Here is a 57671-nt window from a genome sequence, read left to right as displayed (position 1 = left end):
AATCGTTTGCAAAAACGCTAAGCTATGGACCTTCGGCCGGACTGCCTGTCAGCGCCTTAACTTTTTACAAGTGGAGTTTCGCTATGTCGTTTTTCACTGCGGCCAATGCTGCCGACTTCCAACAACAATTACGCAGCGCTTTGGCGCAGCACCTAAGCGAAGCTAAACGCGCGCAAGTGGCGCTGTTTGCTGAGCAGTTTTTCGCCATTGTCGCGGTGGAGGAGCTGGTAGGGCGGCGTTTGTCGGATTGGGTGGGCTGCACGCTGTCGGCGTTTAGGCTGCTTTCGCGCTTTGATAAAAATCAGCCACAAATTGAGGTTTTTAACCCCGATTACGAAAAAAACGGCTGGCAATCGACGCATACCGGCATTTATGTGCTGCATCCGAATCTGCCGTTTTTGGTCGATTCGGTGCGGATGGAAGTCAACCGCCGTGGCCACAGCGTCCACACGCTGCAAAGCAGCGTGCTCAGCGTGCGTCGTGACGAAGAGGGCAATCTGCTCGAACTGCTGGCAAAAGGCACGCAAGGTGAAGGCATCAGCAGCGAGTCGCTGATTTTTATGGAAATCGACCGCATTGCAGAGCCTTCCGCTTTGCGCGATTTAAGCGCGGCGATTGCCGAGGTATTGGGTGATGTACGCCTTGCCGTGGCGGATTTTGTGCCGATGAAGAGCAAGGTGCAGGAGTTGCTCGCTTGGCTGGATAACGCATCAGTTAATCAAGATCAGCAGTATCTAGAAGAAGTCAAAGCCTTTTTACAGTGGCTTGCCGATGACCATTTCACCTTTTTGGGTTACGAAGAGTTTCGTATCGACGGGCAGCAGATGCACTATGAGCCAAGCGCTCTGCTTGGATTATCGCGTCGTCTGCGCGCTGGGCTTGATGCAACGGAGCTGCACCTTGAGCCTTATATGCTGGAGTATTTAAGGCAGCCTGAACTGCTTTCTTTTGCTAAAGCGGCGGTGCAAAGCCGCGTACATCGCCCGGCTTACCCGGATTTTGTCTCGCTGCGGGTGACCGATAAAAGCGGCAAAGTGGTTAAAGAATGCCGCTTTTTGGGTATCTACACCTCCGCCGCCTATACCGAAAACGCACGCAGTATCCCCTGCATTCGTCATAAGGTCGATGAAGTACAGCGCCGCGCAGGTTTTCTGCCGCAAGGGCATTTGGGTAAGGAACTGGCGCAGGTGCTGGAAGTCTTGCCGCGTGATGATTTGTTCCAAACGCCGGTCGATGAATTGTTTGCTACTGCAATGGCGATTGTGCAGATTCAAGAGCGCAACAAAGTGCGCCTGTTTTTGCGCAAAGACCCGTATGGGCGCTTTGTCTATGCACTGGTCTATGTGCCGCGCGAGATTTATTCCACCGAAGTGCGCATTCGCATTGAGCAGGTGCTAAAAAACCGCTTGGGTGCGACTGACAGCGAGTTTTGGACTTATTTTTCCGAATCGGTACTGGCTCGCGTGCAATTTATCCTCAAGGTAGACCCGAAAAAACCGCTGGAATTTGACGCGCTACAAATCGAGCGCGAAGTGATCAATGCCTGCCGCAGTTGGCAGGACGATTACCGCGCGCTAGTGCTCGAATCCTCAGGTGAGGCCGAAGGCAACAAAGTATTGGCGGATTTTCCGCGTGGCTTTCCGGCAGGCTACCGTGAACGTTTTGCGGCGACTTCCGCCTTGGTCGATATGCGTCATTTATTGCTCTTGGGCGAAACCCGGCCGCTGTCGATGAGTTTTTACCAGCCGCTTAGTGGCGATGGTAAAACGCTTCACTGCAAGCTCTATCAGCAAGGCGAGCCGCTGGCGTTATCCGATGTGCTGCCGATTTTGGAAAACTTGGGGCTGCGCGTACTGGGCGAATTTCCCTGCCGTCTGCGCCATAAAGACGGGCGCGATTTTTGGATTCACGATTTTGCCTTTACCCCGGTCAGCGGTGCGGCGGTGGATTTGCAGCAGTTAAACGACACCTTGCAAGAGGCCTTTGTGCAGATTGTCGCAGGCAGTGCGGAAAACGATTCGTTTAATCGCTTGGTGCTGTCCGCCGCCATGCCTTGGCGTGAAGTAGCGTTATTGCGAGCGCTCGCCCGCTACTTAAAGCAAATCCGCCTGGGCTTTGATTTGGGCTATATCGCCACTACTTTGGGCAATCACACGGATATTGCGCGTGAACTGGTGCGCTTGTTCCGCACCCGTTTTTATCTTGCGCGCAAACTGTCCGCCGAAGAATTGGCCGATAAGCAGGATAAGTTGGAGCAGGCGATTTTGAGCGCGCTGGATAAGGTCGCCGTATTGTCCGAAGATCGTATTTTGCGCCGTTATCTGGATGTGATTAAGGCGATTTTACGCACCAACTTTTACCAAAGCGGCAAGAATTACTTCAGCTTTAAATTAAATCCTGCCGCTATTCCTGAAATCCCCAGACCCACGCCCAAGTTTGAGATTTTTGTCTATAGCCCAAGGGTCGAAGGCGTGCACCTGCGCTTTGGCAATGTCGCCCGTGGCGGGCTGCGCTGGTCTGACCGCGAGGAAGATTACCGTACCGAAGTGCTGGGGCTGGTCAAGGCGCAGCAGGTGAAAAACTCGGTGATCGTGCCGGTCGGCGCGAAAGGCGGCTTTGTCCCGCGCCGCCTGCCCGTCGCCGAAGGCCGTGATGCGGTGCAAGCGGAGGGCATTGCTTGTTATCGGCTGTTTATCAGCGGGCTTTTGGATGTCACCGATAATCTCAAAGATGGGCAAATCCTGCCGCCGCCGGATGTGGTGCGTCACGACGCGGACGACCCTTATTTGGTGGTCGCTGCCGATAAAGGCACGGCGAGTTTTTCCGACATTGCCAACGGCATTGCCGCGGATTACGGCTTCTGGCTGGGCGATGCCTTTGCCTCTGGCGGTTCGGTCGGTTATGACCATAAAGGCATGGGCATAACCGCGAGTGGCGCTTGGGTTTCGGTGCAGCGGCATTTCCGCGAGCGCGGTATTGACGTGCAGCAAGATGCGTTCACGGTGATCGGTATTGGTGATATGGCCGGTGACGTGTTCGGCAACGGCATGCTGCAATCGCAATCGTTGCAACTGGTCGCGGCTTTTAACCATCAGCACATCTTTATTGACCCCAATCCAAAAGACGGTGCGGCTTGTTTTGCCGAACGCGAGCGTCTGTTTAAAAAGCCGCGTTCCAGTTGGGCGGACTATGACAAAAGCCTGATCTCGGCAGGCGGCGGCATTTTTGAGCGCAGCGCCAAAAGCATTGCGATCAGCCCGCAAATGCAGCAGCGCTTTTTTATTACTGCCGATAAGCTCAATCCCACCGAACTGATCAGCGCACTGCTGAAAGCGCCGGTCGATTTAATCTGGAACGGCGGTATCGGCACTTATGTCAAAGCCAGTACGGAAAGCCATGCCGATGTCGGCGATAAAGCCAACGACGGCCTGCGTGTCGATGGGCGCGACCTGCGCGCCAAGGTGATAGGCGAGGGCGGCAATCTGGGCATGACCCAGCTTGGCCGGGTGGAATACAACCTCGCAGGCGGTGCCAGCAATACCGACTTTATCGACAACGCAGGTGGTGTGGACTGCTCCGACCACGAGGTCAATATCAAAATCCTGCTGCGCGATTTAATCGAAAGCGGCGAGATGACCGATAAGCAGCGCCGCGAACTGCTCGCGCAAATGACCGAACAAGTCGGCAGTTTGGTGCTTGGCAATAATTACAAGCAGACCCAAGCCTTGTCGCTGGCATTTCGCCGTGCCCGCGAGCGCGTCGGCGAATACCGCCGCTTGCTGGCAAGCCTTGAGCGCCGCGGCAAACTGGATCGCGCGCTGGAATTTCTGCCGACCGATGAAGCTTTAAACGAGCGCACCGCCGCCGGTAAAGGACTGACGCGGCCGGAACTTTCCGTGCTGATTTCCTACAGCAAGATTGACCTTAAAGAGCAGCTTTTAGCTTCAGCGGTGCCGGACGATGCCTACCTGCTGCGCGAGATGGAAAGCGCCTTCCCGCCGCTATTGGTCGAAAAATACGGGCAGGTCATGCGAGGCCACCGCTTGCGCCGTGAAATCGTCAGTACGCAAATCGCCAACGATTTGGTCAACCACATGGGCATTACCTTTGTCCAGCGCTTGACCGAATCCACTCGGCAAAGCGCCGCCAAGGTCGCGCGTGCTTATGTCATCGTGCGCGACATCTTCCACCTGCCGCACTGGTTTCGGCAAATTGAAGCGCTCGACGGCAAAGTCAGTGCCGATCTGCAACTGCAACTGATGGAAGAGCTGATGCGCCTGGGTCGCCGCGCCACGCGCTGGTTGTTGCGCAGCCGCCGTGCCAGCGAGATGGACGCCGCCGCAGCGGTTACCCACTTCGGCTCAAAAGTGGTGGCCTTGGGGCTAAAACTTAATGAACTGCTGGGCACTGAAATGCTGGAGCAGTGGCAGCAGCGCTACGAAGGCTTTACTGAAGCGGGCGTGCCGGAACTGCTGGCGCGAATGGTCGCCGGGGTTAGCCATCTGTATACCTTGCTTTCGATTATCGAAGCGGCGGAGATCAGTGGCGAAGCGGCCGAAACTGTCGCCAAATCCTACTTTGCCGTTGGCACTGAACTGGAACTGAACTGGTACAGCCAACAAATCAACCGTCTGCCGGTAGAAAACAACTGGCAGGCACAGGCACGGGAAGGCTTTCGTGACGAGCTGGACGAGCAGCAGCGCAATATCACCATCGCCTTGCTGCAAATGCCGCAGACGCAAAGCGAGGGCGATGAAAGGCTGGCCGCTTGGCTCGCCCGTCATCAAGAGCAGGTACAGCGCTGGCGCGGTGTACTGGCCGAATTGCGCGAAAGCAACGCCGCTGACTACGCCATCTACGCGCTACTGGGGCACGAACTCTTAAGCTTCGCGCAGGGCGCAGCGAGTTAACTTTCCCCCTCTCCCCGCCCCTCCCATAAATGGGGGAGGGGAGAGGGAGGTTTTTTGCCAATACAACGTACGGATAAATAATCGGCGTGCGGCTGGAAAGTGTTATTGGCTCTTGGTTATCCATTAACGGGTCGCGGAATACTGTGCGCCTGCCTTTTCAATAAATTTTCAATAAATAGAGAGACACAAATGAGCGATAGCTTAAGCAATATCCCTTACGATGAACTGCAAATAGGCCAGAGCGCAAACTACCAAAAAACGGTTGGGGAGCGCGATATTCAGTTGTTCGCGGCGATGTCGGGTGACTGTAACCCGTTGCATCTGGATGAAGACTTTGCCAAGACCACGATGTTTAAGCAGCGTATCGCGCATGGCATGTTTAGCGGCGCATTGATTAGCGCGGCGGTTGCCTGTGAGTTGCCAGGGCCTGGAACCATCTATGTCGGGCAAACGATGAGTTTTCTAAAGCCGGTCAAACTGGGCGATTGCTTGACAGTACGGCTTGAAGTGTTGGAAAAACTGCCCAAGTTTCGCGTCAAAATCGCCACAAAAGTGCTTAATCAGCATGAAGAACTGGTAGTAGACGGCGTGGCGGAGATCATCGCCCCACGTAAGCAGCAGCAGGTGCTGAAGGTTAATCTGCCGCCCGTGACCATCGGTTAGGCAAAAAAAGACCCACCGAAAGGTGGGTCAATAACCGTGATTAGCCTGATGAGGAGATAATCTGAAAGCTGCACTGCTGCGGTTTTCAGTTTATCCACTGGCCGCGAAGCCAGTGGTTGTAATCTTAGAGAAGACAATTTTGATAGTCAATAGCTTTTGAGAAGTTTTTTCATTTTATTTTTCAAAAGCCATTCAAACCAACTTCCCCACGGCTTGTGGCGGTTTTCAGCCGCTAACAACCAGTCGAATTATCCGCGTATTTAAGCCAGAACTTATTACCAGCGCTCTTACCGCCGCAAGGCTTTGCGCTTAAGTTTTAGCAAGTTGGTTTATTTCTTGCTTTCTCACGGCGCGCAAAAGCCATTGCTAAAAAAACCGCAACAAACCGTGAGAGACACATGCAAGTAAAACGCTTTTTTGCCGCTGATATGCGCCGTGCCATGCAACGGGTACGGGCTGAATTAAAAGACGACGCGGCGATTATCAGTAGTCGCGCGTTGGCCGGAGGGGTGGAATTGACGGCATCCAGCGCGGCTCCAGTCGCTGAACTGCCGCCGGTTAATCCAGAACTTGCGGCTGAGTTGCGCAAGACCCAAGCGGCGATTGCCGAGGCGCGGGTGCGTTTGACGCACAGTGAAACGGGCGAACCTGGGCAGCTTTTTAAAGAAGCCCAATCAGCCAAGCCTGCGCCAGCAAGTCCGCCATCCGCGCCGCTGGCACAAACCACCGTGCCGGTGCTGGCGCAGTTTCGTGAAGAGTTGGCAAGCCTTCGCGAATTGGTCGAAGTACAGCTTGGTAGTCTGGCCTGGTCCAGGCAGCAAGCGGAAAAACCCGAGCAAACCGGCTTGTGGTTTCGCCTGGCACGATTGGGATTACCTGCCGAACTGATCCAGCGTTTGCTGCAAACGGTAGAGCACATCAAAGAACCGCGTTTGGCTTTTCGTCATCTGCTGGCGCAACTGACCCAACAAATTCCCATGCAAAAGCAAGACCCGCTTAAAGAGGGTGGATGCATTGCGCTGATAGGCCCTGCCGGTGCCGGAAAAACCACCACACTGGCCAAGCTCGCGGCGCGTTATGTGCTGGAAAACGGCCGCGCACAACTGGCGCTGGTGTCGATGGACAGCTTTCGTATCGGTGCGCACGAGCAGCTTAAAACCTTGGGGCGTATTCTGGATGTGCCGGTTTTTCAAGCCGATACGGCTGAAGAATTACCCAAATTGCTGGAGCGCCTTTCGCATAAGTCTTTGATATTGATAGATGGAAACGCCGGAGTCAGCGCATTACCCGCGGCCGCCTGCAAGTCCTATCTGCTGCTGCCAGCGACCATGAGTGAGGTGGTGCTTGCCAGCACGGTAAGGCATTACCAAAAGCAGCAGCCACTTTCCGGTTTGGTGATTACCCATCTGGATGAAGCGGCGAGCCTTGGCGAGTTGATTGGCCTTTCCATAGCACAGGGGCTGCCGGTGACTTGGCTTACCAACGGTCCTTGCATCCCCGATGATTTGCAAAACGCCAGCAAGTATCAACTGGTCGCCAAGGCGCTCGCCCTGCAAGGCAGCATTGCTCCCAGCGAGCTGCAAATGGCGACGTTATTTGCAGAGCTTGGCGCTCATCAAAAGCACAAAATTTAACCCGCAGGAGACTTTATGACGGCACCCTCCGCTCGCAAGCATGCTTATTCCGCTGGCGCGTCCTGCTGCGCGCAGCAAGCATTGATTGAGCAATATGCCCCGCTGGTCTCCAAAATTGCCTGGCATCTGCTGGCCAGACTGCCCGCCAATGTGCAAATCGAAGATTTAATGCAAGCGGGCATGATGGGTCTGCTCGAAGCGCAGAAGAATTTTGACGACAGCAAAGGCGCGAGTTTTGAAACCTTTGCCGGTATCCGCATTCGCGGCGCGATGCTCGATGACGTGCGCAAGGGCGATTGGGTGCCGCGTTCGGTACACCGGGGCAGCCGCCGTATCAGCGAGGCTATCCGTAAAGTTGAAGCAAAAACCGGCAGCGAGGCTAAAGATTGCGAGATTGCTGCCGAACTAGACATCAGTATCAGCGAATACTACGCCATGCTCTCGGCGAGCAGGGGCAGCCGTCTGCTCAGTTTGGAAGAGTTGCTGCAAGACAGTGAGGCACCGGGCTTTGCAGCAGAAAGTGAACTGCCTGCTTCACCGCTCTCACAGCTTGAAAACGAGCGCTTTGAACAGGCACTGGCGGCGGCCATTGATGAACTGCCCGAACGAGAGAAACTCGTACTTTCGCTGTATTACGACGAAGGACTGAACCTGAAAGAAATTGGTCAGGTGCTAAGCGTCAGCGAGTCGCGTGTCTGTCAATTGCACAGCCAATGCGCCGCCCGCTTGCGTGCACGTCTGAGTGATTGGCAAGAAGCAAACCAAGGCTCTGTTAAAAAAAGGAGCCGACGACGACCTCAATAGGAGAACTTAAGTTGGACAAGAGCATGAAAATCCTCATCGTGGACGATTTTTCGACCATGCGGCGGATTATCAAAAACCTGTTGCGTGATTTGGGCTTTACCAACTTAAGCGAAGCGGACGACGGCAACAGTGCATTGCCGCTGCTAAAAAACGGCAACTTTGATTTTTTGATTACCGACTGGAACATGCCCGGCATGAGCGGTCTTGAACTGTTGCGACAGGTGCGTGCCGAAGAGCGTCTTGCCCGTTTGCCGGTACTGATGGTCACCGCCGAAGCCAAGCGCGAGCAAATCATCGAAGCGGCCAAGGCCGGAGTTAATGGCTATGTGGTCAAGCCTTTTACCGGCACGGCGCTTAAAGAAAAAATCGAGAAAATCTTCGAGCGCAACCTGGCATGAACTGCGCTGAACCAGGGCAGCCACTTTCCACTACGCGTGAGCAGGGGCTGTACCAGCAGGTCGGCAAACTGACCCGCGAACTGCATAACGCCATCGTTAATTTTCAATGGGATGAACCCGCCACTGGTCATAAAAACGCCTCCAAAGTCGAAGGTGCGAGCAAGCGTCTTGACTACGCGGTGGAGCTGACCGAACAAGCGGCCAACCGCACCATGGATCTGGTCGAGCAAAGCGCGCCTCTGGCCGCGGATGTGGTGAAGCGCAGCGCAGCGCTCAGCGCTGACTGGAAAAGACTGCTCGCTCGTGAGATGACAGAAGAGGAGTTCCCCGATTTTGCCGCGCGCATGGGCGCTTTTTTGGCAGGTTGCCAAGCAGGCGGACAAAAACTGGCTGAAAACTTAAATGAAATCCTGCTGGCACAGGGTTTTCAGGATTTAACCGGCCAACTGATCAAGCGCGTCACCGCCCTTGTCGTCGGCATCGAGCGCGACCTGCTGCAACTGATGTTGACCGCTGCCGGTGTGCAGCACCTTGTGGAAAGTGAAGGCGAGGCGGCTTTTCGTTTGCAACAGCAGGTCAACAGGCACAGCCGCGCTCTGGCCGAAGGCTGCGGTCCTGCCGAACAGGCGCAAACGCAAGATGAAGTGGACGAATTGTTGTTAAGTCTTGGTTTTTAGCCTTGCCCTCTTTTTTCCCATCTTTTCGATGACTCTTACTTGCGGGAAGGGCGTTAAGGGAGCAGGAGAAAACGGCTTTAGGAGTGATGGAATTTGAGCTTTATCGCTGATGAGGAAATCCTGCAAGACTTTCTGCTGGAAGCGGGAGAAATCCTCGAACAACTGTCCGCACAACTGATTGAGCTGGAAAGCTGCGCACAAGATACTGATCTGCTCAATGCGATTTTTCGCGGCTTTCACACCGTCAAAGGGGGCGCGGGCTTTTTGCAATTGCAAGCCTTGGTGGCCTGCTGTCACGCCGCCGAAAATGTGTTCGACAGTCTGCGCAAAGGATTGATTGGCGTCAGCGCCGAACTGATGGATTCGGTATTGGCCGCGCTCGATGCGCTGGCAACGATGTTTGATGAGGTCAAACAGCGCAAAGAGCCCACGCCCGCCGATAAAACCTTGCTCGATACCTTGGCGAAACTGGCAGGCGCGGGTGAGGACCCTGTCCTTGCCAGCGCCTTGCCAGCGCCCATGCCTGCGGCTCCGGACGCAGCGGGCAGTGATGAGATCAGCGAGGATGAATTTGAAGCCTTGCTCGATCAATTGCACGGCAAAAAAACAGTGCCCGTCGCTTTGCAGGCAGAGCAAAGCGCAGCCACAGAAAAAACCGCCGATTTAATCAGCGATAACGAATTTGAAGCGCTGCTTGACCAACTGCACGGCGCGGGCAAGTTCAATCCGCAACTGGTCGCCACGCCTGCCAAGGAAGAACCACCCAAAGCCGCCAGCAAAGCACAGACCAGCACCGTGCGAGTGGATACCGCGCAGTTGGACGACATTATGAATTTGGTCGGTGAACTGGTTTTGGTGCGTAACCGCCTGCTGCGTTTGGCTGCGCAAAGTAGCGATGAAGTGATGGTAAAAACCCTCGCCAATCTCGATTTAGTCACCGCTGACCTGCAAAACGCGGTGATGAAAACACGCATGCAGCCGATTAAAAAAGTCTTTGGCCGCTTCCCGAGGCTAGTGCGCGATATGGCGCGCAGCTTGGGCAAAGAGATTGCGCTGGAGTTGGTCGGCGAAGACACCGCGCTGGATAAAAACCTGGTGGAAGCGCTCGCCGACCCGCTGGTGCATCTGGTGCGCAACGCCGTCGACCACGGCATTGAAATGCCGGATGTGCGTGAGGATAAGGGCAAGCCTCGCAGCGGGCGCATTGTGTTGCAGGCCGAACAAGAGGGCGACCATATTCTGCTTTGTATCAGCGACGACGGCGCTGGTATGAACCCCGAGCTGCTGCGCCGCAAAGCGGTAGAAAAAGGGCTGCTCGATAAAGACACCGCCGCGCGACTATCTAAAGAAGACTGCTATAACCTGATTTTTGCGGCGGGTTTTTCCACCTGTAGCGAGGTCTCGGATATTTCCGGTCGCGGCGTGGGGATGGACGTGGTGAAAACGCAAATCACGCGACTGAACGGCAGCATCCACATTGAATCGCAACCAGGCCAAGGGACACGCATTGCCATCAAACTGCCGCTAACGCTCGCCATTATGCCGACGCTGATGGTGCTGCTGGGCGGTCAAGCCTTTGCCTTCCCGCTGGTCAATGTCAGCGAAATCTTCCAGCTAGACCTGTCCGCCAGTCATCAGGTGGACGGACAAGAAATGGTGTTGATTCGTGGCCAAGCGCTGCCGCTGTTCTACCCGCAGCGCTGGCTGGTGCAAGGCGCTTGCTGCGAAAAACCTGAACAAGCGCACGTGGTGGTGCTGTCCATCGGCAATCAACGCGCCGGTTTCGTAGTGGACCAGCTTATCGGCCAAGAAGAAGTGGTCATCAAGCCGCTCGGCAAAATGCTGCACGGCACGCCCGGCATGGCTGGCGCGACCATCACCGGCGACGGGCGCATCGGCCTGATTTTGGACGTGCCTGGGCTGCTGACCCACTACGCCAGACAGAAAAGGGGCTGATGATGGCGATACGGGTATTGGTGGTCGATGATTCGGCGTTTTTTCGCAAACGCTTGACCGAACTGCTCTCGCTAGACCCGAAAATAGAGGTGATCGGCAGCGCGAGCGACGGGCAGCAGGCGATTGAGCAGACCCTCGCACTTAAACCGGATGTCATCACGCTGGACTACGAAATGCCGGTTCTGGACGGTATTAGCGCACTGCGCCGCATTATGCAAAAGCGCCCGACGCCGGTCTTGATGTTCTCCTCGCTTACCCATGAAGGCGCACGAGTCACCTTGGACGCGCTGGCCGCAGGCGCGGTGGATTTTCTGCCAAAAAACTTTGCAGAACTTGCCACTCGCCCGCAGCAGGTGCAGCAACTGCTGTGCTCGCGCATTTATGCCATTGCCCAAAGCAGACAACTGCCGCTGCTGGGAAGCATGCCAGCGCACCAGCAAACGAGCCTTGCCGCCACTAAAGCGCCGCTGCCACGCGCTTACAAACTGGTGATTATCGGCAGCTCCACCGGCGGGCCGGTCGCCTTGCAGCGCATATTGCGCGAGCTGCCGGCGGATTTTCCCGCGCCGCTTTTACTGATCCAACACATGCCGGCGAGCTTTACCAGCGCCTTTGCCGAGCGCCTTAACGCCGCCTGCAAAATTGCCGTTAAAGAAGCCGAAGACGGCGACTTTTTACGCCCCGGCAGGGCATTGCTTGCCCCCGGCGGCAGACAACTTTTATTAACGGCGCAGCAGCGCGTGCGACTGGTTAACGGCGATGAGCGGCAAAGCTACCGCCCCAGTGTGGATATCAGCTTTGCCGCCGCCGCCAACGGTTACGGCAACAAGGTATTGGCACTGGTCTTGACTGGCATGGGCAGCGACGGCTGCGAAGGTGCAAGGCTGCTAAAAAAGGCAGGCAGCCAAGTGTGGGTGCAGGACGAGGCCAGTTGCGTGATCAACGGCATGCCGCAAGCCGTGGTCAAGGCGGGCCTCGCCGATGCGGTGTACAGCCTCGCCGACCTCCCGGCTTATCTGCAACGTGCTTGTTCCGCTGTTTAGTCCATTTTTAGTCCATGTTTAATCCATTGAGGCGAATCTATGAACCTGTTTTCCCTGCTCGGCATTGCGCTCGCACTGATAGCCATTTTGGGTGGCAATTATCTTGAAGGCGGCCATATCGGCGCACTGCTTAACGGCCCGGCGGCGCTGATTGTGTTGGGCGGCACGCTAGGTGCAAGCTTGGTGCAAACGCCTTTTAGCGTCTTTAAGCGCGCCTTGGGCATGGCGCGCTGGCTATTGATGCCGCCGCGTATTGACCTTGAGCAAGGCATTCAAAAAGTCGTGGACTGGAGCCAAACCGCCCGCAGTCAAGGCTTGCTGGGACTGGAAACACTCGCCGAAGCTGAAGCCGATGATTACGCGCGTAAAGGTTTGCAACTGCTTTCAGACGGCGCGTTAAGCGAGAAAATCCGCGCCACGCTGGAGCTTGACCTGATCGCCCAAGAAAGCCGTGACCTGCAAGCGGCCAAACTCTTTGAAGCGATGGGCGGCTACGCACCCACCATCGGCATTATCGGCGCTGTGCTTGGGCTGATTCATGTGATGAGTAACTTAGAGGATGCCAGCAGCTTAGGCCAAGGCATCGCGGTCGCCTTTGTCGCCACTATCTACGGCGTAGGCTTTGCCAACCTCCTGCTGCTGCCGCTCGCCGGACGCTTAAAAGCCGCCGTCAGCCAACAAGCGCAATACCGCGAAATGCTGCTCGAAGGGCTCCTGTCCATCGCTGAAGGCGAAAACCCGCGTTCGATTGAACTGAAATTACAAGGCTTTATGCATTAAACCCAAACCTCAAGGAAATCCCATGTCCCGCCGCCGCGCCCATGAAGAACACGAAAACCACGAACGCTGGCTGGTCTCTTACGCCGACTTTATTACCCTGTTGTTTGCCTTCTTTGTGGTGATGTACGCGAGCAGTTCGGTCGATGACATCCGCCATCAGGAAATCGCTAAAGCGCTGATTAAGCTGTTCGACCATCCCGAGGCCAGCACCCCGATTGAACTTAAACCAGACGGCTCGCTGATTGAGCTGCCCGCTGTGCCTATCCCGCCCACACAAGACCCGGAAGCGGAAGCGGTTCAAGCGCTAGAGGCCATTGCCGAACAAATCCAAAGCGCCTTGGGCGATGAAATCGCGCAGGGCGAAGCGCATATTCGTGGCAATGAACTGTGGCTGGAAATTGAACTGAACTCCGCCTTGCTGTTTCCAAGCGGCGCCGCTGAACCGCTGCCTGATGCCGTCCGCGTGCTGGATAAAGTCGCTGGCGTACTCAGCGCCTATCCCAATCCGGTACGGGTGGAAGGCTTTGCCGACGACCGCCCGATTGCCACCATCAAATTCCCCAGCAACTGGGAACTGTCCGCCGCCCGCGCCGCCCGCGTGGTGCGCATACTGATGCAAGACGGTATCGACCCCAGGCGCCTTGCCGCCGTCGGCTACGGCGAATATCAGCCGCTCGCCGACAACCAAAGCAGCCAAGGCCGCTCGCGCAACCGCCGCGTAGTGCTGCTGATCTCGCGTCATCTTGACTTGCGCCATGCGCCGATTGACCTTCACAGCCCTCTCAGGCTTGCCGGAGAGGGGCAGGGGAGCGGGCAAGCTGGCATATGATTTGCTAAAACCACCCATTCATCCTTGTTGTCATTTTTATGACGCAAGCCAAGCAACAGGCAAACCGATGAACCACGCAAGCAAACCCAGCCAAGACGATCCGCTGCTGCAATGGGTTACTTTTCGCCTTGCCGGTGAAAGCTACGCCATTAACGTGATGCAGGTGCAAGAAGTATTGCGCCCGGCGGAAATCGCCCCGGTGCCCGGTGCGCCGCCGCAAGTGCTTGGCATTATCAATCTGCGCGGCCATGTGCTGACGGTGATCGACACGCGCCAGCCGTTCGGCCTGCCACCTGCAGAACTCACCGAAAGCAGCCGCATTTTGGTGATTGAAGCCGAAGGCCAGGTCATTGGCCTGCTTGCCGATAGCGTGGCCGAGGTGGTCTACTTGCATCAGTCCGCCATCGAAAACCTGCCAAGCCTTGCCAGCGAAGAAAACCGCCGCTTTATTCAAGGCTTATGCAAACGCGGCGAAGAACTTTTAATTTTGCTCGACCTGCCGCAACTGCTGGCGCAGCAGGATTGGCTAAACCACGGAAACCCCTGATGAACTTAACCGAACTCTCCCTGCTGCTCGCAGGAGCGGCCTGTTTCGGCCTGGCACTGCTCGGCTGGCAGCTTTACCGCGTCAAGCGCAAACAAGCCTTACTCCGTAAGAAGAGCGAACAACGCTTGGACGAACTTAAGCATTTGCTAAACCGCAGTGCCGTCCGTGCTGAACATCTGGCAAAACTGATTGGTGATCTGCGCGAGCAAGTCTGCACACAGGGCGAGCGGGTTCAGCAAATCGAGCAGCAAGACCCGCGCAAACTGCCCATCACGCAAGCGGCAAGGCTGGCCAGACTTGGCACCAGCAAGCAAGACCTCGCCAAAGTCTGCGGCCTGTCGCGCAGCGAAGCCGAGCTGCTCGCCAAGCTCAGCAGCAACCGCTCAAGCGAAAGCAAAATGCAAAGCGCCGCACGGGCGTAGGGTCTGTTGTTAAAGGCAAAAAAAGGCGACCCGAAGGTCGCCCAATTGCCTTGCGTGCCCATGTTCTGAAAGAAACACCCCTATTCCTTTCAGATAACCCCCTTATTGACCGCAATAACAATGCGCCTAGCATAGGCGCGGGCGGCCAGTGGAAAACTGACCCGAGTCAATAAAGTGGCGTTGGGTTGCATGGCCTAAACTACGAAAATAGCCGGGTGATAAAAGGAGAACGCATATGGCGCAGTATGTAAGCGGGCAGCGTTGGCTGAGCGACAGTGAAAGCGAATTGGGGCTGGGCACAGTGCTAAGCCAAGATGAACGCATGGTCACGCTGCATTATCCGGCCAGCGGGGAAACGCGCCGTTACGCTTTACAGCGTGCACCGCTGACGCGCGTGCGTTTTTCGCCAGGGGATGAGATCAGCCATTTCGACGGCTGGCGGATGATGGTGCAGGAAGTCGAAGAGGCGCAGGGGCTGCTGATTTATCACGGGCCGAATGCGACTCGCCTGCCAGAAACGGAGCTTTCCAACTTTATCCAGTTTCGTAGCGCGTCCGACCGCCTGCTCGCCGGTCAGATTGACCCATTGGCCTGGTTTACCCTGCGCTATCAGACCTTGCAACAACGCAGCCGTCTGTTGCAGTCGCCGCTTTGGGGGCTGTGCGGCGCACGCGCCGAGCCGATCGCCCACCAACTGCATATCGCCCGTGAAGTGGCCGACCGGGCGCGGCCACGCGTGCTGCTCGCTGATGAAGTTGGCCTTGGCAAGACCATTGAGGCGGGTTTGATTATTCATCGGCGCCTGCTCAGCGGTCGTGCCCAGCGGGTGCTGATTGTGCTGCCGGAAAATCTGCAACATCAGTGGCTGGTCGAACTGCTCCGTCGTTTTAATCTGCATGCGTCGTTGTTTGATGCGCAGCGTTTTATCCAAAGCGATGGCGACAATCCTTTTGAAGACAGCCAATTAGTGCTCGCCTCGCTGAGCTGGCTGGTGCAGGACGAACAGGCCGCAGCGGCGTTGCAGGCGGCGCATTGGGATATGTTGGTGGTCGATGAAGCGCACCATCTGCTCTGGCATCCGGAACAGGCGAGCGGTGAATATTTACTGGTGGAGCGCCTCGCCGGACAAATCGATAGCGTGCTGCTGTTGACCGCAACACCGGAGCAATTAGGCCAAGACAGCCATTTTGCCCGTCTGCGCCTGTTGGATCCGGCGCGCTTTCATGACTTTGCCGCGTTTCGTGAAGAAGCGGCGCACTACCGGCCGGTTGCGGGCGCTGTCCAGGAATTATTGGAGCAACCGTCACTTTCGCCCCGCGCCAAGCAGCAGATTGCCCATTTTTTAGGCGAAGAAGGCGAAACACTACTGGCGGCGCAGTCCACCGACAGCGGGGCGAGAGACCGCCTGATACGCGCACTGATGGATCGCCACGGCACCGGCCGCTTATTGTTTCGCAATACCCGCGCCGCTGTGCGTGGCTTTGCTGAGCGCGACTTGCATCCCTTTGCGCTGGAAAATCCAGTCGAATATCAATCGCTGATGCCGGGCGAGCACGCCGATTTATACCCGGAACTGAGCTGGCAACTGCAAGCGACCGGGGATGAACGCCGCTGGTGGCAGTTTGACCCGCGTGTGGATTGGTTGCTCGATACCTTAAAGATGCTGAAACAGTTCAAGGTATTGGTGATTTGCGCACACGCCGAAACCGCACTGGATTTGGGCGATGCACTACGCAAGTTTGGCATTGGTGCGGCGGTCTTCCATGAAGGCATGAGCCTGCTGGAGCGCGACCGTTCGGCGGCCTGGTTTGCCGATGCCGAATTTGGCGCACGGGTGCTGATTTGTTCGGAGATTGGCAGCGAAGGGCGCAACTTCCAGTTCAGTCATCACCTGGTACTGTTCGACCTGCCCAGCCATCCCGACTTGCTGGAGCAGCGCATTGGCCGCCTCGACCGTATCGGCCAGCAGCAACGCATTCAAATTCATCTGCCTTATCTACAAAATAGTCCGCAAGAGCGCCTGTTTCAGTGGTACCACCAAGCGCTCAATGCCTTTCTCGCCACCTGCCCGACCGGCAACGCCTTGCAGCAACAGTTCGGCTGTGAATTGCTGAGTTTGCTGGAAGGCGGAGACCCCACCGCCTGGCAGCAGTTATTGGAAAAAGCCCGCCAAGAACGCTTGCGGCTCACCGAAGAATTGCAACAAGGCCGCGACCGCCTGCTGGAAATCGCCTCAAGCGGAGCAGGGCAGGGCGAGCAGCTCGCGCATGCCATAGGCGAACAAGACGAACAATTTGCCCTGCCGGTGTATATGGAAATGCTGCTCGATGCCTTTGGCATTGACAGCGAAGAACACTCCCAAAACGCACTGATTTTGCGCCCGTCTGAAAAAATGCTCGACACCAGCTTCCCGCTGGGCGCGAGCGAAGCCGTCACCGTCACCTATGACCGTGAACAGGCGTTATCACGTGAAGACATGCAGTTTCTTACTTGGGAGCACCCCATGGTGCAAGGCGGTATGGACTTGGTGCTGGCAGGCACAATGGGCAACAGCGCGGTCGCGCTGATTAAAAACAAAGCGCTAAAACCCGGCACCTTATTGCTGGAAATCTTATTTACCAGCGAATGTGTCGCGCCGAAAACCTTGCAACTGTCACGTTTTTTACCGCAAGCGGCGATGCGCTGCCTGCTTAATGAACAAGGGCAGGATTTAGCGGAAAAAGTCGCCTTTAATACCTTAAATGCGCAATTGGAAAGCGTTGCCCGTAATAACGCCGCACGCTTTATCAAAGCGCAACGTGAGGTTATCGCCGCACTGATTAAAACCGCCGAGCAGCAAGCCGCCCCGCGCCATCAACAGCGAGTAGCAAAGGCGCAAAAGCATTTTGAACAAGCGCTGCAAGAAGAAACAAACCGCCTGATAGCACTGCAAAAAATCAATAAAGCGGTTAGCCAAAATGAAATTAAAGCCTTGCAACAACAACGCGAACAAGGACTGCAACTGCTCGGCAAAGCACGTCTTCGCCTTGAAGCGATCCGTGTATTGGTCGCGGCTTAAGTTTATTGGATTGATAAGTAATAATTTTACATTTTGATACAAATTGGAATTTGTTTTTTTATTGCTTGATTTGTATCGTTTACAGTCTTGATAGCTGATCAATTGTGGAAGAGATATTATGGCGCTTACCATTGAAGAAAAAGCGCTGGGTAAAAAAGATTAAGGAGAAGGAGAAGGAGAATAAAATTTATAAGGTATGTGTAGATACAGGCGCAGTTAACTGGAAATCCCACATACAGTTAAAATTGATGGGAGTATAAAGCTCTTGGCGGAGTCGTTTTGTTGCGGCTCTGCCCGAACGGATATTGTGTAGAATGCACGAAAATAAAGAGTATTGGCATGGTTTCTGCGCTGCGTATTTTTAAGCCCTTTTTTCTTGTTATCTTGGTCTTGTGTCTTTTTGCAATCACTGCCTGTAAAGATAATAAAAGCAAAATCATCCCATACCCCAAAAACTTTCCGCAAGAGTGCATTGATTATCTGGATAAATGGATGCGCTACATAGAAAAGGCGAAAGCAAGTAATAGGTTTGATAAAGAAGCCATAGCCGCTTTCCAATCACATCGAGAAGCGGTGCAATATATTCTTGATAAAGAGTATCGAGATAACGAAGAACGAAGGGATTATTGTAAAATGGAAGAGATCCACTGGACCTTTTTCGATCCTATTGATAATATGCATAATATGACGCAGGCCGAGCTTGAAAAAGCGATTGATGTGGAATACGATAAAAAAAGGCATAGAGAGCGTGGAAGTAGATACCAATACTGAGCCATCATCAGAAAGTGTTATCTGCTTTACTCTGTAATAGGTTTTGATCCTGTTAATCAAAACCCTTTTGCCGAAATAAAATCCACATCGGTTTTCGCCTCGCCGCACATAAGCGCTTCTATCACTTGTTCCAGTGTGCGGCCTTCAAACAAGATGGCGTAAAGCCCGGCGACCAGCGGCATATAGATATTAAGGCTCTCGGCCTTGGCTTTGAGTGCGACCAGTGTATTGACCCCTTCTGCGGTTTCGCCCAGGCGCTCGATGGCCTGTTGCAGGGAAAGACCAGTCCCTAAGAAAAAACCCACGCGGTAGTTTCGGCTTTTTTCCGATGAACAGGTCGCAATCAAATCGCCCACACCTGCCAAGCCCAAAAAGGTCATGGGATTGGCACCCAAGCGCACGGCAAAGCGCGTCATTTCTGCCAGTGCGCGGGTAATCAGCAGGCTGCGCGTGTTCTCGCCCATGCCAAGGGCGGCGGCCATACCGGCAATAATCGCGTAGACGTTTTTTAGCGCGCCGGATAGTTCCACGCCGAAGCGATCGCTGCTTGCATAAACGCGAAAGGTGCGCCCGTGCAGCACCGCTTGCACGCGGCGGCAGAGCGTCTCGTCCTGGCTTGCAATCACGCTGGCGGTGAGCGCTTGTTCCGCGATTTCGCGCGCAAGATTAGGGCCTGACAGCACGCCGATACGCGCATCCGGCGCAATGTCGGCGAGAATTTCGCTCACCAGTTTAAAGCTGCCCTGTTCGATACCCTTGGCCAGGCTAACCAGGCATTTGCCGGATAACAGCCCGGCAACCGGTTGCAGGGCGCTGCGCAGCACGCCCGATGGCAGCGCGACAAAAATCAGCTCGCAAGCGGTCAGCGTGGCGCTTAAATCGGTGGTCGGGGTAACGGCGGGGTAGATTTTGATGCCTTTAAGGTAACGCGGGTTTTCGCGCTCGTTAGCGATAGCCTTGGCCTGCGCACTATCGCGCATCCACAGCAAGACCGAATGACCGTTTTGTGCCAGCAGATTGGCGCTCGCCGTGCCGAAACTGCCGCCGCCCAAGACGGCAATGGGTTGTTTTTCGCTCATAAAAAATCCGTTACCGATGGCAAAGCGATATTATAGGCAGCCGCCGCTTGGCTTTAAGACGCAAAAAAGCGGGAATTTTGTAGATGGCGGCCGGCTTCTATGCTATAAGCGCCGCCGTTAAAGTACGGCGCAAAGCAAGCTGCAAAGCAACTAATGTGACCGTTTTTCTAAGCACTTTCAAGGAATTAGCATGACCAAGCCAACCGCCTACAGCCGTGAAGACCTGCTGCGTTGCAGCCGCGGGGAACTGTTCGGTCCGGGCAACGCGCAGTTACCCGCGCCCAATATGCTGATGGTTGACCGCATTCGCCATATCAGTGAAAGCGGCGGCAAATACGGCAAAGGCGAGATGGTGGCCGAACTCGACATCAATCCCGAACTGTGGTTTTTTGGCTGCCATTTTGAGGGCGACCCGGTGATGCCGGGCTGTCTGGGCCTGGATGCCATGTGGCAGTTGGTAGGATTTTTCTTAGGCTGGCAGGGCAATCCCGGGCGCGGACGGGCGCTGGGTTCTGGCGAGGTCAAGTTTTTCGGGCAGGTATTGCCGACGGCCAAGCAGTTGACCTACAACATTCATATTAAACGTACTATTAACCGCTCGCTGGTACTGGCCATTGCTGACGGTACGGTCAGTGTCGATGGACGCGAGATTTATACAGCCGAAGGGCTTCGCGTTGGTTTGTTTACTTCCACCGATCACTTCTAACGAGGTTATCCCGATGCGTCGAGTTGTTATTAGCGGCCTTGGTATCGTCTCCTGCCTTGGCACGGATAAAGCAAGTGTTACGGCCAGTTTGCGCAGCGGCAGGGCGGGCATCCGGCATAACCCGGCCTATGCCGAAATGGGTTTGCGCAGCCAAGTTTGTGGTTCGGTCGATTTAAATTTGGAAGACTGCATCGACCGTAAACTCTACCGCTTTATGGGGGATGCGGCGGCTTTTGCTTATCTTTCCATGCAGCAGGCGATTGCCGATGCTGGTCTTAGCTCTGAACAAGTTTCCAATCCGCGTGTGGGTCTTATTGCCGGTTCTGGCGGCGCTTCGACCTTTAACCAGATGGAAGCTATCGACATTCTGCGCGAAAAAGGCGTTAAGCGGGTCGGCCCCTACCGCGTGACGCGGACGATGGGCAGCACGGTATCGGCTTGCCTTGCCACACCTTTTGCCATTAAGGGTGTGAATTACTCGATTTCCTCGGCCTGTGCGACCAGTGCGCACTGTATCGGTCAGGCGATGGAACAAATCCAGATGGGCAAGCAGGATTTGGTCTTTGCCGGTGGCGGTGAAGAAGAGCACTGGACCCAGAGCTGCCTGTTTGATGCTATGGGCGCGCTGTCTTCACGCTACAACGATTGCCCGCAAAAAGCCTCGCGCCCTTACGATGCCGAGCGTGACGGCTTTGTCATTGCCGGTGGCGGTGGCATGGTGGTGGTGGAGGAACTGGAACACGCCAAACGCCGTGGCGCGAAAATCTACGCAGAAATCGTCGGCTACGGCGCAACCTCAGACGGCTACGATATGGTCGCGCCCAGTGGCGAAGGCGCGGTGCGCTGCATGCGTCAAGCGCTTTCGGGCATTAACGAGCCGCTGGATTACTTAAATACCCACGGCACCTCCACGCCGGTCGGCGATACGGCGGAAATCCGTGGTATCCGTGAAGTCTTTGCAGGCAATGCGCCGAAAATCAGTTCGACCAAGAGCTTATCCGGTCATTCGCTGGGCGCTGCGGGCGTGCACGAGGCCATTTACTGCCTGCTGATGATGGAAGGAGGCTTCCTGGCCGGTTCCATCAATATCGAGCAGCTGGATGCAGAAGTGGCCGACATGCCCATCCTGCAAAAAACCGAAGAAAACGCCAAAGTGGACTTGGTGATGAGCAACAGCTTTGGTTTCGGCGGCACCAATGCCAGTTTGGTGCTAAGACGCTGGATCGGCGATTAAATAAAAAGCCCGCCTAAGCAGGCGGGCTTTTTTGTCCCTCAAGCGATTTACAGCGCTTTTTCCAACTCGGGTACAGCGCTAAACAAATCCGCTACAAGTCCGTAGTCGGCGACTTGGAAGATAGGGGCTTCCTCGTCCTTGTTGATAGCCACAATGACTTTGGAGTCCTTCATACCGGCCAAATGCTGGATAGCACCGGAAATACCAACCGCGACATAAAGCTGCGGGGCGACGATTTTGCCGGTCTGGCCGACCTGCATATCGTTCGGCACAAAGCCCGCATCCACCGCCGCGCGGGACGCGCCGACCGCCGCACCGAGCTTGTCCGCCAGTGCGTAAAGCAGCTTGAAGTTATCGCCGTTTTGCATGCCACGACCACCGGAAACCACGATTTTCGCGGCGGTGAGTTCTGGACGTTCGGATTTGGCGAGTTCTTCACCGACAAAGGCCGATTTTCCGGCATCGGCAGCAGCTGTTACCGCTTCCACGCTGGCGCTGCCGCCTTCAGCGGCCACTGCGTCAAAGCCGGTCGAACGCACGCTGATGACTTTGACTGCTGCCGAAGACTGCACGGTAGCAATGGCGTTACCGGCGTAAATCGGACGTTTAAAGGTATCTGCCGAAACCACTTCGATAATTTCAGAAATCTGGTCAACATCGAGTAGCGCCGCTACGCGCGGCAGATAGTTTTTGCCGTTGGTGGAAGCCGGTGCCAAGACATGGCTATAGCCATTTTGTTGTACCAGACCCGCGACCAAGGGCGCTACGTTTTCCGGCAGCAGATGAGCGAGTGCGGAGCTTTCTGCAACCAGCACTTTATTCACGCCCGCTACTTTGGCGGCGACTTCGCTTAATGCGGCGAGGTTTTCCCCAGCGAGCAGCAGATGAATATCACCGCCGATTTTTTGTGCGGCAGCCACAGTATTTAGGGTTGCGCCCGCCAATACGCCAGCGCTGTGTTCGGCAATTACCAAAATAGCCATGATTAAATCACCTTCGCTTCGTTTTTCAGTTTTTCGACCAGTTCTTCTACCGATTTAACCTTGATGCCCGCCTGACGTACCGGCGGTGCTTCGACTTTCAGCGTCTGCAAGGTGGAGGCAACCGATACGCCAAGGCTGTCTGGGGTGAGCGTTTCCAGTGGTTTTTTCTTCGCTTTCATAATGTTCGGCAGCGAGGCGTAGCGCGGCTCGTTTAAGCGAAGGTCGGTCGTCACCACCGCGGGCAGGGCGAGTTCAACGGTTTGCAGACCGCCGTCAATCTCCCGTGTAACTTTAAGTTTCTCGCCCGCGACTTCAACTTTGGAGGCGAAGGTGCCTTGCGCATAACCACAGAGCGCGGCGAGCATCTGGCCGGTCTGGTTGTTGTCGCTGTCAATGGCTTGTTTGCCCAGAATAATCAGAGAAGGTTGCTCTTTATCCACCACCGCTTTAAGCAGTTTGGCAACCGCCAAGGAATTTAAATCGGCGCTGCTTTCAACCAAAATCGCGCGGTCTGCACCTAACGCCAGCGCGGTGCGCAGTTGTTCTTGCGCGGCAGCAGGGCCTACCGAGACGGCAATAATTTCACTGGCAATGCCTTTTTCTTTTAGCCGTACGGCTTCTTCTATGGCGATTTCACAAAACGGGTTCATCGCCATCTTGACGTTGGCCAAGTCAACGGCGGAGTTGTCCGCTTTCACCCTGACCTTGACGTTGTAGTCAACCACTCGTTTGACCGCTACCAATACCTTCATGGAGTTCCTCGTTGCTTTGAACTGAACGAAAAATGCCGCAGGCGCTGGCAGGCAAACCGGCGCAGACGCTGCTCATTGTGCGCGAGGGTCTTTTGACCCCAAGCACGGTATCTTGACCGTATCAATCCTTTACGGTCAACACTTGTGCCAAGTGGCTTAGCTACAAAAGTCGCAAACAAATAGGCGGCAGACGCATTTCCCTAGAAATTAGCACGCCAGACACCGGCTGCCGCGCTAAACTGTTTGGCTTCCAACAACAGGCTTACAAGAGGTAATTTGCAATGACCGATATTGTGATTGTGAGTGGTGTACGCACCCCGATGGGTGGGTTTCAGGGCAGTTTGGCGACGGCAACGGCGACTGAACTCGGCGCCTTTGCCATTCGTGAAGCGGTAAAGCGCGCGGGCATTGCGGCTGAGGATGTAGAGGAAGTGATTATGGGCTGCGTGTTGCCCGCCGGTTTAAAGCAAGGTCCTGCCAGACAAGCGGCTCTCGGCGCGGGCTTGCCGGTATCAACGGGTTGCACCACGGTCAACAAACTCTGCGGTTCGGGTATGAAAGCCGTGATGCTGGCGCACGATTTGCTCAAAGCCGGTACTAACCAAGTGATGGTTGCCGGTGGCATGGAAAGCATGAGCAACGCACCTTACGTGCTGCCGAAAGTGCGTACCGGTCTGCGCATGGGACACGGCGAGGTCAAAGACCATATGTTTCTCGATGGTCTGGAAGATGCGCGTACTGGCCGTCTTATGGGGTCGTTCGCACAAGAAACCGCCGATCAATACGGCCTGACCCGTGAAGCCATGGACGCTTACGCTATTGAATCGCTTAAACGCGCACAAAAAGCCATTAAAGACGGTACCTTGGATAGCGAAATTGTGCCGGTCACGCTAAAAACCCGCAAAGGCGAAGTCACCATCAAAGATGACGAGCAACCACTGACCGCCAATCTGGAAAAAATCCCCACGCTGCGCCCGGCGTTCAGCAAGGACGGCACCATCACCGCCGCCAACGCCAGCTCGATTTCCGACGGCGCCAGCGCGCTGGTGCTGATGACGGCTGAAGAAGCCGCCAAACGCGGCCTTAAACCGCAAGCACGTATCGTCGCGCATACCACCCACAGCCAAGAGCCGGGCGAATTTACCCTCGCGCCCGTCGGTGCACTGTCCAAACTCTTTGCCAAAACCGGCTGGAGCAAGGACCAGGTTGACCTGTTCGAGATTAACGAAGCCTTTGCCATGGTGAGCATGTTGCCGATTCAAGAGCACGGGCTGGATGCGGCCAAAGTCAATATCTACGGCGGCGCTTGTGCGCAAGGCCACCCGATTGGCTCAACCGGCTCGCGTATCCTGGTCACGCTGATTAACGCGCTGCAAAAAACCGGCGGCAAACGCGGCATGGCAACGCTTTGCATCGGCGGCGGCGAAGCCACCGCAATGGCTATCGAGCTACTCTGAAGCCTTCTACCGCCTCTTTTTATGAGGGGCGGTTTTAGTGGAAATCGTTATTTTGAACCTGCAATCGCATTACCACGGCATTCTTGAAGCGCTCGGCGAAGACCCTTGCCGCGAAGGATTGGCCGATACCCCAAAACGCGCCGCCAAAGCCATGCAGTACCTGTGCCGTGGCTATCAGCAAACGCTGGAAGAAGTCACCAACGGCGCACTGTTTGCCACCAGCAGCAGCGAAATGGTGTTGGTAAAAAATATCGAACTGTACTCTTTGTGCGAACATCACCTGCTGCCCTTTATCGGCAAGGCGCATGTGGCTTATCTGCCGAACGGCAAGGTGCTGGGGCTTTCCAAAGTCGCGCGAATCGTCGATATGTACGCTCGCCGCCTGCAAATCCAGGAAAACCTGAGCCGCCAGATTGCCGAAGCAGTGCAGCAAGTCACCAATGCCTTCGGCGTTGCCGTGGTCATCGAAGCGCAGCATATGTGCATGATGATGCGTGGGGTGGAGAAGCAAAATTCCAGCATGGTCACTTCCGTAATGCTGGGGCAATTTCGCAAAAATGCCGCCACGCGTAGCGAGTTTTTAAGTCTGCTGGATTGACCCATGCGCCATGACGAACGATGAGGCAGCGCTGTTTCGAGCGGCCATGCGCGGCGTTACGCCGATGGCTCAAGACCGCGCCGAAACCGGTCGCCGCCCGGTCGATAACGCACGTTTTGCGCTGTTACGCCAACGCGCAAGCCATTTGCCGGAAACATGGGTTTCACCTGCCTTATCTGACCAATTTGTGGTCGATGTTGAAGCAGAAGAGCGGCTGTACTTTGCATCGAACGGTGTGCAAAAAAGCCAGATGCAGCGCTTGGTTCGCGGACAACTGGCCTTTTCGGGCAGCCTGGATTTACACGGGCTGACGGTAGAACGCTCGCGCGAGCAGTTAGTTGGCTTTATCGCCGAGGCGCAGCAACTGGCTGTGCGCTGCGTGCGCGTTGTTCACGGCAAAGCGAGCGGTGCTTTGGGTAAACAGGCATTGCTAAAAAGTCGGGTGAACAGTTGGCTGCGCCAGCATCCCGAAGTGCTTGGCTTTGCCTCCTGCGTGCCCCGCCACGGCGGCAGCGGTGCGGTCTATGTGCTGCTAAGAAACCCGGGAACAGACCCTAGCCCGCTTGCAGAAGCGGGCAGGGCAAAATCGGCCGTTTTACGGTGACTATTGACGCAAACTCGCGCAGTAATCTTGCTCGGGCAGCGCGGCGCTGTACCAGACAAAATCGGCCATTTCTTGCGTAACCTGCTGGCCGACTTGCGCAAGTATCAGCACCTTGCTGTCAGAGCGAGCTAAATCCGCCAAATGCAAGGGAACGCCCCAATCGCGCCGCACATGAAAAGCGCCGGCAATCAGTAGCGCAGGTTTCGGTGCCGCCAACAAACGCTCGGCCATGCGCCGGTCGCGCTGCTGTTGCACCGCCAGCATGTTGGGCAATTGCGTTGCAGGCAGCAGATTGCAATGCGAATCGCGTATCTGCTCGCGTAGTGCGTTAAGCACCGGCTCTGCGGTGGATCGATCGCCCTTTAATGGTGCCAGATGGCGGTAAATTTGCATCATCTCACCGCGCTCAAGATTGGCGGGCAAGAGCGGCCAAGGCTGCGCCAGCGTGTAACGAAGCAGCGGCTCATAAGCCGCCCAATCCCAACCACTTCGCCAATTCAGTGCTGCGCGCAAATCGGCTGACGCTTGCCCATTGCGTAACGCCAACCGGGCTTGCGCTACCGATGGCTGTTGCCCATCGTCCAGCATTTCCAGCAGCAAACTGCCTTGTCGGCGGCGTGTTTGTAGCGCTTGCAGCAGCCAGAGTTCCAGTGCGTGGTGGTCCAGGTTGTCGTGCTGTTCACCGACCAGCACCAGCGGCGCAGCGGCCAATTGCTGGATAAGCTCGTCCACCGTCAACGTCCGCCCGCTGGCTAAATCCACAATCCGCCCTAAATCGGTATGTGCCAAACCCTCGCTGCTTTGCCAAACCGGCAGCGGTGGCAGCGGCTTGCTCTGGCAGGCAGTTAGTAAGGTCAACATCAGCAGCAGAAAATAGCTAAGGAGCGTTTTTTCTTTCATTAACCCATTTCTTAGAAAAAATTCCAGCCTACCTGAAACAACCGCTCCACTTCGCGGATGTATTTTTTTTCCGGCAGGAACAGAATGACGTGGTCGTTTTCGGCGATCACCAAGTCATCAGCAGCAATCAGTACTTCTTCGCCTCGGATAATTGCGCCAATGCGCGTGCCGGGCGGGAGCGCCAGTTGTGCGCAGCTACGCCCGACCACTCGGCTGCTTTTGGCATCGCCGTGGGCGACCAGTTCGATGGCTTCGGCCGCTCCACCGCGCAGCGAGTGGGCGCTGTGAATATCACCGCGCCGCACATGGCTAAGCAGCGTGCCGATGGTCGCCAGTTGCGGGCTGATGGCAACATCGATGGTGCCGCCCTGGATTAAATCGACATAGGCCGGATTGTTGATCAGCGTCATCACTTTGCGTGCGCCCAAACGGCGGGCGAGCAGGGAGGACATGATATTGGCCTCGTCCGATTGGGTGAGCGCGAGGAATAAATCCGTGCTGGCGATATTTTCTTCCAGCAGCAGCTCGCGGTCTGAGGCGTTGCCGTTTAGCACCAGGGTATTGTTAAGCACTTCAGCCAATTGGCGGCAGCGCGTTTGGCTCAGTTCGATGATTTTGACTTGGTAGTGGGTTTCTATCGCCTCGGCGAGCCGCTCGCCGATATGTCCGCCGCCGCCAATAATGATGCGGCGGTAGCGGTCTTGCTGCGGCTGCAACTGCGCCATGATGCCTTTGATCTGTTCTCGCGCAGCAATAAAAAACAGTTCATCGTCTACCGCTATCTGTGTTTGCTCGGTCAGTTCCAGCGACTTTCCACGGCGGAAAATGGCCGCCACCCGCCAGTCGATATTCGGCAGCCGCGCGTGCAGTTCGGCGATGGAAAGACGCGGCAAAGGGCCGCCGTATTGCGCCTTGGTCGCCACCAGTTGCGCCTTGCCGCCGGCAAAGTCCAGCACTTGCAAGGCACCGGGGCATTCAATCAGGCGGCGGATATAGTGCGTGACCAGTTGCTCCGGGCTTATCAGTACATCCACCGCAATGGCTTCGTGGCTGAACAGGCCGCTATGAGTGAGATAAGCGCTCTCGCGCACGCGGGCGATTTTGACCGGCGTATGGAACAGGTGATAGGCGACCTGGCAGGCGACCATATTGGTTTCGTCACTGTTGGTCACGGCCACCAGCATGTCGGCATCTTCCGCGCCCGCTTGGCGCAGCACCCAAGGAAAAGAAGCCGCGCCGCGCACGGTGCGGATGTCAAGGCGTGTGGCGAGTTCACGCAGGCGGCCTGCATCGCTGTCTACGACGGTAATGTCGTTGGCTTCGCCGGCCAGATGTTCGGCCAGTGTGCCGCCGACTTGTCCGGCACCCAAGATGATGATTTTCACAGCAGTGCGGCTTGTTCAATGCCGTTCGGCGGCAGACTAAAGCGGATTTTGTGCACTTTAACCTCCTGCATGGTGCGCACATCACGAATGCCGGGCAGATTGCGCACACGCTGTTTAATCGCCCACAGGCTTTCATCATCGCGGCACAGCACTTGCACGCAAATATCCGCCGTGCCCAGCGTAGTGGACAGATAACTGACCTCTGACCAGCGTCCCAGTGTATCAATCACCTGTTCGTGTTCTTTCGGCGCGACATTGACAAAGAGCAACGCAAGTTTGGCCGGGCCTAATTTTTCTGGATTAAGAAAGGCGAGCACTTGCAGCACGCCTTGTTCCTGCAAACGCTTGACTCGCACGCGCACGGTGGCTTCCGGCACTTGAAGGTGGCGGGCAATCTCGCGGAAAGCACGCCTGCCGTTTTCCTGCAACTGGCGAATAATGTCAAGGTCGAGCGAATCAAGGGATGAAGTGGGCATGGCTTTATTTCTAAAGAAGGGCGGGGATTTGCGCAAGTCCCAAGGTTTCCTCAAGGCCAAAGCGCAGATTCATGCACTGCACTGCTTGGCCGGATGCGCCTTTGAGCAGATTGTCAATCACCGAAAGCACCACGACGGTATCGCCCTTTTGCGGGCGGTGTACGGCTATCCGGCAGATATTGCTGCCGCGTACGGTGCGCGTAGCGGGATGACTGCCCGCGGGCAGTACATCGACAAAGGGCGAGCCTTGGTAGTGCTGCTCGTACAGCGCCTGTAAATCTCTTTTATGGTCAATGACCTCGGCATAGAGCGTGGCGTGAATGCCGCGAATCATCGGCGCAAGGTGCGGCACAAAGGTCAAGCCTACTTCACCGCCGGCGGCAAGACGTAAACCTTGGCGAATTTCCGGCAGGTGACGATGCCCATTGACCGCGTAGGCGCTTAGGCTCTCGCTCGCCTCGCAAAGCAGCGAGCCGACGTTAGCCGCGCGGCCAGCGCCACTGACACCGGATTTGCAGTCGGCAATCAGTCTGGCGTTATCGGCAATCCCTGCATTAAGCAGCGGCCAAAAACCCAGTTGTACCGCCGTTGGATAGCAGCCCGGCACGGCAATCAGGCGGGCATTTTTGATCGCCTCGCGGTTGACTTCGGCCAATCCGTAGACGGCTTCATCCAGCAACTGCGGCGCACCGTGCGCCTTGCCATACCATTTCGCCCATTCATCTTTATCCTGCAAGCGAAAATCGGCAGACAGGTCAATCAGTGTGCAGCCTTTATCCAATAACTCAGGAGCCAGTTCATGCGCCACACCGTGCGGGGTCGCAAAAAACACCAGATCACAGGCGGCCAGTAGCTTGGCATCCGGTGCGGTAAAGGAGAGCGCGTCATAAACGCCACGCAGATTGGGAAACAGTTCGGTAACGCCAATGCCTGCCTCGCTGCGCGAAGTAATCAGCGCGACCTCTGCTTTTTCATGCTGCGCCAGCAGGCGCAGCAGTTCCACTCCGGTATAACCGGTTCCGCCTACAATGCCGACTTTAATCATGCTTGCCTCCCAAAGCTCAGGGTCTGTCCCCGCTTCAAACGCGAGCCGCGCTGCTGCTCAAAATTTCGCCAGACTAGGCGCAGCATGCAGCCAATGTGTACAACCTTGGCAAATGCTGCAACGCCGTATGGCGAAATTTTGGGTGCAGCCCGAAGGGACGGGGCAGATTTTCCGCGCCGCTGCGTTACTCGTCGCTCATTTGCATGAGCAAACTTCGCTTCTCGCGCCTTGCTGCGCGGAAAATCTGCCTCCGTCGCGGCCACGTTTGAAACGGGGACAGACCCTAACATAATAAAGAGATGACGCAGCGCTTGCTTGCCTTTACCATCGGCGGCCGTTTGGAGAAACTGATGCTGTATTTGTGGATTAAAGCCTTTCATATCGTCGCCGTGGTTTGCTGGTTTGCTGGTTTGTTTTATTTGCCGCGCCTGTTTGTCTACCACGCGGGCAGTTCCGATGCGGCCAGTCTTGCGCGTTTTTGTTTGATGGAGCGCAGGCTCTATCGTGGCATTATGCTGCCGTCGATGCTGGCGACCTTAATACTCGGTTTGTGGCTTTTGCACCTCAATCCGCTTTGGCTGAAAATGGGCTGGCTGCATGCCAAGTTGCTGCTGGTGGTTGTGTTGATTGGCTACCATCACATTTGCGGCGCTCAAATCAAACGCTTTGCACGTGGGGAAAACCGGCGCAGTGAACGGTTTTTCCGCTGGTTTAACGAACTGCCGGTCGTAGTGTTACTGGCGATCGTTATCTTGGTGGTGGTTAAACCTTTTTAAGTCAAGCTTATGACCGACCATACACTGCTGCTGGTCAATCTGGGTTCGCCGGATAGCCCAAGCCCGCGCGCGGTTCGCCGCTATCTTGGGTCGTTTCTGATGGATAAGCGCGTCATCGACCTGCCTTGGCCGCTGAGAAGAGCGCTGGTCAGTGCCATTTTATTGACAAGGCCCAGGCAATCGGCCAAAGCCTACGCCTCCATCTGGTGGCCGGATGGTTCGCCGCTCCTGGTCATCAGCCGCGCCCTGCAACAGGCCTTGCGAGCGCACTGGACAGCGGGCAGCGTGGCGCTCGCCATGCGCTACGGCAGCCCGTCCATTGGGCAAGTGCTGCGGGCGTTAAATCAACGTGGGGTCAAACAAATTACCCTCGCACCACTTTATCCACAGTTTGCTGAAAGTACCGTTGGCAGCACGCTCGCTGAAGTACAGCGGGTCATCAGCGCACACGGGCTGCGCTTTAATCTGCGTCTGTTAAAGCCGTTTTATCAGGAACCTGCCTATATCGAAGCCTTGGCCGCGAGCGCCCAGCCTTGGCTTGAGCAGGAGTTTGACCATCTGTTGATGAGCTTTCACGGCCTGCCCGAGCGGCATATCCGCAAACTCACCGACCCGATCGATACGCAGCACGATTTACAAGCGCAAAGCAGCCGAGGCTTGCGTCAAGAATTGCTGGATGTTTGCTACCGCAGCCAATGTTTGCGCACCGCCGAATTATTGGCCGATCACTTGGCACTGCCCCGCGATCGCTGGTCTGTTTCCTTCCAGTCGCGCTTGGGGCATGCCAAATGGATAGACCCTTACACCGAAAGCAAACTCAGCGAACTGGCGCAACAAGGCGTTAAAAAACTCCTGGTCATCAGCCCGGCTTTTGTCGCCGACTGCGTGGAAACCTTGGAAGAGATCGCCATCCGAGGGCGCGAACAATTTATCGCTGCCGGTGGGCAATCCTTACAACTGATCCCTTGCCTTAACAGTCACCCAAACTGGGTCAAAACCCTCGCGCTTTTGGCGCAAAAGGCTTAAAAGAGTCTGTTATCGACTTTTTAGCGCCAGCATCTTCAATAGGGCGCTTGCGGATTACTACGCTTTTCGGCACTGTGTGCCGCCCGCAAGTTGCTGCTCAATCGATGTTTAATCCGCTTTTTCGCTTCTTTGAAAACCGCGTCAGCCCTTATCCAGCGGGCGAGCCGCAGATTCCGCCGCGCGGCTTTTTTGCCTTTTTGTGGCTTTGTACCGCCGGTATGCGCGGCTGGATTTTGTTGTTGGTGGTAACTTCAGCGCTGCTTGCGCTCTATGAGGCGATGCTGTTTGCCATTATGGGGCAGGTGGTGGACTGGCTTTCGGTCATCAGTCCCGCACAGTTATGGCAAGAGCAGCGGCTTTGGCTGATCGCTTTTGCCGCGATTTTGCTCGCAAGCGTGCTGCTGCTGGCGTTGCATACTCAAGTGCTGCACCAAGTGCTTGCCATTAACTTTCCCATGCGGCTGCGCTGGTTGTTTCACCGCTTGATGCTGGGTCAAAGCATGGCGTTTTATGCCGATGAATTTGCCGGACGCATTACCACCAAAGTGATGCACACGGCATTGGCAGTGCGCGAAGTGGTTTTTGTGCAGGTGGATGTGCTGGTTGGCGTTAGCGTTTACCTGATCGGTATTTTGGCGCTTACCGCCAGTTTTGAATGGCGCTTGATGCTGCCTTTTGCCTTTTGCCTTGTGGCTTGCCGCTTATGGCGCGATTTGTGGGTATTTTGTGCCGCGCCTTGGGCGTATTGGCCGCGAGCAGTCCGATGCTCGCTCGATGATGACCGGCCGTGTCACCGATGCTTATAGCAATATCGCTACGGTAAAACTCTTTGCCCACACGCGCCGCGAGGCCGAATACGCGCGTAACGCGATGGAAGCCTTTAAAGCCAGCGGTTACGCGCAAATGCGGCTGATTAGCCGCTTTGATACCAGCAATCATCTACTGATGACCTTGCTGTTACTTGGCAGCGCTGGTAGTGCGCTGTATCTGTGGTCGCTGGACGAAGTCAGTGCCGGTATGGTCGCTGCGGTCATGGCAATGGCATTGCGACTGATGGGTTATTCGCACTGGATTATGTGGCAGATGACCGCTCTGTTTGAGCATGTCGGTACCATTCATGACGGCCTGCATACCCTGACCCGCCCGCATACCTTGGTTGATGCGCCGAATGCGCAAGATTTACAGGTCAGCAAGGGAGAAATTCGCTTTGAAAATATCAGCTACGCCTATAAACCCGGCGGCAAGCTTGTTATCGACGGCCTCAACCTGCACGTGCAGCCGGGCGAGCGTATCGGCCTGATTGGCCGTTCCGGTGCGGGCAAATCCACTTTGGTCAATCTGCTGCTGCGCTTTTTTGATGTCACCGATGGGCGGATTTGTATTGATGGGCAGGACATCCGCCAAGTCACGCAAGACAGCTTGCGTGCCGCCATTGGCATGGTCACGCAAGATACCGCGCTGCTACACCGCTCGATGCGCGACAACATTCTTTACGGCAGACCCGATGCCAGCGAAGAACAAATGCGTAACGCGGCCATTAAGGCTGAAGCGGCGGGCTTTATCGAGGGGCTTTCCGACAGCAAAGGCCGCAGCGGTTATGACGCGCAAGTCGGCGAGCGTGGCGTGAAACTCTCCGGCGGGCAGCGCCAGCGCGTGGCGATTGCCCGCGTGTTACTGAAAGACGCACCGATTTTGCTGCTCGATGAAGCCACCAGCGCCCTCGACAGCGAGGCAGAGGCCGCCATTGGCCGCAGTCTCGCTGAACTGATGAAAGGCAAAACGGTCATTGCCATTGCCCACCGGCTGTCCACCATTGCGGCGATGGATCGTTTGATCGTGATGGAAGACGGGCAAATTATCGAACAAGGCACGCATCAAGCATTGCTGCAAAAAGGCGGCCTGTACGCCCGCCTGTGGGCGCACCAGAGCGGGGACTTTCTTTTGGATGAAGAGCTGGAGGAAGAGAGCTAACGTCCCAGCGCCTGCTGGGCGAACCAGTTTTTGATCAAGGGCAGATGGTCGGCGCGGTTTAGCATCTGCCCTCGTAGCCAGCGCAGTGGTAGGGCATCGGCTTGGAACAGGCGTTCAAAGCCCTCCATGGCCGCCATCATGGCGAGGTTGTGCGGCATGCGCTGTCGTTCATAGCGAGCTAAAACGCGCAGGTTGCCAAGGGTTTCACCCGCCTTGCTTGCCGCCCGCAAGGTGCTGGATAAGGCGGCAACATCCAAAAAGCCCAAGTTGACCCCTTGGCCTGCCAGCGGGTGGATGCAGTGGGCGGCATCGCCCAGCAGGGCAAGCGCGGGTTTGATGTAGCGCTTCGCGTGACGCTGGCGTAGTGGGATGCAAAGGCGCGGGTCGATTTTTTCTACCCTACCCAGACGATATTCAAAGGCGCGGGAAAGGGCTTGGCAGAAAGCCTCGTCTTCCAATGCCATCAGGCGGGCGGCTTGATCCGGCACGACCGACCAGACGATGGAGCACCAGTGCTCGTCTTTACCTTTGCCAAGCGGCAAAAAGGCGAGCGGGCCGTCATCGGTAAAACACTGGCGGGCGCAGTATTGGTGCGGCTTTTCGCAGTAGACGCTGGTCACTATCGCCTGATGCAAATAATCCCATTCGCGCACGGCAAATCCGGCAAGCTCACGGACTTTGGATTTTCCACCGTCGGCCGCCAGCAGCAGCGGTGCCTCCAGGCGCTCGCCGCTTGCCAGTTCAAGCTGCCAGCCGTTTTCGCTTTGTTTGAGGGCGGCAAGCGGCGCGTTGCCCCGCAAACGTACAGAAGTGTTTTGCAAGCATTCGAGCAAAGCATCCTGAACCACTGAATTTTCAACGATATGCCCCAGCACATCGGTGTGCAGGTTGGCGGCTGAAAACTCAATTTGCCCGCTGCCGCTGCCATCCCAAACCTGCATCGCCGAATAAGGGCAGCTGCGCCGCGAGAGTATCCTTGGCCAAGCGCCTAAATCTTCCAGCAGCCTTTGACTGGCGGCGGACAGCGCACTGACGCGCGGGGAAAAGCGGCTTTGCGGATTAAAGGCAGGGGGCGCTGCGAGCGGGGCAGCATCCACTAAAGTAATCTGCAAGTCGCTCTCTGAAAGTGCCAGCGCCAGCGCACTGCCGACCATGCCCGCACCGACAATGACCACATCGGCTTGCTGCGCCTCTTGGCTTAACATCGGTTCTCCTTGATTTTAAGCGTCGTGACGTGGGGCAAGCCCCATCATTTGACGGGCGAAGGCGCTTTTCGCGGCGGGGGCGAGGTCAAGCGCGGCGAGGCCAAGCCCGCGCAGTGCCGCCAGCAATGGATGCTGATGGGCAAACAGGCGCGGCAGGCGGTCAGACGAGGCAATGGTGAGTTGCTGGTCAAGCCGCTGGCGGCGGACAAAGCGTTGCAGTGGCGCAAGACTGCCCAAGGGCGTCTCGCTTTGCGCCAAGGTTTCGGCGAGGGTAAAGGCATCACGCAGTGACAGGTTGTAGCCTTGTCCGGCTATCGGGTGCAGGCGGTGCGCGGCATTGCCCAGTACGACCAAATGCGAGCGCACTTGCTCGCGGGCAAGTTCCAGTTGCAGCGGGTAACTGTGACGAGCGCCCAGCTCAGTAAAAGTCCCCAAAGCATCGCCAAAGACGGCTTGCAGCCTGCTTAAAAAATCGGCATGACTTACTTGCAGCAGGCGTTCGGCTTCTTCAGTGCTACGGCTCCAAACCAGCGCCAAGCGGTTTTTGGCAAGCGGCAGTAGTGCGAGCGGGCCGTCTTTGCCAAAGTGCTCAAAGGCGCGGTTTTGGTGCGGCTCGCTGGTGCTTAAATTGGCGATAACGGCGCTTTGCTGGTAGTCCTTACGGCTTAGAGCAATGCCGAGCTGTTCGCGCAGATTGGAGCGCCCGCCATCGGCGAGTACGGCAAGCTGGGTGTCTACGCTTTGGCCATCTTTTAGCTCAAGATAAAAACCCGCACGGTGCGGCTTAAGCTTGATAACTTCTGCCGGACAAATCCGCTCGATGTTGGCGCAGCTTTCCAGCTTCTGCCACAGGCAATGACCCAGCCAGGCGTTTTCCACCACATAGCCCAGCGCCGGGACTTTTTCACGCACCGCCTCAAGGCAGGTGCGGCCAAACGAGCCTTGCGCGGAGACTTCAATGCGTTCAATCGGTTGTACCAGTTCGGACAATTCCGGCCAAAGCCCTAGCTTTTGATAAATCAAACGGCTGCCGTAGGATAAAGCCGTGCAGCGTGCATCAAAGCTGGGCTGGTAGTCGCTACCGGCGGCAAAAGGCTCAATCAATGCGATACGCGGGCAGCGCTGTTTAAAAAAATACTGTACAGCCAGTGCAAGGCTCGCGCCGACCAGTCCGCCGCCGATAATGGCGATGTCGCATGATTTCATGATCAGTCTCGCTGCTCTGCCGCCATTAGTGCTTCAATCGCGTCAATCTGTTTGGGTACGCCTGTCGTTAGCACTTCGCAGCCGTTTTCGGTGACCACAATATCGTCTTCAATACGCACGCCAATGCCGCGCCACTGCTCGGGGACATCCATATTATCCGGCGCGATATAAATGCCCGGTTCAATGGTCAGGCACATACCGGGTTCCAGCGTTCGCCAGTGCCCCGCGGTTTTGTAGTCGCCGACATCGTGCACATCCATACCCAGCCAGTGTCCGGCGCGGTGCATATAAAAGGCGCGATAGGCTTCGTTTTCAATCAGCTCGTTAAGCGCGCCTTGCAGCAGACCCAGCTCGATCAGTCCCTCGGTAATCACGCGAACCGTGGTTTCGTGCGCTTCGTTAAAGTGTCTGCCGGGGGCGACGCATGCAATGGCGGCTTCATTGGCTTTAAGTACCAGTTCATAGATGGCTTTTTGCTCGCGGCTAAAGCGCCCATTGACTGGAAAAGTGCGGGTGATGTCGCTGGCGTAGCAGTCAAGCTCGCAGCCTGCGTCAATCAGCACCAGCTCGCCGTCTACAAGCGGCGCGTCGTTGTCGCGGTAGTGCAGGGTGCAGGCGCCTGCTCCGGCGGCGACTATTGAGCCGTAAGCGGGCATTTTTGCGCCGCCTTTGCGAAATTCGTAATCCAGTTCCGCCTCTAAATGATATTCATAAAGACCGGCGCGGCTGGCCTGCATGGCGCGAATATGGGCGCGGCAGGAAAGTTCAGCGGCGGCGCGCATCAGGCGGATTTCTTGCGGCGATTTGCGCAGGCGCATGTCGTGCAGCAAGGGTTCTAAGGCAATGTATTCATGGGGCGGATGCGCACCTTGTCGCGCCCCGGCGCGGATTTTTTTCACCCAGTCAAACAGCTGGCTGTCAAATTCCGCTTGATGGCCGATAGCGCAGTAGACGCGCTCGCAGCCTTGCATTAACGACGGCAGTAATTCGTCGATGTCATCAATGGCAAAGGCTTCATCCGCGCCGTAATCACGCACCGCGCCTTCGATCCCTGCGCGTTTGCCGTCCCAGATCTCACGAGCCGGGTCGCGCTTGCGGCAGAACAATAAGTACTGTCCTTGTGCTCGTCCTGGCAACAAAACCAGCAGTGCTTCGGGTTCGCCAAAGCCGGTCAGGTACTGAAAATCGCTGTTTTGCCGGTAGATGTGCTCAACATCGGCGTTACGCATCTGCACCGGCGCTGCGGGCAAAATGGCGATACTGTTCGGCAGCATCTGTGCCATCAGCGCCTCGCGGCGGCGGGCATATTCGGTTTGCGGCAGCTTGATCACGGGGTTTTTCCCTCCGCCTTTTGGGCGCATTCGCCGTAGAGCAGTAGCGGCGCGACGCGAAGGTATTCCATCACTTGCATATAGTCGCCTTCGCCGTCTTCACTAGCTTCCAGCCCGTCCTGCACGGTGCTGATGGAGGCCAAATCCTGCAATACCTCTTGTGCATCGGCGCTGAGCGCAATGCTGCCTGCAATCAAGCCAAAGCCACTCAAAAAACCTTGGCACCATTTGCCCAGCGCACTGGCACGTTCGGCCAGTGGTGCGCTGTCGGGTGGCAGCAGCAAGGTCAGCGTGATGTCCCTGCCTTCAAGTTCTGCTTTGAGCAAGATTTGCAGACCGATCAGCGCTTTTTGCAGCGCTTCATCGGCGATGCTGCCGATAAGTTCAGCCGCATCGGCCAGCCAAGGTTCTGCTGCAAAACCACTGCCTGCAACACTGCGCCCCAAGAGCAGGCCGTGCAGTTCGGCAGGCGAAATAACGGCCCCTTGCTGGATAAGCAGGTCGGCCAAGGCAGAGTAGGGAGAAGGTGGCATGGTTTTTATCAGGCTTAAGAGCGGAAATGCCCGCCATCCTACCATCAGCGGGCGGCTTGTTCGTCTGCTGCGGGCGTTTGCCGCACAAAGAACAGACCGATTGCGTTATACTCGCCGTCACTCCCTCGCGTGTTCGCCAGTTGGCATGTTCCTGAGCCGATAGCACGCCCCGGGATTTGCCTGCAAGGCACGTTGTGCATGTCCACTTAAGGTGGAAAGCCTTATCGCCTGCGGCATCTCCCACCTTGAACTTTTCGGGTTCAAGGGCTACCCAACAGCGGCACGTTTGGGAGTCTTCTTATCTTTTTGCCGGCTGCTTAGCGCATGACGGAAACACTTTCCCGCCCGGCACTGCGCCGTTTATTACGCAATCGCCGAAGAGCCTTAAGCCAGAGCGAGCAACAAAGAGCCGCCCAAGCACTCTACCGGCAACTGAGCCAGCATCCACTGCTGCGCCGCGCCCGCCATATTGCACTCTACTTGCCACAAGACGGCGAAATTGACCCGCGCCCGCTATTGCATGCGCTTTGGCAACGCCGCAAACAGACCTATCTGCCGTTACTTTCACATTGGCCGAAAAGCCTTATGCGCTTTCAACGTATCGATAAGCGCGAAACCCTGCACAAAGGGCGCTTTGGCATTTTGCAGCCGAAAGCCAATCTGGCCAGGCAACGGCAAACCTGGGCGCTGGATTTACTGCTACTGCCGCTGGTGGGTTTTGATGCCTTTGGCGGGCGCTTAGGCATGGGCGGCGGGTTTTATGACCGTGCGCTTGCCTTTCGCAGGCACCGCAAACACAGCCAAAAGCCGCTGCTCTTGGGTATCGCCCATGAATGTCAAAAAGTGCAGCGGCTGCATCTTGCGCCTTGGGATATTCCGTTGCTTGCTACCGTAACCGATGCAGGCTGGTATTGGCGTTATTCATAAAACAAGGCAATGCGTCTTTCGCCCAAGTGGTGAATGGCTATCGGCATATCATAAATCTGCTCAAGTACTTGGCTGGTAATCATTTCATCCACGCTGCCTTGCCCCCACAATTTGCCGTTTTTCATGGCAATAATGCGCTCAGAATACCAGGCAGCAAAATTAATATCATGCAAAACCAAAACGATCGTCTTATTTAATTCATTGCCCGCACGCCGCAGGATTTTCATCATGGAGCTGGCGTGTTTCATATCCAGATTATTGAGCGGCTCATCCAGCAATAAATAATCGGTATCCTGACAGAGCAGCATGGCAACAAAAGCGCGTTGTCGTTGCCCGCCGGAAAGTTCATCCAAAAAACGCGTTGCCATTGGCGTAAGTTCAAGGTAATTAAGCGCTTGTTCAATATGATGCTGGTCTTGTGCATTTAATCTGCCACGTGAATAGGGATAACGACCAAAGCTGACCAGTTCGCGTACCGTTAAGCGCGATGCAAATGATTGTCCTGGCGCAAAATGGAAAGACGCTGCGCCAAAACATCGGTAGCTGTGTGATGAATATCCAACCCGGCCACGCTGACTTTGCCTTTATCAGAACGAAGCAAACGCGCAATGATGGAAAGCAAGGTCGATTTGCCCGCGCCATTCGGGCCGATAATGGAGGTCAAGCCAGCGGCTGGAATACTCAGTGATACATTATCGATTACCAGCGACTGTGCATAACTTTTACAAATGTTCTCTACAATAATCATCGTGCACTCTGTTTTAATACCAGGGCAATAAATACCAGGCCACCCAAAAATTCAATGACAATAGCCAGCGCAGTATCAAAAGCAAATAATCGCTCCAATACCACTTGTCCGCCAACTAAAAAAATAATTGCCAGCAATACCGCAGCAGACAATAAATAACGATGCTGACTGCTGCCGGTTAGATAATGCGAAAGTGCTGCAACCAACAGGCCAAAAAACAATATCGGCCCTACCAATGCGGTGGATACGGCAATCAACACGGAAACCAGCAGCAGAATTTGTGTGACAACCCGCCGATGATCGATACCCAGATTGATGGCAAAAGTTCGCCCCAATGCCAATATATCAAAGCAGTGAAATAAACCAGTCAGTGCAATACTGGTCAAAGCAACGGCACCGCTTGCCAGCAGTAATAAGCGAGTATCGATGGAGTTAAAGCTGGCAAATAAAGTATCGGTCAATACCATAAACTCATTGGGGTCAAGCAGACGCTGGATAAACTGCGCGAGGCTTCTAAACAATACGCCAAAAATAATCCCAACCAACACCAATAAGTGCAAACTGCGCTCACCAGCGGAAAATAACCAGCGATATAAAAATCCGGCAAACAGCATGAGCAGCAGCGTATCGGCCAAAAAGCGCAGGCGCGGGTCGATCGAAAGTGACTGCGCCGAACCCAAAATAAAAAACAATAAGGTATGACCCAGGATAAACAGCGAATCAAATCCCATAATGGCTGGGGTCAAAATACGGTTATTGGTTACGGTTTGAAACAGTACGGTGGAAACCGCCACACTGTAAGCCACCAAAATCAAGGCGGCGAGCTTGATGCCACGAAACTTTAAGATAAACGACCAACTGCCTTTGGCTCCAACGGTCATAAAAGCCAAGATGGACAGCAATGCAAGCAGCAGCAACAGCGCAAGCCCCCATTGGGGGCGGCTTTGAAAGTTACGAAGCATGAGCGGATTTACGCAGCAATAAATAAAGGAACAAAGCGCTGCCCACTACGCCAACGACCGTACCGATGGGGATTTCATAGGGTGCGCGAATGGTGCGCCCAATCATATCGCACAGCAGTACAAAGAAACTGCCCAGTAAAGCAACCCAAGGGATGGCGCGGCGCATATTGTCACCCATTATCAGGCTGACAATATTGGGAACCAACAAACCCAAAAACGGAATCATGCCAACGGTCACAACGACACTCGCTGATACCAACGACACAATAATTAAGCCCAGTGTAACGGTATGCCGGTAATTAAGGCCAAGATTGGTGGTAAAGTCTTCGCCCATGCCGGCTACGGTTAAGCGGTCTGCCAAAAACCAGGCGGCCAGCGCAAATAAAAAGCCAAGCCAGAGCAGTTCATAGCGCCCACTTAATACGCCGGAAAAATCCCCGCTGCGAAAGGCCAGCAATGATTGCAACAAATCATAACGGTAGGCAAAAAAAGTAGTAACCGCGCTGATAATGCCGCCCAGCATAATGCCAATCAAAGGTACCAATAAAATATCGCGCAGTGGTACTTGCCTAAGAATCCGTAAAAACAGCAAGGTGCCGAATAAGGCAAATAAGGCCGATACCAGCATTTTGCCCATTAACGCAAGTCCCGGCGCAAATAGGGTGATAACCAACAGACCCAGACTTGCCGACTCTAAAGTACCTGCCGTGGCCGGTTCAACAAAGCGATTGCGTACCAGCATTTGCATGATAAGCCCGGCTATTGCCATGGAACTTCCGGCAAGCACTAACGCCAGTGTGCGCGGTAGACGACTGATTAACAGTATCTGCTTGGCGCGCGAGTTGGCATTATCGGCAAAGAGTGCGGCCAGTGAAACATCGGATACGCCAATCAATAAACTGGCTATTGCCAGCAGAATAAGCGCAAGCAATGCAACGGGCAGGTATTTCATTGCGCGCGTGCTTTATTCATCGCCTGCTGTAATTGCTCAAGAATGCTGGTTAATGCCTGCCAGCCACTGGAAACAATATAGGCTTGCTGCGGCTTAAGATAAACTATCTGTTGTTTTTTCCAGGCGGTTGTTTGTTGTATCAAGGCATTATTAAGTACCTGTTCGGCGGCATTGCCAGCATTGCGCTGACCGATGGCGGCATCACGGTCTACCACAAACAGCCAATCGGGATTTTTCTCCAGAATATATTCAAAAGAAACAATATCGCCGCCGTGGAAGCGGTCGTCAATATCATCGGCTACGGTTTTAAAACCAATATCATTATGCAGCCAGCCCAGCCTCGAGCCGCGTCCATATACGCCTACTTTGCCGGCATTGGTAATCAGAATAATCGCCCGCCCGCTATCTCCAGCTCTTTGCTTTAACGCGGTAATGTTATTGTCGAGCGTGCTAAGCATTTCTTTAGCGCGTTGTTCTTTATTAAAGATTTTGCCGAGTGTTTCGATATTGTTTTTAGCGCTTGCCAAGTAATCTTGATTGTCTACGGAAAGATCAATCGTCGGCAAAATGGTCGCGACTTCCTGATATTTGGCCGACGAGCGTCCACCGACAATGGCAAGTTCGGCTTCGGCAGCATTGATGGCCTCATAGTCCGGCTCAAATAACGAACCGATTTTGAGGTATTGCGGCGCTTCATACTTGGCAAGATAAGACGGCAGATTACCACCCGGTACGCCTGTTGGCTGCACACCAAGCGCATCCAGGTTATCCAGACTGGGCACATCCAATACCAAAACTTTTTTCGGCACGGCGGGCAAAACCGTCTCGCCCTTGGCGTGCTGGATGCGAATTTCAGCGGCTGCAGCGGTGGCGACAATGCTGGCAGCCAGTAAGGCAAGAAGACAGACGAAGGCGGTGCTTAACTTGTTCACGGAACTCTCCTGAGCAGAAGGATAATCGGTATTGATTATGATTGAGAGTTAAGTATTGCGGCTACCAGCTTTCGTAAACAGGCTCTAAGACCCTTGTCAGATAAAGTATAAATTTCTACATACGGCCGGTCGCTTCCATCAGCAACAGAGCGACATTCACGCCGCAACCTGGCTCGTTATTGGGGAATTGTTCAGTCGGACGCTTGTCATCCAACGCCACTTCTAGCGTCGTCTTGGAAACGTCTACGCCTACAAAAAGCGCATCTTGGTAGGTCTTTGTCATAGCCCTGCCTTGCAATAGATCATCGATACGGCTATCGCCTACTCACAACGGTTCGGGATTGAAACAAAGAAAGATTATCCACGACCAATGCTCTCCCAGCGGATGCCCTTGTCTATGACAGGGCTCCAAGGGGATGACGCGCTGTGGATAACCTCTCAAACGAAGATACAAGGGAAGACATCAGACTTTAAACTGCTCAATCATGCTGTTTAGCTCCACCGCGAGGCGTGACAGCTCGTCGCTGGCAAAGCGGGTTTGCTCGGCCCCACCGGCGGCGTTGCTGGAAAGGTCGCGGATATTCAGTAGATTGCGGTCGACTTCACGGGCAACTTGGGCCTGTTGTTCGGCGGCGCTGGCAATGAGCTGGTTGCGCTCGTTAATGTCAGAAAGCGCTTTGAAAATATCCTCAAGCGCCGCACCACTGCTTTCGGTCGCTTCCAATGTTGTTTGTGCGCGGCGGGTGCTGGAGAGCATGGAGGCGACAGCTTGTTCCGTGCCGCTTTGAATGCCTTCAATCATCTGCTCAATTTCACGGGTGGATTCGCCGGTACGCTGCGCGAGGCTTCTAACTTCATCGGCGACCACGGCAAAACCGCGTCCGGCTTCGCCCGCGCGCGCCGCTTCAATGGCGGCATTGAGGGCGAGCAAGTTGGTCTGCTCGGATACCGCGCGAATCACATCCAGCACCCGGCCAATTTGCTGCGCGTGCTGTGCCAGCGTTTGTATCTGCGCAGAACTGCTTTGCATTTCGCTGTTCATATTGCCAATTTCCTGCAAACTGGAGCGAACCTGCTCGCGGCTTTGCATCGCCAATTGGTTGGACTGTTCAGAGGCTTTTGAGGTGGATGCTGCGTTTCTGGCGACATCGGCCACGGCGGCGGTCATTTCATTGACGGCGGTGGCGGCGAGTTCCAATTCTTGATATTGCTGTTGCAGACTTTGCGTGCCTTCTTTGGTAATGGTGGCGAGTTCCACGGCGGATTCGGCCAATTGTCCGGCGCAGCGCCCGATTTGTTCGACCACCTGCTTGCGGTCTTCTTGCATTTGTTGCAGTGAGCTAAACAGCTCGCCCATTTCATTGTTGGAGCAAACTTTAATTTCTTCGCGTAAATCACCGCTGCCCATCTGTTTTAAATGCTCGCCTGCTATACGCAGGGGTTTTAATACATGATGCACAATAAAATACCAACAACCGAGCATCAACAACAGTGAAATACCCAGCAGTAAAAATACAAAGAGTAATGCTGTATCCGCGCGTTGCGCGGTGTCTTCCATTATTTGCTTGGCATATTGGTCGAGTTTGTCATCAAAGTCTTGTGCATTTTTTTCAAAACTATCATGAATACTGCGTGCTTTAAGATTAAGTTCGCTATAACGCTCAAGCGCACCTTGCTCCAACGCATCGAGTAGCTCGTTAAGTATTTGTTGATAGTAATGGAAGTCTTTTCCCAGTCGCTCTTGCAGAGGCTGCTCATCGGTCAGACTCGCGATTTGTGTAAATTGTTGGTATAGCTCGGCGGCTTCAGCAATACGCTGTTTGGCCAGTTGCAAACTGATGCTGGCGCGTTCTGTATCGCCTTCCTGGATTTCATTAAAAGCACCGGCTAGTGCCGTGCGAATGCGCAAGATACGGTTAAAGGTATTTTCCAGCTTGTCGTTTTTTTCGCTGAGTTGGTACATCTGGGTAATTTGCTGCTGGCTGATATCGGCTCGCCACCAGCCACTGCATACCGAGATCAGTAACACTAAGGTCATCAACAATTGCACCAGCGTCATGCCAGTACGGATTTTTAAATTGCGCAGCATAGGTTTACTTCCGCTAAATGCCAATAAATGCTAAAGAAAAAGCAAGGCGAAGCCTTCTTGACGAAGGTATCGGCAAAACGAGCAACAAACTTTAGATGCTGATAGAAATTGCTGGAGTTGGCCGATAAGATGCGTTGCAGGTTTAATCGATAGCGCTGAATCACAAACCCATGAATCCCAGTTTCCACCCACTGCGCGGGATTGCCCTGATGCTGTTGGCAACCTTGTTGTTTGCCAGCCATGACGCGCTATCTAAGTACCTGTCCGGCTTTTATCCGATTGTGATGATTGTCTGGGCGCGTTATCTGGTGCATACCGTGCTGATGGCAGCGGTATTTATTCCGCAAAACGGGCTGCGTGTGCTGCGCAGCAAACGCCCGTTATTGCAGGCGCTGCGCGGGCTTTGTCTGCTTGGTACCAGCGTGCTGTTTAATAGCGGATTGATATTTATTCCGCTGGCGGAAGCCACGGCGGTCAATTTTCTTGCCCCGCTATTGGTGACCGCGCTTTCCGTTTGGCTGCTCGGCGAGCGCGTCAGTATTGGGCAGTGGTTAGCCGTTTCGCTGGGGTTTGCCGGGGTTTTACTGATTGTGCATCCGGGTAGCAGTTTTTTTGCGCCGCCCATTTTGCTGCCGCTTGGTTCGGCGCTGTGTTTTTGCGGCTATCAATTGCTTACGCGCAAACTCGCGGCCTTTGACAGTTCCACCACCAGCAATTTTTTTGCCGGATTGCAAAATACGCTGATTATGACGGCATTGGTGCCGTTCTTCTGGCATTTTCCCGATAACCTCAAGGATGGCCTGCTGATGTTGGCGCTGGGCTGCTGCGGTATGGTTTCACATCTGTCATTAAGCCAAGCCTTCCACTACGCGCCGCCCGTGCTGCTGGCACCTTTTAGTTACTGCCATCTGCTGTTTGCCACGCTGCTGGGTGGGCTGTTTTTTGCCCATTGGCCGGATAGCAGCAGCCTGCTGGGGATTGCTCTGGTCTGCGCCAGTGGTTTAGCGGCGGTTTGCTTGCAGCAACGCCAAGGTCAAAAGCTATGAACTTTTTTCTTAAGGTCGCGCTGATCCTGCTGGCCGGTGCTCTGTCGCTGGCACAGGCGCAAGAGTCGCTTGAAATTAAGATTGAGCCAGCCGATGCCACGCTTAAAGCCAATGTAGAAGGCACTATCGGCCCATTGGCCGGGCGTGATGCCACGGCACTGGCACAACTTGCGCCCAGCAGTGCCAAGCAGGCACGTGCCGCCTTGGAGGCGCTGGGTTATTACGAGGCGCAGGTTAAGACGCAAGTGTTGCTCGGCAAGGGTAAGCAGCCTGCGCGTTTGTTGATTGAAATTCGCCCGGGTGAGCCGGTCAGATTGCGCAAGGTCGCTATTGAGATCAGCGGCGAGGCGAGTCAGTTGGCGGACTTCTATCGTCTTGATGACCCGCTGCTGCAAGTCGGTGCAGTGCTTAATCACGGCGCTTATGAGTCGGCCAAGCAGGCTATTGAACGAGGGGCACAGCGTTACGGATTTTTCCGCGGAGCTTTTGTTCGCCAGCAGCTGATCATTGACCCGAAAGCGCGCGCTGCCGATATAGCGCTGATCTACGACAGCGGCCCGCGTTACCGCTTAGGAAGGGTGATTTTCCCGCCACTTAAGCCGATGTCTGATGATTTTTTGCAGCGCTTGGTGCCTTTTGCACCTGATACGCCCTATGACGCGCAGAAAATCGCCGACCTTTATCAAGCGCTGCAAAACAGCGACTACTTCACCAACGTGCAGATTGACGCACAGCCAGTGGCAGGCACCGAGCAAGTGCCGGTTAAGGTAAAGGCGAGCTTGCGCAAAGCGCGCAATTTTAGCATAGGCGCTGGGTTTTCTACCGATGTCGGCGTGCGCGCTCGCTTTGGCTGGACTCATCACTACAGCGGCAGCAATGCTCATCGTTACGGGTTAAAAAGCGAGTTGGCGCAGCCTAAACAAAACCTCTCGTTCTGGTATGAAATCCCGCTCGCCGCACCGCTATCAGACAAGCTGCGCTTTGCCGGCGGCTATCAGAACGAAGAAATAGCAGGTTCTGACAGCAGCAGCCGCCTGTACAAATTAAGCTCAAGGCTTGGGCAAAAGCTGGAAAGCGGCTGGCAGCGAACCCTGTCCTTAACTTGGCAACACGAAGCTTATCGACGCGGCGATAAAACTGGCATCAGTAATTTACTGATGCCGGGCATCAGCTTTAACTTGCAGAAAATGGACAATAGTGTTGACCCGTCAAATGGTTATCGCCTCCAGTTTGATATGGCAGCGGCAAAGAAGGATTTTCTGTCCGATGCCAATCTGTTGCATGCCAACCTGCTGATGAAGGGGCTGTACAGTTTTTGGGACAGGCACCGCCTGCTGGCGCGACTGCAAATGGGCGGTACGGCAACCAATGACTACACCAGCATTCCTTCATCACTGCGCTACTACGCTGGTGGCGACCAAAGCGTGCGCGGCTATGACTACCAGAGCCTTGCGCCCAAGAATGATAAGGGCAAGCGGGTAGGTGGCCGCTACTTAATGACAAACAGTCTCGAATACCAATACCGCTTTGCCGAGAAATGGCGGGTGGCGGCTTTTGTTGACCAAGGCAATGCGTTTGACCATCTAGAAATCCCCAGTCTTAAAACCGGTGTCGGCTTGGGGCTGCGCTGGATTTCTCCGCTGGGGCCGTTGCGTCTTGACCTCGCTCACGCAATGGACGGCGATAAAGGCTTTCGTCTGCATTTTTCCATGGGGCCGGAGTTATAAATGATCTTTTCTGGCAAGCGGGTGAGAGGGGAAACAAAACTTGACAGCGCAAGGCTGCATTTGAATAATGCGCAGCCTTCACGGCTACGTAGCTCAGCTGGTTAGAGCACGGCATTCATAATGCTGGGGTCCGGGGTTCAAGTCCCTGCGTAGCCACCAAATACCAGAGACAATAAAAACAGCGCAGTACACAAAGCAGGCAGAAAAATTGCGCTACTATCGCGCCTCTTTTAAGCCATAAGAGCGTCTTATGTCCACACGTCTTCCTTTGCTCAATGCTTGGCTTGGTGCCAGTTTGCCTGCTGTATTTGCCCGCGAACATTGGGGGGCTGTGCCCAGTGGTGAACTGTGTGCCATTGGCAGTGATGCGAGTTTTCGCCGCTATTTTCGCTGGCAGGGCGGCGGGCGGCGGTTGATTGTGATGGACGCGCCGCCCGCGCAGGAAGACGGTCGTCCGTTTGTACGCATGGCTGAAGTGTTGCGCAGGGCGGGTGTACACGTACCAAAAGTGCTGGCGGCAGATTTAAACCAAGGCTTTTTGTTGCTGGATGATTTGGGCGAGCAGACTTACCTTGAAGTATTAAATCAAGACAATGCAGACGGCCTGTTTGAAGACGCGCTGCAAAGCCTGTTGCTTATTCAACGTGCCCCCGTTTCTGAAGATTGGCCGGTTTACGATGCAGCGCTATTGTTGCGCGAGTTGCAGCTTTTTCCCGATTGGTATCTGGGAAGACACCTTGGCACCTCATTGACTGCCGCGCAGCAGGGCGCTTGGCAGCGGATTTGTAACCTATTGATTGAAAATGCCTTGGCGCAGCCAAAAGTGCTGGTGCATCGTGACTATATGCCGCGCAATCTAATACCAAGCTCGCCCAATCCCGGTGTTTTGGACTTTCAAGATGCAGTTTTAGGGCCGCTTAGCTATGACGTGACTTGCCTGTTTAAAGATGCCTTTATCAGTTGGCCCGAAGCCAAGATAGAAAGCTGGCTTAAGCGTTATTGGACGCAGGCGAAGCAGGCAGGCATTGCTGTGCCGAGCGTTTTTGCTGATTTTCAGCGCGATAGCGATTTAATCGGCGTGCAGCGCCATCTAAAAGTCATCGGGATTTTTAGCCGCATTGCTTACCGCGACGGCAAACCGCGCTACCTTACGGATTTACCGCGTTTTTTTAATTATTTGCAGGAGGTATTGGCACGTCGCCCGGAACTTGCCGAACTTAAGGATTTACTGGCGGACTTGCCCGCTGCGCCGGAAGGGCAGCCATGAAGGCGATGATTTTGGCCGCCGGTAAAGGCGAAAGGCTGCGCCCGCTGACCTTGCACAGACCCAAACCCTTGCTGCAAGTTGGTGGCAAAGCGCTGATTGAATACCATCTAGAGGCGCTGGCTAAGGCTGGATTTAACCAGGTTGTGATTAACTGCGCCTGGCTGGGTGAGCAGCTTATCCAGCATCTGGGCGATGGTTCGCGTTTTGGCGTACAGATTAACTGGTCGAAAGAAGACCCAGCGCTGGAAACCGCAGGTGGCATTAAGCACGCCTTGCCATTACTGGGCGATACCCCTTTTTTATTGGTCAATGGCGATATTTGGACAGACTATGACTTTGCCCGTCTGCGCCGTCCATTGGCAGAAAACTGCGACGCGCATTTGGTCTTGGTGGATAACCCGCCACACCACCGGCAAGGTGATTTTGCGTTAAACCAAGGCAAAATCAGTCAAAACCCGCAGCATCCACGCTTAACCTACAGCGGTATTGCGCTGATTCATCCAAGACTGGTGGATAATTGCTTGGCAGGCATCGCTTCGACGCTCGCGCCATTGCTGCATCAAGCCGCCGGAAGTGGAAGATTAAGCGGCGAGCAGCATAAAGGTCGCTGGATAGACGTAGGCAGTCATGAGCGATTGGATAAGGCCAATCAGCTTGCCCGGCGGATAAACCGATGATTTGGCCTTTCACCCTGCTGGGCGCTTTACTGGGTTTACTGCTGGGCAGGCTGCCTGGTGCGTTGTTTGGTGCGTTGCTGGGGCAAGCGATTGACCGTCGTTTGCGTTTGCGCCGTTTGCAGGATTTGCCCGCGTTACTGCGCGGGCGTTTGGCCGAAAAGCCCCACTTGGACGAACGTGAACTGCTGTTTTTACTGCTGGGACGACTGGCAAAAAGCGAAGGTGCGGTGCAAGAAAGCCATATCCAAATGGCGCGCGCAGAAATGCAGCGCCTACGCCTTGGTGCAAACGCCCAGCGCGAGGCGATAGCCGCTTTTGGTCGCGGCAAAAACCTGCAAGATGGTCTACTGCAACGCTCGCTCACGGAGCTTTCATCACGGCCACAACTTGCCGAGGCACTGCTTCGCGCCTGCTGGCGGATGGCCTTGGCCGACGGCTATTTAGGCGCTCATGAACAGAGGCTACTGCTGCAATGGGGCGGTTGGATGGGCTTTGCCGCACACAAAGTCAAAGCGCTGGGGCAAGATTATCAGCCAAAAAACCTCAATGACCCGCAAAGCCGTCACAGTGATTATCAACGGGCATTAAAACTGCTTGGTGTGACGGCAAACAGCAGTCCCGCGCAAATTAAAAGCGCTTGGCGAAGGCAACTTAGTCGGCATCATCCCGATAAACTGACCGGCCATAACGCAACGCCCGAACGCTTGCGCGAAGCCACCGAACGCACCGGCGAACTGCACAAGGCCTACCAGTTAATTAAAAAACAGCGAGGGTTTTAGCCGAACGGCAAAAGATACAAACGGCTGCCATAATCAACCTTTCACCCAGCCACTCGGATTTTCCCGCTCAGGAGTCTTCATTGCCCGCCTTTTTCTCGCCCCAGGATATGCGCGCGCTGCTTCAGCCTATCGGCCAAATGCAGCCAGAACCCGCCGCTTTTGCCGATTATCGGCGCTTTTACCGCACTGATTTTGCTGGCGCAACCACATACAGCGGATTGCTTAAGGTGCTGGATTATCAATTGGTTGTGCAGCTTTGGCAGCCTGTTGCTCCGCGCGGCACTTTGATGATTCTGCACGGTTATTACGACCATTTGGGGCTGTACCGGCATTTGATTCGCTGGGCGCTTGGACAGGGTTTTGCCGTGTTTGCCTGTGATTTACCCGGACATGGCTTATCCAGCGGGGCACGCGCCGATATTGGCGACTTTGCCGAATACCAAGCCACATTGCAGGCATTACTACAACAGGCCGCGCAGCTTGAATTGCCGAAACCCTGGCATTTGCTGGGACAAAGCACCGGTGCTGGTATTTTGCTGGACTATTTGCTGCGCGGCGCAGTATGCGAAGAAATTGGCCAAATCATCCTGCTCGCCCCACTGATACGCCCGCGCGCTTGGGCTTGGTCAAAACTGCTTTGGTATCTGATTGGCGGGTTTAAAGACAGCATAGAACGGCGATTTACCGATAATTCAAACGATAGCGAGTTCTTAAGTTTTATTCGTCAAGAAGACCCACTGCAACCGCGGCAGCTGCCCTGCCGCTGGGTCGGTGCGTTAATGCGCTGGATACCCCTGATCGAGAACGCCGCCCCGAGCGAGCGAGCAGTGCTGCTGGTACAGGGCGATGCTGACCATACCCTGAACTGGCAACACAATCTCAAGGTGATACAAAAGAAACTACCCAACGCGCGGCGCCTGCTGCTGTCTGGCGCCAAACATCATCTGGCTAATGAAAGCGAAAACTTGCGCCAGCACTATTTAAGGTTTCTTGAGCAAAATCTTGCCTGAAACAAAAGCATCGCACGTGATTTATCATGTGCAATCGCTATTAATGACAAGTATTTAAGTGGTTAAGGAATAAGCATGTCGGTTTATAACTATGATGTAGTGGTGCTGGGTTCCGGCCCGGCCGGTGAAGGCGCGGCGATGAATGCGGCGAAAAACGGGCTTAAAGTCGCCGTGGTTGATAATCGTGCCAAGGTCGGCGGCAATTGCACCCATCTTGGCACCATCCCGTCCAAAGCACTGCGCCATTCGGTGCGGCAAATTATGCAGTACAACACCAATCCACTGTTTCGTTTGATTGGCGAGCCGCGCTGGTTTTCCTTTCCTGATGTGCTCAAAAGTGCGGAAAAAGTTATCAGCAAGCAGGTCAGTTCGCGCACCGGTTATTACGCCCACAACCGTATTGATACCTTTTTCGGCACGGCGAGTTTTGCCAATGAACAAAGTGTTCAAGTGGTTTGCCATAACGGTCTGGTCGAAAAACTGATGGCGCGGCAATTTATTATTGCCACCGGCTCGCGCCCTTATCATCCGCTGGATGTGGATTTTTCCCATCCGCGCGTTTATGACAGCGATACCATTTTGCGATTAACCCATACACCAAGGCGATTGATTATCTACGGTGCGGGGGTGATTGGCTGCGAATATGCGTCGATTTTCAGCGGTCTTGGCGTATTGGTGGATTTAATCAACAGCCGCGACCAACTACTCAGTTTCTTGGACGATGAAATTGCCGATGCGCTGGGTTATCACTTGCGCAACCAAAATGTGCTGATTCGCCATAACGAAGAATACGAACGTATTGAAGGCCAGGATGATGGCGTGGTGCTGCATCTTAAATCCGGCAAGAAAATCAAGGCCGATGCGTTGCTCTGGTGCAATGGCCGCACCGGCAATACGGAACAGTTGGGGCTTGCCAATATCGGCCTTAAGGTCAATTCACGCGGGCAGATTGAGGTGGATGAAAACTACCGCACCGGGATCGCCAATATTTATGCCGCAGGTGACGTGATTGGCTGGCCGAGCCTTGCCAGCGCCGCTTACGACCAAGGCCGCTGCGCCGCGGGCAATATTGCCGAGCAGGACAGTTGGCGCTTTGTCGATGACGTACCGACCGGCATTTACACCATCCCTGAAATCAGCTCAGTGGGGCGCAACGAGGCAGAACTGACCAGCGCCAATATTCCCTACGAAGTCGGCAAAGCCTTCTTTAAAGGTATGGCGCGCGCGCAGATTGCGAGCGAACCGGTCGGCATGCTGAAAATCCTGTTCCACCGCGAAACGTTGGAAATTCTGGGCGTGCACTGCTTTGGCTATCAGGCTTCGGAAATTGTGCATATCGGTCAAGCGATCATGAACCAAAAGGGCGAGGCCAATACGCTTAAGTATTTCGTCAATACCACCTTTAATTACCCGACGATGGCCGAAGCTTATCGCGTGGCGGCGTTTGATGGATTAAACCGGCTGTTCTAAGCCTCCCAACAAAAACCTTTGCTTTTTGTTGGGTATCGGTTAACGCGCCGCCGCATCCACTCTTGGCAACCTCGCCCGTTCGTAGCGTGGATACAGGTGACTGACGCTGCGAATCAGTTCATAGCGCGACAGGCTGATAGCGGCAAAGCGTGGTGGGATGGGGGTGCGGATAAGTTCGGTCATTTCCGCGCCTTGTTCGGCACCGCTGCGCATCAGATTATCCAGCCAGCCTAGGTAATCGCGCATTTGCACAAAGGGCTTATCGTCTGTGGCGAGCGGGCCATGGCCGGGGACAATCAGTTTCCACGGTAGTGCTTGCAAGGTCGCTACATCGGCCAACCAACTATCCAGACTGGGGCTGTTCGGCGTGGTTAAGGCGCGTTGGTAGAAAATCAGGTCACCGGCAAACAGCACGCCAGTGGTTTGGTCAAAAATCGCCAAATCCGCACCGGTATGGCCGGACAACGCCAGCAGTTGCAGGCGGTGGTCGCCGATGTCCACGCTGCCTGCTGTGGCCTCTTCGGTCGGCAGCACGACTTCCGTGCCGCGCATCCAGTCGCCAACCATCCGGTACATATTTTCCGCCAGCGCATCGCCCTGCTGCGCCAAAAGCTCGCGCGTGCCGGACAGTGCCACAATCGGCACATCCATAAAGGCTTGATTGCCAAAGACATGGTCGGGGTGATGGTGGGTTAAATACAGCCGCACCACCGGCTTATCGGTCACTTTGCCGATAGCCGCACGCAGCGCCTCGCCGTAGCGTTTGGATGGACCGCTGTCGATAACTACAACGCCTGCGCTGGTCTCGATAAAGCCTGTATTGACTATATTGCCGCCGTTTTGTCGTGAAAAATCGTCCGTTGTGCCTTCCAACAGCCAAGTGCCAGCGGCAATCTGTTTGGGTTTAAGGTCGTAGTCCAAAGCACTGCACGGTAGAGCAACGATAAGGCATAGCCAAACAAAACGATGCAGCCGCATAAAACCTCCGGTTTTTATTATTGCTTAGAAACTGGCCTTAAATTCGTTGCCGTTGTTGTCGCGCAGCCAAAGTTGGTTGGCTTGATTACCGCGTACTTCAAGGCTCAGCGTGGGGTTTTCGCCTACGGCGGGGAACAGCTCCAGGGTGGCCAGCAGGCGGCCATCATCGGCGCGAAGCTGCGCTTGATTGAGGAAAAACTCAGGAATGCCTATAAGTCCGTTATCCATTGGATGGTCTACCCGAAGACGCAGACGGCTGTACTCGCCGCGATTAAAGCGCGCCCCGTGCACTTGTCCCAGCCGCTTTTCCCAATCCGGCTGCGCACGTACCACACTGGGCGCGGTGCAGCCGCCGCCTGCTGCATCCACCCGCGCGGAACCGACGTGCCAAACGCCGTCTTTGGTCTGTGCCGCTGCTCGCAGCACAGTGGCCTGTTCCACACGAATGCGGATGGCGACCACGGGCAGTACATCGGCGGATTCGGGATAAAAGGTAAAGATATGTGGGATGGGGTTTAGTTCTGCCCAAGCGATTATTTGCACTACGTCACCGGGTAGTTCGCGGGCATCGACCTGAATGGGAACTTGGCTGGAATCTTCGGCAAAGGGCGGCACATCCAGTTTGACCCGTTCATCAAACAGTACCGCGCCCTGTTTCAGCAGCCGTTGGTAGTGGAAATTCCACATGCTCGACTTCATCGGGTCTTCACTGCTCACCGCCAAAGCCAAGGCGGGCAGCAGAGCAAAGCAGAGGCATGCACTAATTCTCCTCGCCCACTTGTGCAGGGGGCGGGGGAGAGGGTGCTTAGGCAAGCAATGTACCCGTTGGGCTACCCACTCTGAACCTTCGCCTCCTTTCTCCCATAAGTGGAAGAGGGAAAGCCGTGCGGATAAACTGCTCATTTTATTCTCCTGCGCTTTTAGCCAAACGCTAGTTATTGCCTTCCTCAACGTGCACGCTTTCCAGATAACTGCGTATCGCCCACAGGGCTTCTTGGTCGAGGAAATTCGCCATCTTTGGCATAAACACCCGACCATCACGTACCGCGCCATTGATGACCCGTTCCTTATACCACTCATCACCGGTTGCGCCGGGTTCCAGATAGCGTAAATCCGGTGCAATGCCGCCGGATTTGGCTTCCAGCCCGTGGCAGGCCGCGCAGTTTTGATTATAGGCTGAAGCACCAATTTCAATCGCCTTGGCATTGCCGCGGTAGGGGTTTTCCTCGCGCCACTCTTTGCCCAAGGGTTCAAGACCTTCGGTATTGACATTTTGCGGAGTGACATTGCCATGCCCCCATGCCAAAAGCGGTGCAACAAGGCAGGCAGCAAGCATCCAATACGGGCGATACCACGCTTTAAGCTTCATTTTTTATCCTTGGGGAAGAAGGTCAACAGGCTGGTTTACTTATCCTAAATGTCATTCCAAGGTCTCCCCATGCTGCTTTGGAGGCGCAAAACCACTCCCTTGGTATGGGTCTTAAGCAGCAGTGCCAAGTAATGTCTGAACTGGGAATTTTTCCTTCAAGATGCAGGATTTTTTCCCTTCTCGCGGACAGGCGGTGCTTCCATCATCAGTATGGCCGGGCAGATAACTGCCTTTTCTAAGACCTTTCATGCATGAGAGCCACAAAGATGACAAAAACAACGCCCCCCAGCACAAAAGCCCCTTTGGCCTGTGCCGTGCAGAGCCTGATGTTGGGTGCTGCCTTGGCTTTAAGCACAGGCGCTTTGGCGAAAAATGTCACTTGGGATGACATTGCCAACGACCACAAAACCACCAATGATGTACTGATGTATGGCCTTGGCACCAACGCCCAGCGCTTTAGCCCACTGACGCAAATCAACGACAAAAACATTTTCAAACTCGCACCCGCTTGGTCGTTTTCCTTCGGCGATGAAAAACAACGCGGGCAAGAATCTCAAGCCTTGGTGCACGACGGAGTGGTTTATGTGACGGCTTCTTATTCACGCCTGTTTGCCCTCGACGCGAAAACCGGCAAAAAGCTCTGGAGTTACAGCCACCGCCTGCCGGACGATATCCGCCCGTGCTGTGACGTGGTCAACCGCGGCGCTGCCATTTATGGCGACAAAGTGTTCTTTGGCACGCTGGATGCCCGCGTGATTGCGCTTAACAAAGACACTGGCAAGGTTATCTGGAACAAAAAATTCGGCGACCACAGCGCCGGATACACCATGACCGGTGCGCCGACTTTGGTCAAAGACGGCAAAACCGGCAAAGTCATCCTTATCCACGGCAGTTCCGGTGACGAATTTGGCGTTGTCGGCGAGCTGTACGCGCGCGACCCGGATACCGGCGAAGAACTCTGGATGCGCCCGATGGTGGAAGGCCATATGGGCAGGCTTGGCGGCAAAGACAGCACAATAACCGGTAATCCCAAATCGCCGTCTTGGCCGGATGACCCCAATTCGCCCACCGGCAAGCGCGAAGCCTGGAGCCAGGGCGGCGGCGCACCTTGGCAGAGCGCCAGTTTCGATGCCGAAACCAACACCATCATTATCGGCACCGGCAACCCGGCACCTTGGAACGGCTGGGCGCGTACTGCCATTGGTGGCAACCAGGAGGATTACGACAGCCTGTATACCTCCGGCCAAGTTGCGGTTGACCCAACCACCGGCGAAATCAAATGGTTCTACCAGCACACGCCCAACGATACTTGGGACTTTTCCGGCAATAACGAGCTGGTACTGTTTGATTACAAAGACAAAAACGGCAAAACCATCAAAGCCACCGCACACGCTGACCGCAATGGCTTTTTCTATGTGGTAGACCGCAACAACGGCAAGTTGCAAAACGCCTTCCCGTTTGTCGATGGTATCACCTGGGCCAAGCGCATCGACCTGAAAACCGGTCGGCCAGTAGTCGCCGAAGGCCAGCGTCCACCACTGCCAGGGCCGGGCGAAACCAAGGGTAAATCGGTTGAAGTCTCGCCACCCTTTTTAGGCGGCAAAAACTGGAACCCGATGGCCTACAGTCCGGATACCGGCCTGTTCTACTTGGGCGCAAACCACTGGAAAGAAGACTACTGGACCGAAGAAGTCAACTACCGCAAAGGCGCGGCTTATCTTGGCATGGGCTTTCGCATCAAACGCCTGTTTGACGACCACGTCGGCATTTTGCGTGCGGTCAACCCCACCACCGGCAAAGTGGTCTGGGAAAACAAAGAACGCCTGCCGCTCTGGGCGGGCGTGCTGGCAACGCACGGCAATCTGGTCTTTACCGGCACCGGTGATGGCTTCTTCAAAGCCTTTGATGCGAAAAACGGCAAGGAACTGTGGAAGTTCCAGGTTGGCACCGGCATTGTCTCGCCGCCCATTACTTGGGAAGACGGCGGCGTGCAATACATCGGCGTAACCACCGGCTACGGCGGCGCAGTCCCGCTCTGGGGCGGTGATATGGCCGAACTGACCAAACCGGTCGCACAAGGTGGCTCGTTCTGGGTATTTAGACTGCCCGAATGGGATAAAACCGCCGCCAGCCGTTAATAACCGCTACTCCCTGCCGTTATTTAAATAACGGCAGGGACAAAGCCATAACAATCGATTAGGAGCATGCCATGAATGATCTATCCCGCTGGTTACTTACCCTGCTGATTGCCGCAACCAGCAGCGTTGCTTTAGCCGATGAAAGCGATATTAGCGATATTAGCGATGCGGACGTTATGATTATTGACGGCTGCCGCATACAACCTGCCAGCCAATGCCCGGGTGCCAATCTGGCAGGAGCCAATTTAAGCAATCAAGATATGCGGCGAATGAATTTAATTGGCGCTAATTTGCAAGGTGCCGATTTGCGTCACAGTAATCTTGATCTCGCCAAACTGGAAGAAGCCAATTTAAAAGACGCCAATTTAACCCGCGCCGGCCTGCAACAGGCCAATTTGCGCGGTGCTGATTTAACCCATGCCAAATTGGTCGCCATTGCCGGATGGAGTATGTTCGCCCCGGCCGCGCAATTTGAAGGCGCGGATTTATCCGCCGCTTTTTTGGAATTTGCCCGTCTGTTTGGTGCAAAAATGCACAACGCTAAATTTATCGCCACTAATCTGGAAATGACTTGGTTAAATAAAGCCGATTTAAAAGGTGCCGATTTACGCGATGCCAATTTACAGGAGGTAAAACTTAGCAGCTCCAACTTGGAAAACGCCAACCTAACCGGCGCACGCACTCGCTTTGGACTATTTGAAGGCGCCAATATGGAAGGCTGCATCAACTGCCCTAAGGGGTGGGATTAGATTTAACAGCCACTGCTGGTGGTTTATGTGGTTAAGCTAGCGCTGATGGCGTGAAGAGCGGCTTGATGCTTGATTAAATGGCGAGTCGACAC

At 54.9% G+C, this 57671-nt stretch carries 50 protein-coding genes, 1 tRNA gene, 1 other RNA gene and 2 pseudogenes; 34 read left to right on the top strand and 20 right to left on the bottom strand.

The features are described from left to right. Window positions 1–83 precede the first annotated feature (83 nt). The 14 genes from AXE65_RS13095 to AXE65_RS13030 all read left to right on the top strand — a co-directional run bounded on the left by AXE65_RS13095 (window position 84) and on the right by AXE65_RS13030 (window position 18492). The gene (locus tag AXE65_RS13095) at window positions 84–4910 is read left to right on the top strand and encodes an NAD-glutamate dehydrogenase (protein WP_068393439.1); all 4827 of its coding nucleotides are present in this window, start codon (window positions 84–86) and stop codon (window positions 4908–4910) included. A 189-nt stretch (window positions 4911–5099) separates the two neighbouring features. Continuing rightward, window positions 5100–5573: a MaoC family dehydratase gene (locus AXE65_RS13090; RefSeq protein WP_068393436.1), complete on the top strand. Its 474-nt coding sequence runs from the start codon at window positions 5100–5102 to the stop codon at window positions 5571–5573. Window positions 5574–5971: 398 nt separating this feature from the next. Next, window positions 5972–7207, top strand: a complete 1236-nt coding sequence (gene flhF, locus AXE65_RS13085) for a flagellar biosynthesis GTPase FlhF (RefSeq protein WP_068393432.1) — start codon at window positions 5972–5974, stop codon at window positions 7205–7207. A gap of 15 nt (window positions 7208–7222) precedes the next feature. Continuing rightward, on the top strand, window positions 7223–8011 hold the full coding sequence (locus AXE65_RS13080) for an RNA polymerase sigma factor FliA (RefSeq protein ID WP_068393429.1): 789 nt from the start codon (window positions 7223–7225) through the stop codon (window positions 8009–8011). Window positions 8012–8022: 11 nt separating this feature from the next. Next, a complete protein-coding gene (locus tag AXE65_RS13075) occupies window positions 8023–8409 on the top strand; it encodes a chemotaxis response regulator CheY (protein WP_068393426.1) in 387 nt (128 codons plus the stop codon). After that, window positions 8406–9086, top strand: a complete 681-nt coding sequence (locus tag AXE65_RS13070; RefSeq protein ID WP_068393423.1) for a protein phosphatase CheZ — start codon at window positions 8406–8408, stop codon at window positions 9084–9086. Before AXE65_RS13075 ends, AXE65_RS13070 begins: the two co-directional genes overlap by 4 nt. Window positions 9087–9179: 93 nt before the next feature. Beyond that, window positions 9180–11042, top strand: a complete 1863-nt coding sequence (locus AXE65_RS13065; protein WP_068393420.1) for a chemotaxis protein CheA — start codon at window positions 9180–9182, stop codon at window positions 11040–11042. A 2-nt stretch (window positions 11043–11044) separates the two neighbouring features. Beyond that, complete coding sequence (locus tag AXE65_RS13060; protein ID WP_068393417.1) at window positions 11045–12085, top strand: protein-glutamate methylesterase/protein-glutamine glutaminase; 1041 nt, start codon at window positions 11045–11047, stop codon at window positions 12083–12085. 39 nt (window positions 12086–12124) lie between these two features. Continuing rightward, window positions 12125–12865 (top strand): flagellar motor protein, encoded by a 741-nt coding sequence (locus tag AXE65_RS13055; protein WP_068393413.1) that lies wholly within the window; start codon window positions 12125–12127, stop codon window positions 12863–12865. A 22-nt stretch (window positions 12866–12887) separates the two neighbouring features. Next, window positions 12888–13694, top strand: a complete 807-nt coding sequence (gene motD / locus AXE65_RS13050) for a flagellar motor protein MotD (RefSeq protein ID WP_068393410.1) — start codon at window positions 12888–12890, stop codon at window positions 13692–13694. Window positions 13695–13761: 67 nt separating this feature from the next. Next, window positions 13762–14241, top strand: a complete 480-nt coding sequence (locus AXE65_RS13045; RefSeq protein ID WP_068393408.1) for a chemotaxis protein CheW — start codon at window positions 13762–13764, stop codon at window positions 14239–14241. After that, window positions 14241–14663, top strand: a complete 423-nt coding sequence (locus AXE65_RS13040) for a DUF2802 domain-containing protein (RefSeq protein ID WP_068393405.1) — start codon at window positions 14241–14243, stop codon at window positions 14661–14663. The genes AXE65_RS13045 and AXE65_RS13040 overlap by 1 nt, the downstream gene beginning before the upstream one ends. Before the next feature lie 235 nt (window positions 14664–14898). Beyond that, on the top strand, window positions 14899–17721 hold the full coding sequence (gene rapA / locus AXE65_RS13035; protein WP_068393402.1) for an RNA polymerase-associated protein RapA: 2823 nt from the start codon (window positions 14899–14901) through the stop codon (window positions 17719–17721). A 339-nt stretch (window positions 17722–18060) separates the two neighbouring features. Beyond that, window positions 18061–18492 carry a hypothetical protein gene (locus tag AXE65_RS13030; protein WP_068393399.1) on the top strand — a complete coding sequence of 144 codons (432 nt, stop codon included), beginning with the start codon at window positions 18061–18063 and terminating at the stop codon, window positions 18490–18492. 56 nt (window positions 18493–18548) lie between these two features. Here the strand turns inward: AXE65_RS13030 and AXE65_RS13025 are convergent, their stop codons facing one another. Further along, window positions 18549–19571, bottom strand: a complete 1023-nt coding sequence (locus AXE65_RS13025) for an NAD(P)H-dependent glycerol-3-phosphate dehydrogenase (protein ID WP_068393396.1) — start codon at window positions 19569–19571, stop codon at window positions 18549–18551. Window positions 19572–19761: 190 nt separating this feature from the next. On the opposite strand from AXE65_RS13025, the gene fabA reads away from it, so the two are divergent. After that, window positions 19762–20277, top strand: a complete 516-nt coding sequence (fabA, locus tag AXE65_RS13020; RefSeq protein WP_068393393.1) for a 3-hydroxyacyl-[acyl-carrier-protein] dehydratase FabA — start codon at window positions 19762–19764, stop codon at window positions 20275–20277. A 13-nt stretch (window positions 20278–20290) separates the two neighbouring features. After that, window positions 20291–21511, top strand: a complete 1221-nt coding sequence (gene fabB / locus AXE65_RS13015) for a beta-ketoacyl-ACP synthase I (RefSeq protein ID WP_068393390.1) — start codon at window positions 20291–20293, stop codon at window positions 21509–21511. 47 nt (window positions 21512–21558) lie between these two features. On the opposite strand, the gene AXE65_RS13010 is transcribed toward fabB, so the two are convergent. Both AXE65_RS13010 and AXE65_RS13005 read right to left on the bottom strand, forming a co-directional pair. After that, window positions 21559–22494: an electron transfer flavoprotein subunit alpha/FixB family protein gene (locus AXE65_RS13010; protein WP_068393387.1), complete on the bottom strand. Its 936-nt coding sequence runs from the start codon at window positions 22492–22494 to the stop codon at window positions 21559–21561. Window positions 22495–22496: 2 nt separating this feature from the next. Further along, on the bottom strand, window positions 22497–23246 hold the full coding sequence (locus AXE65_RS13005; RefSeq protein ID WP_068393384.1) for an electron transfer flavoprotein subunit beta/FixA family protein: 750 nt from the start codon (window positions 23244–23246) through the stop codon (window positions 22497–22499). Window positions 23247–23527: 281 nt separating this feature from the next. Between AXE65_RS13005 and AXE65_RS13000 the strand changes: the two genes are divergently transcribed. From AXE65_RS13000 to AXE65_RS12990, 3 genes are read left to right on the top strand one after another with little or no spacing between them, the layout of a single operon-like run. Further along, complete coding sequence (locus AXE65_RS13000; protein WP_068393380.1) at window positions 23528–24703, top strand: acetyl-CoA C-acyltransferase; 1176 nt, start codon at window positions 23528–23530, stop codon at window positions 24701–24703. Between the two features lie 52 nt (window positions 24704–24755). Then, a complete protein-coding gene (gene folE / locus AXE65_RS12995; RefSeq protein WP_068393468.1) occupies window positions 24756–25301 on the top strand; it encodes a GTP cyclohydrolase I FolE in 546 nt (181 codons plus the stop codon). 10 nt (window positions 25302–25311) lie between these two features. Beyond that, window positions 25312–25905, top strand: coding sequence for a Smr/MutS family protein (locus AXE65_RS12990; RefSeq protein WP_079214180.1), 594 nt, complete (start codon window positions 25312–25314; stop codon window positions 25903–25905). Here AXE65_RS12990 and AXE65_RS12985 read toward each other — a convergent pair whose 3' ends face one another. The 4 genes from AXE65_RS12985 to argC are packed head-to-tail and all read right to left on the bottom strand — an operon-like array spanning window position 25906 to window position 29711. Beyond that, the gene (locus AXE65_RS12985; RefSeq protein ID WP_068393377.1) at window positions 25906–26805 is read right to left on the bottom strand and encodes a ChaN family lipoprotein; all 900 of its coding nucleotides are present in this window, start codon (window positions 26803–26805) and stop codon (window positions 25906–25908) included. A gap of 11 nt (window positions 26806–26816) precedes the next feature. After that, window positions 26817–28190, bottom strand: coding sequence for a Trk system potassium transporter TrkA (gene trkA, locus AXE65_RS12980; RefSeq protein WP_068393374.1), 1374 nt, complete (start codon window positions 28188–28190; stop codon window positions 26817–26819). Beyond that, complete coding sequence (locus AXE65_RS12975) at window positions 28187–28666, bottom strand: Lrp/AsnC family transcriptional regulator (RefSeq protein ID WP_068393372.1); 480 nt, start codon at window positions 28664–28666, stop codon at window positions 28187–28189. The genes trkA and AXE65_RS12975 overlap by 4 nt, the downstream gene beginning before the upstream one ends. A 10-nt stretch (window positions 28667–28676) precedes the next feature. Further along, window positions 28677–29711: an N-acetyl-gamma-glutamyl-phosphate reductase gene (gene argC / locus AXE65_RS12970; protein WP_068393369.1), complete on the bottom strand. Its 1035-nt coding sequence runs from the start codon at window positions 29709–29711 to the stop codon at window positions 28677–28679. Between the two features lie 353 nt (window positions 29712–30064). Here argC and hemJ point away from each other — a divergent pair, with 353 nt between their 5' ends. From hemJ to AXE65_RS12955, 3 genes and pseudogenes are all read left to right on the top strand, one after another. Beyond that, entirely contained in the window at window positions 30065–30487 is a 423-nt protein-coding gene (gene hemJ / locus AXE65_RS12965) for a protoporphyrinogen oxidase HemJ (RefSeq protein ID WP_193393250.1), read from the top strand. 9 nt (window positions 30488–30496) lie between these two features. Continuing rightward, on the top strand, window positions 30497–31513 hold the full coding sequence (gene hemH, locus AXE65_RS12960; protein ID WP_068393367.1) for a ferrochelatase: 1017 nt from the start codon (window positions 30497–30499) through the stop codon (window positions 31511–31513). A 104-nt stretch (window positions 31514–31617) separates the two neighbouring features. Further along, window positions 31618–33484 (top strand): annotated as a pseudogene (locus AXE65_RS12955) (ABC transporter ATP-binding protein). Here AXE65_RS12955 and AXE65_RS12950 read toward each other — a convergent pair. Genes AXE65_RS12950 through AXE65_RS12935 form a run of 4 tightly spaced genes read right to left on the bottom strand, consistent with a single transcriptional unit; the run spans window position 33481 to window position 37759 of the window. Continuing rightward, window positions 33481–34689, bottom strand: coding sequence for an FAD-dependent monooxygenase (locus AXE65_RS12950; protein ID WP_068393363.1), 1209 nt, complete (start codon window positions 34687–34689; stop codon window positions 33481–33483). The pseudogene AXE65_RS12955 and the gene AXE65_RS12950 overlap by 4 nt on opposite strands. 15 nt (window positions 34690–34704) lie before the next feature. Further along, a complete protein-coding gene (gene ubiH, locus AXE65_RS12945; protein ID WP_068393360.1) occupies window positions 34705–35895 on the bottom strand; it encodes a 2-octaprenyl-6-methoxyphenyl hydroxylase in 1191 nt (396 codons plus the stop codon). 2 nt (window positions 35896–35897) lie between these two features. Continuing rightward, window positions 35898–37226: a Xaa-Pro aminopeptidase gene (gene pepP / locus AXE65_RS12940; RefSeq protein ID WP_068393356.1), complete on the bottom strand. Its 1329-nt coding sequence runs from the start codon at window positions 37224–37226 to the stop codon at window positions 35898–35900. Beyond that, window positions 37223–37759: a UPF0149 family protein gene (locus AXE65_RS12935; RefSeq protein WP_068393461.1), complete on the bottom strand. Its 537-nt coding sequence runs from the start codon at window positions 37757–37759 to the stop codon at window positions 37223–37225. Before AXE65_RS12935 ends, pepP begins: the two co-directional genes overlap by 4 nt. Before the next feature lie 118 nt (window positions 37760–37877). On the opposite strand from AXE65_RS12935, the gene ssrS reads away from it, so the two are divergent. Then, window positions 37878–38055: non-coding RNA, 6S RNA (gene ssrS / locus AXE65_RS12930), on the top strand. Between the two features lie 28 nt (window positions 38056–38083). Further along, complete coding sequence (locus AXE65_RS12925) at window positions 38084–38686, top strand: 5-formyltetrahydrofolate cyclo-ligase (RefSeq protein WP_068393353.1); 603 nt, start codon at window positions 38084–38086, stop codon at window positions 38684–38686. On the opposite strand, the pseudogene AXE65_RS12920 reads toward AXE65_RS12925, so the two are convergent. The 6 genes and pseudogenes from AXE65_RS12920 to AXE65_RS12900 form a co-directional block, all read right to left on the bottom strand. After that, a pseudogene (locus AXE65_RS12920) lies at window positions 38677–39434 on the bottom strand (iron ABC transporter ATP-binding protein). The gene AXE65_RS12925 and the pseudogene AXE65_RS12920 sit on opposite strands and share 10 nt — an antisense overlap. Then, window positions 39431–40396 carry an iron chelate uptake ABC transporter family permease subunit gene (locus AXE65_RS12915; RefSeq protein WP_068393349.1) on the bottom strand — a complete coding sequence of 322 codons (966 nt, stop codon included), beginning with the start codon at window positions 40394–40396 and terminating at the stop codon, window positions 39431–39433. The pseudogene AXE65_RS12920 and the gene AXE65_RS12915 overlap by 4 nt, the downstream one beginning before the upstream one ends. Continuing rightward, window positions 40386–41348 (bottom strand): ABC transporter permease, encoded by a 963-nt coding sequence (locus tag AXE65_RS12910; protein WP_068393347.1) that lies wholly within the window; start codon window positions 41346–41348, stop codon window positions 40386–40388. Before AXE65_RS12910 ends, AXE65_RS12915 begins: the two co-directional genes overlap by 11 nt. Further along, window positions 41345–42280 (bottom strand): siderophore ABC transporter substrate-binding protein, encoded by a 936-nt coding sequence (locus tag AXE65_RS12905; protein ID WP_153015482.1) that lies wholly within the window; start codon window positions 42278–42280, stop codon window positions 41345–41347. The genes AXE65_RS12910 and AXE65_RS12905 overlap by 4 nt, the downstream gene beginning before the upstream one ends. A 115-nt stretch (window positions 42281–42395) precedes the next feature. Beyond that, window positions 42396–42563 carry a hypothetical protein gene (locus AXE65_RS13930; RefSeq protein ID WP_160330616.1) on the bottom strand — a complete coding sequence of 56 codons (168 nt, stop codon included), beginning with the start codon at window positions 42561–42563 and terminating at the stop codon, window positions 42396–42398. A 180-nt stretch (window positions 42564–42743) separates the two neighbouring features. Beyond that, window positions 42744–44369 (bottom strand): methyl-accepting chemotaxis protein, encoded by a 1626-nt coding sequence (locus AXE65_RS12900; protein WP_068393341.1) that lies wholly within the window; start codon window positions 44367–44369, stop codon window positions 42744–42746. Window positions 44370–44539: 170 nt separating this feature from the next. Between AXE65_RS12900 and AXE65_RS12895 the strand changes: the two genes are divergently transcribed. The 8 genes from AXE65_RS12895 to sthA all read left to right on the top strand — a co-directional run bounded on the left by AXE65_RS12895 (window position 44540) and on the right by sthA (window position 52345). Then, entirely contained in the window at window positions 44540–45415 is an 876-nt protein-coding gene (locus AXE65_RS12895; RefSeq protein ID WP_079214179.1) for a DMT family transporter, read from the top strand. After that, window positions 45412–47142, top strand: coding sequence for an autotransporter assembly complex protein TamA (locus AXE65_RS12890; protein ID WP_068393335.1), 1731 nt, complete (start codon window positions 45412–45414; stop codon window positions 47140–47142). The genes AXE65_RS12895 and AXE65_RS12890 overlap by 4 nt, the downstream gene beginning before the upstream one ends. Before the next feature lie 82 nt (window positions 47143–47224). Continuing rightward, a tRNA-Met gene (locus AXE65_RS12885) sits at window positions 47225–47301 on the top strand. Between the two features lie 91 nt (window positions 47302–47392). Beyond that, complete coding sequence (locus AXE65_RS12880; RefSeq protein WP_068393332.1) at window positions 47393–48409, top strand: aminoglycoside phosphotransferase family protein; 1017 nt, start codon at window positions 47393–47395, stop codon at window positions 48407–48409. Further along, complete coding sequence (gene murU / locus AXE65_RS12875; RefSeq protein ID WP_068393329.1) at window positions 48406–49086, top strand: N-acetylmuramate alpha-1-phosphate uridylyltransferase MurU; 681 nt, start codon at window positions 48406–48408, stop codon at window positions 49084–49086. Before AXE65_RS12880 ends, murU begins: the two co-directional genes overlap by 4 nt. After that, entirely contained in the window at window positions 49083–49865 is a 783-nt protein-coding gene (locus AXE65_RS12870) for a TerB family tellurite resistance protein (protein ID WP_068393326.1), read from the top strand. Before murU ends, AXE65_RS12870 begins: the two co-directional genes overlap by 4 nt. A gap of 107 nt (window positions 49866–49972) precedes the next feature. Continuing rightward, entirely contained in the window at window positions 49973–50875 is a 903-nt protein-coding gene (locus tag AXE65_RS12865) for an alpha/beta hydrolase (protein WP_068393323.1), read from the top strand. 75 nt (window positions 50876–50950) lie between these two features. Then, complete coding sequence (sthA, locus tag AXE65_RS12860) at window positions 50951–52345, top strand: Si-specific NAD(P)(+) transhydrogenase (protein ID WP_068393320.1); 1395 nt, start codon at window positions 50951–50953, stop codon at window positions 52343–52345. A 39-nt stretch (window positions 52346–52384) separates the two neighbouring features. Here the strand turns inward: sthA and AXE65_RS12855 are convergent, their stop codons facing one another. From AXE65_RS12855 to pedF, 3 genes are all read right to left on the bottom strand, one after another. Then, window positions 52385–53323, bottom strand: a complete 939-nt coding sequence (locus AXE65_RS12855) for a quinoprotein relay system zinc metallohydrolase 1 (protein ID WP_068393316.1) — start codon at window positions 53321–53323, stop codon at window positions 52385–52387. Window positions 53324–53347: 24 nt separating this feature from the next. After that, entirely contained in the window at window positions 53348–54022 is a 675-nt protein-coding gene (locus tag AXE65_RS12850) for a quinoprotein dehydrogenase-associated SoxYZ-like carrier (protein WP_239685106.1), read from the bottom strand. 232 nt (window positions 54023–54254) lie between these two features. After that, window positions 54255–54659, bottom strand: coding sequence for a cytochrome c-550 PedF (gene pedF, locus AXE65_RS12845; RefSeq protein ID WP_068393454.1), 405 nt, complete (start codon window positions 54657–54659; stop codon window positions 54255–54257). 359 nt (window positions 54660–55018) lie between these two features. Here pedF and exaA point away from each other — a divergent pair, with 359 nt between their 5' ends. Together exaA and AXE65_RS12835 are read left to right on the top strand one after the other, a co-directional pair. Beyond that, window positions 55019–56830 carry a quinoprotein ethanol dehydrogenase gene (exaA, locus tag AXE65_RS12840; protein ID WP_239685105.1) on the top strand — a complete coding sequence of 604 codons (1812 nt, stop codon included), beginning with the start codon at window positions 55019–55021 and terminating at the stop codon, window positions 56828–56830. A 71-nt stretch (window positions 56831–56901) separates the two neighbouring features. Next, entirely contained in the window at window positions 56902–57579 is a 678-nt protein-coding gene (locus tag AXE65_RS12835; RefSeq protein ID WP_079214176.1) for a pentapeptide repeat-containing protein, read from the top strand. Window positions 57580–57671 lie beyond the last annotated feature (92 nt).

The sequence above is a fragment of the Ventosimonas gracilis genome (assembly GCF_001580025.1).
GTDB lineage: Bacteria > Pseudomonadota > Gammaproteobacteria > Pseudomonadales > Pseudomonadaceae > Ventosimonas > Ventosimonas gracilis.
Note: the sequence above shows the minus strand (reverse complement) of the source record. Positions and strands in the feature narration are given on the sequence as shown.

Bases quoted from the DNA above. Each gene is read 5' to 3' on its own strand.
- hemH (WP_068393367.1), top strand. From the start codon at position 30,497: ATGACCGACCATACACTGCTGCTGGTCAATCTGGGTTCGCCGGATAGC.
- AXE65_RS12880 (WP_068393332.1), top strand. From the start codon at position 47,393: ATGTCCACACGTCTTCCTTTGCTCAATGCTTGGCTTGGTGCCAGTTTG.
- rapA (WP_068393402.1), top strand. From the start codon at position 14,899: ATGGCGCAGTATGTAAGCGGGCAGCGTTGGCTGAGCGACAGTGAAAGC.
- AXE65_RS13040 (WP_068393405.1), top strand. From the start codon at position 14,241: ATGAACTTAACCGAACTCTCCCTGCTGCTCGCAGGAGCGGCCTGTTTC.
- AXE65_RS13930 (WP_160330616.1), bottom strand. From the start codon at position 42,563: ATGACAAAGACCTACCAAGATGCGCTTTTTGTAGGCGTAGACGTTTCC.
- pedF (WP_068393454.1), bottom strand. From the start codon at position 54,659: ATGCTTGCTGCCTGCCTTGTTGCACCGCTTTTGGCATGGGGGCATGGC.
- AXE65_RS12890 (WP_068393335.1), top strand. From the start codon at position 45,412: ATGAACTTTTTTCTTAAGGTCGCGCTGATCCTGCTGGCCGGTGCTCTG.
- fabA (WP_068393393.1), top strand. From the start codon at position 19,762: ATGACCAAGCCAACCGCCTACAGCCGTGAAGACCTGCTGCGTTGCAGC.
- AXE65_RS12855 (WP_068393316.1), bottom strand. From the start codon at position 53,323: ATGCGGCTGCATCGTTTTGTTTGGCTATGCCTTATCGTTGCTCTACCG.
- AXE65_RS12835 (WP_079214176.1), top strand. From the start codon at position 56,902: ATGAATGATCTATCCCGCTGGTTACTTACCCTGCTGATTGCCGCAACC.
- AXE65_RS13095 (WP_068393439.1), top strand. From the start codon at position 84: ATGTCGTTTTTCACTGCGGCCAATGCTGCCGACTTCCAACAACAATTA.
- AXE65_RS12850 (WP_239685106.1), bottom strand. From the start codon at position 54,022: ATGAAGTCGAGCATGTGGAATTTCCACTACCAACGGCTGCTGAAACAG.
- AXE65_RS13030 (WP_068393399.1), top strand. From the start codon at position 18,061: ATGGTTTCTGCGCTGCGTATTTTTAAGCCCTTTTTTCTTGTTATCTTG.
- exaA (WP_239685105.1), top strand. From the start codon at position 55,019: ATGTTGGGTGCTGCCTTGGCTTTAAGCACAGGCGCTTTGGCGAAAAAT.
- AXE65_RS13080 (WP_068393429.1), top strand. From the start codon at position 7,223: ATGACGGCACCCTCCGCTCGCAAGCATGCTTATTCCGCTGGCGCGTCC.
- AXE65_RS12900 (WP_068393341.1), bottom strand. From the start codon at position 44,369: ATGCTGCGCAATTTAAAAATCCGTACTGGCATGACGCTGGTGCAATTG.
- AXE65_RS12925 (WP_068393353.1), top strand. From the start codon at position 38,084: ATGACGGAAACACTTTCCCGCCCGGCACTGCGCCGTTTATTACGCAAT.
- AXE65_RS13060 (WP_068393417.1), top strand. From the start codon at position 11,045: ATGGCGATACGGGTATTGGTGGTCGATGATTCGGCGTTTTTTCGCAAA.
- AXE65_RS13045 (WP_068393408.1), top strand. From the start codon at position 13,762: ATGAACCACGCAAGCAAACCCAGCCAAGACGATCCGCTGCTGCAATGG.
- argC (WP_068393369.1), bottom strand. From the start codon at position 29,711: ATGATTAAAGTCGGCATTGTAGGCGGAACCGGTTATACCGGAGTGGAA.
- AXE65_RS13090 (WP_068393436.1), top strand. From the start codon at position 5,100: ATGAGCGATAGCTTAAGCAATATCCCTTACGATGAACTGCAAATAGGC.
- AXE65_RS13010 (WP_068393387.1), bottom strand. From the start codon at position 22,494: ATGGCTATTTTGGTAATTGCCGAACACAGCGCTGGCGTATTGGCGGGC.
- AXE65_RS12910 (WP_068393347.1), bottom strand. From the start codon at position 41,348: ATGAAATACCTGCCCGTTGCATTGCTTGCGCTTATTCTGCTGGCAATA.
- AXE65_RS12870 (WP_068393326.1), top strand. From the start codon at position 49,083: ATGATTTGGCCTTTCACCCTGCTGGGCGCTTTACTGGGTTTACTGCTG.
- sthA (WP_068393320.1), top strand. From the start codon at position 50,951: ATGTCGGTTTATAACTATGATGTAGTGGTGCTGGGTTCCGGCCCGGCC.
- murU (WP_068393329.1), top strand. From the start codon at position 48,406: ATGAAGGCGATGATTTTGGCCGCCGGTAAAGGCGAAAGGCTGCGCCCG.
- AXE65_RS12985 (WP_068393377.1), bottom strand. From the start codon at position 26,805: ATGAAAGAAAAAACGCTCCTTAGCTATTTTCTGCTGCTGATGTTGACC.
- AXE65_RS13070 (WP_068393423.1), top strand. From the start codon at position 8,406: ATGAACTGCGCTGAACCAGGGCAGCCACTTTCCACTACGCGTGAGCAG.
- AXE65_RS12950 (WP_068393363.1), bottom strand. From the start codon at position 34,689: ATGTTAAGCCAAGAGGCGCAGCAAGCCGATGTGGTCATTGTCGGTGCG.
- AXE65_RS12915 (WP_068393349.1), bottom strand. From the start codon at position 40,396: ATGCTTCGTAACTTTCAAAGCCGCCCCCAATGGGGGCTTGCGCTGTTG.
- AXE65_RS13000 (WP_068393380.1), top strand. From the start codon at position 23,528: ATGACCGATATTGTGATTGTGAGTGGTGTACGCACCCCGATGGGTGGG.
- AXE65_RS12895 (WP_079214179.1), top strand. From the start codon at position 44,540: ATGAATCCCAGTTTCCACCCACTGCGCGGGATTGCCCTGATGCTGTTG.
- AXE65_RS12990 (WP_079214180.1), top strand. From the start codon at position 25,312: ATGACGAACGATGAGGCAGCGCTGTTTCGAGCGGCCATGCGCGGCGTT.
- fabB (WP_068393390.1), top strand. From the start codon at position 20,291: ATGCGTCGAGTTGTTATTAGCGGCCTTGGTATCGTCTCCTGCCTTGGC.
- AXE65_RS12935 (WP_068393461.1), bottom strand. From the start codon at position 37,759: ATGCCACCTTCTCCCTACTCTGCCTTGGCCGACCTGCTTATCCAGCAA.
- motD (WP_068393410.1), top strand. From the start codon at position 12,888: ATGTCCCGCCGCCGCGCCCATGAAGAACACGAAAACCACGAACGCTGG.
- AXE65_RS13005 (WP_068393384.1), bottom strand. From the start codon at position 23,246: ATGAAGGTATTGGTAGCGGTCAAACGAGTGGTTGACTACAACGTCAAG.
- AXE65_RS13055 (WP_068393413.1), top strand. From the start codon at position 12,125: ATGAACCTGTTTTCCCTGCTCGGCATTGCGCTCGCACTGATAGCCATT.
- AXE65_RS12865 (WP_068393323.1), top strand. From the start codon at position 49,973: ATGCGCGCGCTGCTTCAGCCTATCGGCCAAATGCAGCCAGAACCCGCC.
- ubiH (WP_068393360.1), bottom strand. From the start codon at position 35,895: ATGAAATCATGCGACATCGCCATTATCGGCGGCGGACTGGTCGGCGCG.
- flhF (WP_068393432.1), top strand. From the start codon at position 5,972: ATGCAAGTAAAACGCTTTTTTGCCGCTGATATGCGCCGTGCCATGCAA.
- AXE65_RS13025 (WP_068393396.1), bottom strand. From the start codon at position 19,571: ATGAGCGAAAAACAACCCATTGCCGTCTTGGGCGGCGGCAGTTTCGGC.
- AXE65_RS12975 (WP_068393372.1), bottom strand. From the start codon at position 28,666: ATGCCCACTTCATCCCTTGATTCGCTCGACCTTGACATTATTCGCCAG.